Here is a 56,816-nt window from a genome sequence, read left to right on the forward strand (position 1 = left end):
TATATCAAATATTATAATAACAAGCGTATAAAACAAAAATTGGCAGGCATGAGTCCGGTTCAATACCGTATCCATACCAGCCAATTAGCAGCTTAATATAAAACTCTAACTTTTGGGGGTCACCTCATTCACAAAAGCCGGCTTCTTCTTCTTTAATGCGGATTTGTTTTACTTTGCTGACTTTTTTGATTGCGTTTATTCCCCTTGCTGTTATCCCCGCTGACAAACTCAGCTGCAAACTCAGCCTCTTCATGCCCTGCCTGTGGTGCATTTTGATTATTACTGCCTTTATTATATTTTTTTGTCATGAATCTACACCCCTTTCATCTTTAGTTTGGCGTTCCCCTAATCCTTTATGCATCAGTTAGTTGCAACCGAGCTTTGAAATTCGCTAGACTTGAAAGGAAGGAGATGGAAAGATGATTACGCTGCTGACAAAAATGTTGGAAGAACGCCGTAACGATGAGAACGCCTTTTATATGAAAAAATATATGAGGAACCAATTCCCTTACTTCGGGGTTAAGACACCGGAAAGACGAGAATTAGAGAAGCAATTTTTCAAAGAGACAGGAATCTTAAAGCAACCATTTAACAAGGATTTTGTTTGGGCGCTTTGGGAAATGGATGAACGAGAATATCAGAATGTAGCTTTAGATTACATTGAGAAATCACTGAAAAAACTGCAAAAAGAGGACATTTCCTTCTTTGAAAAATTAATCACAACGAAATCCTGGTGGGATACCGTCGATGTGATTGGTCCAAAGGCGGTTGGCCAGGTTGCGCTTCAAAACCCTGAAGTCATTGAAGAAACGATCAATGGCTGGTCGACGCATGAAAATATGTGGCTAAGACGAGCGGCAATTTTATTTCAATTAAAATATAAACAGCAAACGAATGAAGTACTTCTTTATCAATACATCATAAAAAATGCTGACAGCAAAGAGTTTTTTATTCAAAAAGCGATTGGCTGGGCCTTGAGGGAATATTCGAAAACGACTCCTGAATCCGTTAGGCTGTTTATCGATGGTAATCCGTTGGCACCATTAAGTATTCGTGAAGGTAGCAAGTATTTAACGAGTGCAAATAGGCGATAATGTTGGAGTAATCATGTTAGAATGGCAATAACGAAAAAATAGAAACAGGTGAAAACATGATTAAGTGTATTGCAACAGATATGGATGGGACATTATTAAATTCCTATCAGAAAATTACCGAAGAAAATAAACAGGCCGTGTTAAAAGCACAGGCACAAGGAGTCGAGGTCGTTGTTGCGACTGGACGTTCTTATCAAGAAGCGCGTTATGTATTAGATGAAGCAGGATTACAATGCCCGGTGATTTGTGTCAATGGTGCAGAGGTACGCTCTGTTAACGGAGAGATTGTTTCTTCCACGCCAATCGATAAACAAACAGCAAGAAGAGTTGCTGAAGCCCTACATAAACAAGAGATTTATTTTGAAGTGTATACAAACCAAGGGACATTTACCCTCGATAAAGAAAAAGCCGTTACCGTTCTTGTTGACATCGTTTTAAGTGCCAATCCTGAAATGGATCGTGAGGAAGTGACCTATGCCGCAAGTTCCCGTATCCGTGATGGGTTAGTCGACGAAATTGAAGACTATGAGCTTCTTTTTAATAATGATGAACATCAAATTTGTAAATTACTTGCTTTTTCAATGGATGCGGAAAAACTAGATAATGTAGCCAAAGTTCTAAAAAATTGGGGAAACCTCGAAGTTGCCTCATCTGGTCATGAGAATTTGGAAATTACCAATAAAGAAGCGCAAAAGGGAATTGCCCTTGAGGCATTTGTTAACGCAATCGGTGTGGAATTAGCAGACACGATGGCGATTGGTGACAGCTACAATGATGTTTCGATGCTTGAGCGCGCCGGACGTGCAGTAGCTATGGGGAATGCTGCCTATGAAATCAAAGCAATCTGTGATTGTATAACGGACACCAACAACGAAAGCGGCGTTGCCACAGCCATCCTTGAAGTTTTATAGTTTTAGAAAGGAAGGGGATTTATGTTCAAAGTTGGTTCCATTTTGTTAGCAATTGTCATCGCGTTGTCAGGCTGTTCTTTTTTTGAAAAAGAAGAAGTGCCTCCTAATGATCAGCAGGAGGATGAGGCGGTAGTTCTTCAGCCAGAGCTGGAAGTGGTCGCGGATCATCTTCAGGTTCCTTGGTCGATTAATCAGCTTAATGAGGTTTTCTATTTAAGCGAGCGGACAGGGAGCATCGTGAAAATTGAAAATGGCAACATGGAACGACAACAGGTTAGCCTGGCTAAGCCGCTTGCTAAGGCAGCTGAAGCCGGACTATTAGGCTTTGTCCTCGATCCTAACTTTACACAAAATCAACAAGCGTTTGCTTATTATACGTATTCGGATGATGGACAAAGGCAATTTAATCGTGTTGTCATTCTCGATTATGATGGCAAGCAGTGGTCGGAAGGAAAAATCCTGCTCGATCGTATTCCAAGTGCGGCTTACCATCATGGTGGCAGGTTGAAAATCAGTCCTGACGGCAAGCTTTATATTACGACAGGTGATGCAACGATTCCAGAATCAGCGCAGGATTTAACGTCATTAAATGGGAAAATCCTCAGAATGAATCTGGATGGTTCAATTCCAACCGACAATCCCTTTCCGAATTCCTATGTTTATAGTTATGGCCATCGAAACCCTCAAGGGCTGGTTTGGATTGGTGATTCACTTTATGCAAGTGAGCATGGTCAATCCGCCCATGATGAAGTGAACCGGATTAAACCGGGTGCGAATTATGGCTGGCCTGTCATCCAAGGAACAGAACAGAAAACCGGAATGGAGACACCGCTATTTCAATCTGGAGATGAAACCTGGGCTCCTTCTGGAATGGCTGCTTACAACGGGAAGTTGTATGTGGCGGCTCTCAGAGGCGAGGCGATCCGTGAATATGTTTTGGATAAGCTGACAACGAGAGCCGTGATCACGGGCTTAGGAAGAATCCGTGATATTTACGTTAATGGTGATTATTTATATTTTGTCAGCAATAATACCGATGGCAGAGGGAATCCCGATGCGGCCGATGATAAACTGTATCGCGTGTTAGTAAGTAATTTGAAATAGATAAGTGGACAGGGGGAGTTTTTATGAGTACAAAAAGTAATGCCTTACAATTTGGCTGGACGTTGATTGCCCATTCATCATTCCAGATTTATTCCAATAAAAACTCCTATGTGGTCATTGATGAAGACAATGATGTGATGATTCGGTTTTCCGTCCAAGAACACGAACTCGAAGTACTTAGCAGCAACTGGGATTTAAACTATAAAGTCAATATCGGCTTTAAAACGATAAAAATTTTAAACATACCAGAAACGACTTAAAGAAAACTTGGCTAGCGCCAACCGTTAGGGCAGGCGATTGCCTAGTTGCACTTATACTTAATTCCTAAAAATTTTAACTACGTCGAGATATCTTCAGTGCTAAAATTTTATACCTTAACGTATAAAAAATAGGCCGCTGATGGCCTATTTTTTATAGAATGACAATCTCTAACGAGTTCACTTGGGAAACAAGCAGTTCTTCGTATTTTTTTTCGGCTTGGAACATCACTTCTTGCTCGCCCATCGTTGGATTTTCCTTTTTCACTTGGTCGATTAAGTCTTTTTGTACCTTTTGGGAGAGGACAATTAATTGATATTGCTGCTGTTCAATCTTCCAAAACTGCTCTTCACCATACTCGCTGATCATCGCTTTAGCGGATTCAAACTGACTGTATTGGTTACGGACTTTTTCGATTTCCGTGTCAATCTCCATGTCAGATACTTTATGACCCTTTTCTTCAGCAAGCATTGCCATTGCACGCAGGCGGATAATTTGGGTTAATAATTGATTTTTATCCTCGATCAGCTTTTCTTGTGAATCCCAATAAGCTAATGCTCCCTCAAGCTCCTTACCGGTATAGCGCTTTTGATCGGTTTCGCGGTTCATGGCCAGTTGTAGAGAATTAATAAATTTATAGAATGTTAAGTCTTCCTCGGTAATCCACTTCCCATTAATCGAGGCCACACCCTCCGATTTTTTAACCTCGTACTCGATAATCTCTTCTGACGTCTCGCCATCTTTTTCTAGCGTAAAGACAATTTCATATTTCCCGGCCATCGTGAGGTCAACCTTGCCAGAATATTTACCCTCAGCCACATCTGTTAATTCCACTTCATTGCTGCCATGATCCATATTTTTCATTGAAAATTCGGCTTTAACCTCTAGTCCTTCGACGGCTTTATCATTCTCGGTGATTTCCACCTCAACGGTTGCGGCTTTTTGGAAATAAATCGGCTTTGTTACTTCTACCTTATAGTCAGGGCCGGCGTTGCAGCCTGTAAGTAGCCCGATCAATAGCAGTACGGTCAGCATTATCGCTTTCTTCATGATTCGCTTCCTCCTAAATTATGCGTCAATAAGAATTCCTCTACGGTATATTTGGACATTCTTCCATTATCTAAATAGGCTACATGGGTGCACACCTGTTTAATTTCATCGAGATGGTGAGAGGAAAGGAGAATCGTTTTATCGTGCAGCGACTTTAACACTTCCAAAATTTCCTTTCTTCCCAGCGGGTCAATTCCGCTTGTTGGTTCATCGAGAATGAGAATGCTAGAATCCTGATACAGTGTAATCGCGAGTCCGAGGCGCTGAAGCATCCCTTTGGAATATTTCTTTACTTGGACATCGCGGTCATCCCACAGACTTACAGACTTCAATATCTTCTCGATTCGTTCCAAATCCGCTGTTTTAGAGACAGCCTCGGCAAAAAACGTGATATTCTCAAGACCGGTCAGCATTGGATATAGCATGAACTTTTCTGGCAGATAGGCAATGGCCTTTTTCCAGTCGCTGGTTTTTTTATTAACCTTGATTCCGTTAATGGCAATTTCTCCACCCTTAACAGGAAGAATACCAAGCAGACTATTAATAAACGTTGATTTCCCCGCGCCATTGCGGCCAACTAAGGCACAAATTTCATTTCGGTTAATCTCAATATTAATCGAATCAAGTACGTTCTTTTTTCCGAAGGCTTGGTTTAAATTGGTTACTTTAATCATTCATATCCCTCCTTGCGGTGAAACACGATTGCCGCCGTTACGGAAACAGCTAGCCAGAAGATGAGATTTCCAAGCAGGAAGAATACCGGCTTCGTCCACATAAAGGCTTGCAATAACCGGGACATATGGCCAAAGGAATAAACACCCATGCACGTTTCTAAAAACATTCTCACAGACTGCAGTGGATTTAAAAAATAGATACTTGAGAATCCTTTTACATTTTCATAGGTGACGTCAGGTAAAAATGAGAGCAGGATAAAGTCATGCAGGAAGAAAAAATAGAACCAAATAAAAATTGTATAGCCGATAATTTGCATCCGAGAGCGGCTAAAGCTGCCAACCGCTGCCCCCATCTGCAAAAATACGAGCGCCATCGTGATAATCGCGATCACAAAAATGAAATAGCCTTTAACATCTAGCTGAAAATGAAACTTAAGTAACAGGAGATAGATAAAAAACCAGGCGATCAACGGCAGCAAGACGACCGAGTAAAGCCCGAGGCTTTTCCGCACCAGAAAGCTTGTATAACTGTCCTTTTTTGTTAACAACATGATTAACGTCTTTTGTTCCTTTTCTTGAAAAATCGAAAAGGCGCCAATAAACAAGCAAAGGATTGGGATAAAATAAATAATCGTATCAAATAGATTAATTAAGAGGACATAGAATCCTTTATCAAATGAAAGGGCAGTAGAACGAAACAAAATACTAACTGAAATGAGAACGATAATGCTTAATGCCAGCCATAATCCTTTTCCTCTTATGTTTTCCTTCCATTCCTTCCAAATGTAATGCATCGTATATGTCTCCCCTTTAGTAAAATCAGCACAGCCAACAGCCCGATTACACCGTAAAGCAGGGCAGGCCTGCCTCTTTTTGCTTCGGTCAGTGGATGTGGATCATGAAACATGACTTCTTCATCCTTTAACAGACCATTTATTTTTTCATAAATGCTGACGGCAGGCCTTTTTAAAAATAAATAGGTTAATTCTTGATCTTCTAGTAATTCATATAAAGAAGATTGATAGCTTATCGGAAAATCCCCTATGCCGTCCTGGTTTAAATCGGTGAGCGGGAAGGAGGTTCCCCAGTCATTCCCTTTGCCGCTTTTGCTCCAGAAATTGTTTTCGCTCGTACCACCAATCGTAACGGCGGGAATCGTATTTTCAGAAATTCGGTTTTGCGTAAAAATTTGCTCATTCGAGCTGGACCAAAGCTCAATCCCCACTTGGTTTTGAATAATTTGATTGTCTTGTATCAAGTTTCGGGTGGATTGATCAATGTACAGGCCCCGTTGATTCATATAAAACGTATTATCACGAATTTGATTATCATTCGCCTGTAGTAGCAATAATCCAAAGGATTGATTGCCATAATTCACAATAAATTGGTTATCTTCGAGAATAAGATCATTGGAATTCATGACAGCCGCGCCGCCAGTGTTCATCGTAAAAATATTTTTCTTAAAAATGTTATTATCGGAATACATGTAGTGCAGTCCATATCTTGTGTTGCTAATGTTATTTTGAAAGCTTTCATTATTATTCGCATAGTCGAAAAACATGCCATCGCGTGTTCCTTCAATTTTATTATTGATCAACAGATTATCATTGGCATAATAAACATGAATTCCGTTGCCCTGTGCGGCGATTTCACCTTTCCCCATCCCTTTAATATCGACAGAGCGAATTTTATTCTCATGGGCTTGGCTGAGATAGATACCGTGAAAAGAATGACGGATCTTAATATCCTCAATGACATTTCCATTCGTATGAATTTTTATTCCTGCATACTCCTCAGGGGAATTGCGGTCCATACTGCTTCCGGTAACGGTCAATTTCCGTAACGTAACCTTTGGTGCCTTGATGGAGATGACGTTTCCGGTTCCATCTCCTTTGATCACGGTTTTACCTGCACCGATAATGGTAACAGGCCTGTTAATGACAATATTGCCCTCGTAGGTTCTATCGTCTAGCTTCAAAACTGCTCCTTCTTCCAAGCTATTAATCATGGCTTGCAGGTTTTCAGCTGCGCTATTTTTCTCAGGGCTGATGATCAAAAAGAGAGTGAAAACGAAAAGAAAGAGCGTTAGTTGTTTCATTTTTTTCGATCCTTCCATAACGGAATTAATAAAAGAATAAAGGCGGCAATGACGAAATAAGTGCCGATCCCAAGCATACTGGTTGTTTCAAAGTTTGCGATTGTATTATGCCCGATAATGGGTGGAATAAAAGGATCCATTTGAATCGGTGCCGTTGGGCTAAGGTCTGTACCGTAATCTTTAAGGGCACTGTAAAGATCATACACGCCAAGCAGACCGCCAATGACAAACACAGCGATTAATCCATAAAGTACAGCTTTTTTTCGAAGCAGAGCAGTGATAAGTGTAAGTGCTGCTAACCCGCCAATGATATAGGAGAGATACTGAAGTTCAGGGAAATTTTCCTCACTAAAGTTTTTCATCCCGATATAGTGATTTAGACCGTTAACAATATCGATTTCACCTTCAAGTTTATTCGGATAAACGATAATATTTAATCCTTCAGGATACTGGGGTGCCAAAAAGAGCATTTTCCACCATGGGAAAAATAATGAAATAACAATTAAGACTGCTGCAAGTACCAATAATAATGATGATCCAATTGATAGTTTCTTAGCATTCAAGTTAACCACTCCTTTTATGGTAGAAACTTAAGAAAAGGGAAGGGGTACCAAAAACTTGATACCCACTCCATTTCATTTAGTTTTTTGGCTTAACAAGGAAGTAACCAGTCATTTCTTGGTGTAAAGCTGAACAGAAGTTTGTACAGTATAATGGGAATGTACCGGCCTTGTTGGCTGTGAATTTGATTGTATTTGTTTGGCCAGGCTGTACTTCAATGTTCATGTCATAGCTGTTAATCGCAAATCCGTGGGTAATGTCTTCATCAAAGTCAATATTGGTGAGATGGATGGTGACTTCATCTCCCTCATTCACTTCAATCACATCAGGACGTTCTGCTTTGGCATCAAAGATGAATTTCGAACGCATCGCGATTCCATAAACATCGACCTTATTACCGTTGCGGACAATCTTTGCATCTTCCTGCTTGTAGATTGCATGTTCATTCTTTTCATTTTTCTCATAGACTTCGATGGTTTTAATTTTGTCCGCTTTAATCATTTGTGCGTAGTGCGGTTCAGGGTTAACTGGTGAAGATTGAATCACCTTCATTTTGCCGCTGATATCAATTAATTGCATCGACTCTGGATGTGATGGACCAACAGACAAGTAGCTGTCTTTTGCTATTTTGTTGAGGGCAATGATCCACTTGCCATCTGGTGCGACGGTGTCACCCTCTGCAGCTACGGAGTGTCCAGGAGAATATTGAACCGGTACACGGTCTAAGGTTTCACCTGTTTTCGGATCCCATTTCACGATTTCAGAAGAGATAAACATTGTTGTATAGGCCATGCCTTTGTCATCAAATTGTGTGTGAAGCGGTCCAAGAGCGTTTTCAGGGTTCACTTCTTTTTCCATGACAGACTCATATTTAATGATTGGAATACCGTTACGTTCTCCGGAGAAATCACCTTTTTTAATCGCTTCAAATGCCTTTTCAAAAGAAAATACCGTCATCGCAGGGGCAAGCTTACCAGATGCGATAAAGTGTTTTCCATCAGGTGTAACGTCGACACCATGTGGTGATTTCGCTACTGGAATTAAGTAAATTCCGCCCTTTTGCTTTTCAGGGAAAATCATTTTTTGACCGCCGATATCCTCGTACTTACCGTCCTTCACCATTTGCTCTAACTCTTTCCAGTTAAAAAGAACGATAAAGTCACGGTCTGCCTGGGAGGCATTGATTTCAAGATTGGTTGTTGCTTCTTCCGTATTATAAGTAGTCATAACCGCCCAATCAGCTGAGCTTTTCTTACCTGCATCTGATAAATCATATGACCATGGTGGAAGTGCTACTTGATAGGCAATGTTTAGCTTTTCGCTGTTTTGGTCAAAGGTTACCGCCGACATTACCCCGCGGTACTGTTCGCTATATTCATCCAATGTTTTATATTCAGATCCTAGTGGCACAGCAAAACGTGTTGGCAGGAACATATACTCTGTATTTTCGGTAACGAACGCTGCACAGTGAGGCCCGCTCGTATTTGGAACTTCAATAATATCTCGAACAGTAAATGTTTCTAGATTCATAGCGGCTGCACGGCTGTTACCGACATCCGTTGCAAACATATATTTCCCGTCATAGTCACCATTTGTTTCTGAGAAAGCCGGATGGTGAAGGTCACCCCAAGTGTAACCACCCATCATTTCTTTCGAGTGCTCATCAAAACCATAACCTGTGGCTGAATCTGGTGAGAATACCGGTACGGTACGAATATGACGCATCGACGGAACACCGTAGATAAACATTTGGCCAGAGTGGCCGCCAGAAGCGAATAGATAATAATCATCCTTTTCGCCAAAGGGAACATAAACCTTTTCTGCATCGCTTTTTGTGCTGCCTGAGGCAGTTTCATTGTTTGTTGACTTTGAAAAATCAGCAAACGAAATCGTTGCGGCAACAAAGCCAGCAAGTAATCCCGAAGCGATTGGAACCCATTTCTTCATCATGACACCACCTTTTTATTTTTCAGATGCTTGTTTAAGTAAATCAACGATTTGCGTGCGTTCTTCATCAGATAGTGGACTTCCGCCGATCACACTGGACATGACTGCTGAAGTTGGCTCTTTTAAAAACTCGTCGATCGATTTGCCATGCTTACCTTCCACATTTTCAAATGCCTTTGAAAGGTCTGGACCCGTTGCACCGCCTTTTAATCCTAATGAATCAACAGCGTGACAGCCTAGGCAGCCTTTACTGTTTAAAATATTGTTGTCATCAACAGATGCTGTTTCCTCAGTCGGTTCTTTCTTTTCCTCTGTAGCTGACGTTGTTTCTTCTGTTGTCTCTGTTTGTGCTGTTTCTGGCTGCTTATCTGAGTCATCCAAAATGACGCCAAACACGAGATATCCAAGTCCAAAGCCAAGGACCAAGCTTATGGCAAAGTGGATAATTGCCTTATTCATACTTCCCCCTCCTTCTGTATATTGAACAATTTCATCCTAATGAGAAATCAACGGTAAATTTGTGACGTACCGCACACATTTTTAGATGAGTTTGAACTTTTTGTGAAAGGGCTTGCTAGATTAAGGCATTTAAAAATGAACGTTTTGTGAAAAGCATCACTACGTATCCACAAAATATCTTTTACAATGGAAAATAAAATGGAATTGGAGTAATAAGGAGGGATAACTTGAAGCCGCTAGATTTTTTAGAGGATCCGCATTTAAATGTCATTCCTGACATGAAAACAGGTGATCTGCTCAGGAAAATTGTGTTTTTTAAGGACTTATCAGGAAATTCACTTCAGCTTATAAAAAAACGGATTCAACGGTTTTCCTTACAAAAGGGTGATCAGGTGATTCATGAGGATGAAATTGCTCAGGGAGTTTACTTTGTTCAATCAGGCACGGTAAAACTCACCAAACAGAATGAAAACGGCAATGAAGTGATTGTTTGTATTAAGCAAAAGGGGGATGTGTTTGCGGAAGCCTGCCTCTTTTCCAAGACATCTGAGCTCTATCCTGCGACAGCGACAATGCTTCAGGAGGGTGAGCTGTTATTTTTAGATAAATTGGAATTAGAGAAGGGGCTGTGGGAAAATCCAGAGCTTTCGATGCAGATGATTCGCTATATGAGTGATTCCCTCCGCGAAATGACTTCAACGTTAAGGGATGTTGCATTGCTCGATGTCTATGCCAAAACGGTTAAGACGCTAGAGCGGTTGGGGACTAAGTTTAATACTTCGAGCACAAGATGGGGGATTGAAATCCCGTTAACGGTTCAAGAATTTGCTACGGTTGTTGGAACAACAAGAGAAAGTGTTAGTCGTGTTTTTTCAAAGTTGAAAAAGGATGGAATCATCGAAATGAAGTCACGAAAGATCATCATCCTTGATTGGTGCCGGCTATGTTCATTGTTGAATACAAAGTTTTAAGGGTCTACGTTCCCGGGAAAGAGTATTTTTGCAAAAATGGTCACGTAGAGAGGACTCTATGTGACCAAAGATGTTTAGCTATTGAATTTATATGTCCAAAAGCGTTCGTTGTTAATCCAGACCATAATTTGCGGGTCTTGGTTTTTAAGTTTTTCCTCGACGTCTGTAAACATTGCTTCCGTTTGCGAGCGATGTGCCTGGATGGCAGCGAGTTTTTTCTTGGCAACCGGGGTAATATTATTGATAATATCCGCCTCGCCAAGCTCTTCCACGCAATTTTTCGAGAACGCCACACAATGTAGCTTCGGCCGTGCAGCAGCCGGTATCCGTTCTACAGCCCGCACTACGGCCGCACCGGTGGCATCATGATCAGGATGGACGGAATAGCCAGGATAAAACGTGATGATAAGGGAAGGATTAACATCTGCGATAAGCGAAGACATCACATTGGTTATCGCTTCTTCATCCTCGAATTCTACGGTTTTATCGCGATAGCCGAGCATTCTTAAATCTTGAATACCTAACGCACTGGCTGCCGCTTTTAATTCTCCCCTACGAATTTTAGGGAGATTTTCTCTTGTCGTGAAAGGGGGATTTCCCATATTGCGTCCCATTTCGCCTAATGTTAAACAGGCATAAGTAACAGGAGTTCCATTTTCGATATGAGTGGCAATCGTTCCTGATACTCCGAAAGCCTCGTCATCCGGATGAGGGAAGACGACTAAAACCTGACGTTCTTTTTCCATTAAAAATCCTCCTTTCCTACTAAGTTATTCGAACGGTGTCTTGCTGATTTCAAGTGCTACTGCCAATTTGCCTTGATAATCGTGACCTGCGATTAATAAGCGGTCCTCGTCATCCACTTCAAAGTGAGTAAGCCCCTCCGCGTAAATCCAGCCAATATCCATTTTTAGGCCAATTCGATAAGGGTCATTCCCTGTAATTTTTCCATATTGATAACGTACTTTTGCATTGCGGATATAGGCACCTGCTGAAAAGAAGGTTTGATCATGATGGGATGCATAGGCGCCGTTCGTTGTTTCAAGGTGGATATAAACATCCTGATTGGCAAAGCGGTTGATCTCCTCTTGGACCTTTTGATAACCTTTAATTGGTTCCAAACTATAAGCCCCCTTTCCCTGTGAAGGATTCATAAAACAAGTGTATTTAATAATGTAACTATCATACTAAAATCACTTTGAAAAAGCGAAATCCTTGCTTAAAAAATATCATAGCTAAATAAAGGAAAAAAGCCGAATATAGGATTCGGCTTTAATCATTTTTATTAGCAGTCTTCACAGAATTCGCCTTTGGCGCTGCGGTAGGCTCCATGCCAGGTAGGGCCGACAAATTCATTTAAGCGGAAGCCTTGGCTGATCGCTGCAGAGGTAAATTCCTTCGCTGTTTCCACAGCCTCTTGTACGGAGCTGCCCTTCGCAATCTCTGCAGTAATCGCAGATGCAAAAGTACATCCTGCCCCATGGGTAAAGGACGTTTCAAATTTTTCTGTTTCAAATACAGTAAAATCTTTTCCATCATAAAGCAAGTCGATGGACTTTTCCTCTGTTAATAGCTTGCTGCCGCCTTTAATTACGACATTTTTCGCCCCTAAATCATGGATTTTGACTGCGGCTGCCTTCATATCCTCCAATGTACGAACGGGACCTGTTTGTGCCAGTTGCCCTGCTTCAAATAGGTTTGGAGTGACAACTAACGCACGTGGTAACAATAGTTCCCGCATCGCATCAGCTGTTTCCGGGTTTAAAACTTCATCTTCCCCCTTACATACCATAACAGGGTCGATGACAACACGCTCCAATTTATTTTCATCAATCACTTTTGCTGTTAATTCGATCATTTCAACCGTAGCAAGCATGCCTGTTTTCATTGCGTCAATGCCAACAGATAGAATCGTATCAATTTGTGGTCGAACCGTGTCAACAGAAATCGGAAACACACTGTGATGCCAACCCTTTGGATCCATCGTTACGATGGTGGTAAGGGCCGTCATACCATAAACTCCTAGCTCTTGAAACGTTTTTAAATCTGCTTGAATCCCGGCACCGCCGCTCGTATCAGAACCTGCAATTGTCATTACCTTCTTAATGGTCATATGTACTCCTCCTAGAAGAAAGTTATAAAACTATTCTTATTATAATTCAAATGCAAAAATATAGCAGTATTTATGGTCAGGATATCCGCTTACTTTGAATGTTGACAGAAAAGGAACAATTTAAGTTTAGTACACTAAATACCTATTTATTTGTGATATATCTTACATTCTAGGTCGTCCTTAGGACATATCATAGTACATAAATTACAACCATTATTTGTAAGCGTTTGCAATTAGAGTTCGTTTTTTTTACGAAATGTGATGAATATCGCTGTGAGTAAATTTTACGAAGCTTACAATGTATAAGTTAAATATTAATTCCTGAAAGGTGGGGAAAACAATGAACCGCAAAGGTTGCCCCGATGAGTATCCGATTACGTTAGTGGTGAACGGATATGAAGTTGCTGTCTTTCAATTAACGAATCAAGATCTTGAAGATTGGACCTATGGTTATTTGTTTTCTGAAGGTTTTATTCAGGGAGCGGATGAAATTGATGCCATTACCATTCATGAGGAAATGGCCAGCATCCATGTTAACCTCGGGAATGGCTTTAACGAAGAAGAAATGTTTTCAAAAAAGAAGCATTACACAGCTGGTTGCGGCCGCGGGGTCACATTTTTTTCCATGACAGACGTTAAGAGCTTTGAAAAAGTGAACTCAGGACAAACACACCCGTTGAGCTATTTATTGAAAAAACGCAGTGAATTTGCGCAAAATTCACCGCTATACCTTGAAACAGGCGGCATGCACGGTGCCTGTATTGTTGACGAGTCTGGAGCGATAACCGTTCGCGAAGATATCGGCCGGCACAATGCAGTGGACAAGATTATTGGCCACGCACTTCGAAATCATTTACAACCGGACCGGTTACTTTTACTTACAACCGGGAGGGTTTCATATGAAATGCTTTCCAAAGCAGCGAAATTTGGTTTTCCTGTCATTGGTTCACGAACAGCAGCGACAAAGCAGGCTGTTCAACTGGCTAAATATTTAAATATTGAGGTTGTTGGCTATTTAAGAGGGAAAATGGCCAATATCTACACTTCAACAGGAAGAGTTCAAAATGATTTAAATGAAACCGCTGTCGTGATGCATTGAAGGGGGAATTAAAGAATTAAAACTGTGTCTAGCTACAGCGCCTAGGGGCGCTTCCGCTTTTCGTGGGATGTTCTATTTTAATTTTGGGAGGAGTTAGAGAAATGGTTGAAATCAACTTAAACCGCCGGAAATTTTTGAAATTGTCTGGGGCAACAGCGGCAACCTTAGCTGTCGTTGAATTAGGTTTTAACGAGAAAAAGGCCTATGCCAAGACGAAAGAATTTAAAATTGAAAAATCAACGGTCACACCGACCATTTGCTGTTTTTGCGGCGTTGGCTGTGGAATTTTAATCCACACAAAAGATAACACAGTGGTTTATACGGAAGGGGATCCGGATAATCCAATAAACGAAGGTAAGCTATGTAGTAAAGGAACAACGATCAGGCAGTTATATACTTCTGAAAAACGAGTAAAGAAACCGCTCTATCGTGCTCCTGGAAGCAATAAGTGGGAAGAAAAAGATTGGGAATGGATGTATGAAACCATTGCCAAACGTACGAAAGCAACGCGCGACAAAACATTTGTTGAAACTGAAAATGGCATGATGGTAAATAAGACCGAGGCGATTGCTAGTCTTGGCGGAGCAGCTCTTGATAATGAAGAGACATACCTGCTCGCAAAAATGATGAGAGGGCTTGGTGTCACTTATTTAGAGCACCAGGCACGAATATGACATAGTTCTACGGTTGCCGGTCTGGCACCTTCAGTAGGTCGTGGAGCAATGACCAATCATTGGAATGATTTGCAGTATACGGATTGTGCATTAATCATGGGTGCAAACCCTGCTGAGAATCATCCAATCAGCTTTAGATGGTTAACAAAAGCCAAGGACAAAGGCGGAAAAATTGTCAGCGTTGACCCTCGTTTTACTCGAACATCGTCAATGGCTGATGTGTACGCACCGCTTCGTTCCGGTACGGATATACCGTTTGTTGGCGGGATGATTAAATATGCGCTCGATCATGATTTAATTCACAAAGAGTATGTGGCTAAATATACGAATGCAAGCTTTATTGTCAAAGAAAGCTATAAATTCGAAGACGGCTTGTTCTCAGGCTATAACCAAGAAAAGCGTACCTATGATAAAACTCAGTGGGCATGGGAAAAGAATGAAGATGGAACCGCCGTAAAGGATGAAACATTACAACATCCTCGTTCTGTCTTCCAATTAATGAAAAAGCACTATTCCCGTTATGATGTAGATACTGTTACAGCTGTAACAGGTACATCAAAAGAAGACTACTTAAAGGTTTGTGAAGCGTTCTGTTCAACCGGTAAAGTCGGAAAATCAGGAACGATCCTTTATGCGATGGGAACGACCCAGCATACTGTAGGGACACAAAATGTCCGTGCCTATGCAATCCTGCAACTTCTTTTAGGAAATATGGGCTTACCTGGTGGCGGTATTAACGCATTGCGCGGGGAATCCAACGTTCAAGGTTCAACGGACTTTGGCTTGTTATACAACAACCTGACTGGATATTTAAATGCACCTACAGCCATTCCAGAGAATGCTACTCTTGCAGGACACTTAGCAAAAGAAACACCTAAAACCGGCTATTGGAGCAATAAACCGAAATTCATCGTCAGCCTATTAAAGGCTTGGTATGGTCCTAATGCCACAGCAGATAATGAATTTGGCTATCACTATTTGCCTAAGGGTAATAAAAACTACTCACACATCAACTTGTTTAATGCGATGTATAGGGGTGAACTAGAGGGTGCCTTCCTCTTTGGGACAAACCCAGTTGTCGGCGGGCCGAATGCCGGAAAAGAAAAAGAATCACTTTCAAACTTGAAGTGGTTAGTTGCCGTTGACCTTTGGGAAACAGAAACATCAGCGTTCTGGCAAACCGAAGCAGGCAGCGACCCTTCGAAAATTAATACCGAGGTTTTCCTTCTTCCAGCATGTTCCTCTTATGAGAAAGAAGGAAGTATCTCGAACAGTTCACGCTGGATGCAGTACCGCTGGCAGGCAATTAAGCCGCTTGGAGAGTCCAAAGCGGATTTAGAAATCATTCATGAGCTAACAACACGGATTAAAAACCTTTATAAGAATGAAGAAGGCCCTGCAGCTAAGCCAATCAATGCCCTTTATTGGAACTATGGCGAAGGTCATCATCCTGATATTGATCTTATTTGTAAGGAAATCAACGGTTATGATGTCAATACTGGAAAGCTAATCAATGGCTTCGGCAATCTAAAGGATGACGGTTCAACCTGCAGTGGGAACTGGATTTATTGCGGTTTCTATCCGGAAGAAGGCAAGAACCGTTCCAAAAACCGAGACAACAAAGATACCGGTTTAAGCATGTATCTAAACTGGTCATATGCATGGCCAATGAACCGCCGGATTCTTTATAACCGTGCCTCTGCTGATCCAAGTGGTAAGCCATGGAGCAAGGAAAAAGAAGTAATCTGGTTTGATGACCTGCAGCAAAAATGGGTGGGATATGATGTACCTGACTTCCCGCCGACTAAGAAGCCAACGGATCCAGGTTTTGCCGATCCATTTATTATGATGAATGATGGTGTGGGCGGATTGTACGCACCAACCTTAAATGACGGTCCATTCCCTGAGCACTATGAACCATACGAAAGCCCAGTACCGAATGCCTTCTCAAGCCAGGAAATTAACCCAGTTATTCAGTTGTTTGAGGGTGATTTCAATAAGCGCGGCTTTAAGGCGGACTATCCGATTGTAGCAACTACCTACCGGGTTAGTGAACACTGGCAGTCCGGTTCAATGACGCGTAACCAGGAATGGTTATCAGAGCTTGTTCCACATATGTATGTGGAAATCAGTGAAGAATTAGCAAAAGAAAAAGGCATTAACAATAAAGACAAAATTATTGTCAGCTCCGCTCGAGGAGAGGTCAAAGCATTTGCGATGGTGACGAAGCGCTTTAAGCCACACACCATAAATGGTAAGAAAGTTCACCAAATCGGAATGCCATGGCATTTTGGCTACAAAGGTATTGCAACTGGGGATACAGCAAATCGCTTGACGCCGCATATCGGGGATGCCAACACAACGATTCCTGAATATAAGGCATTCCTCTGTGACGTAAGGAGGGCTGACTAATGGCTACGGAATATGTGAAATTTGTTGATGTTACCAAATGTGACGGCTGTCGGGCTTGTATGGTAGCCTGTAAAAACTGGAATGACCTTCCGGCTGAACCACAAGACTTCTTAGGTAGTGCCCAATCACATATGAAAACTACGGCTGATACATGGAATGTCTTGCAGTATATTGAGCATGAAAACTCCAAAGGAGATCTTGACTATCTTTTCCGTCATTCTGCTTGTTTCCATTGTACGGACGCAGCATGTGAAAAGGTTTGTCCAGAAAATGCGATTAGCTACACCGATTTCGGCACCGTTGTCATTGATCAGGACACATGTGTTGGCTGTGGCTATTGTGTGCAAAACTGTCCGTTTGATGTTATTTCTCTTAAGGAATATGTCGATAAAAATGGCGATAAATATCGAAAAGCTCATAAATGTACGATGTGTACCGATCGTCTTGAAGAAGGCTTGCAGCCTGCCTGCGTTACGACTTGCCATACCGGAGCAATGGAATTTGGCGATAAAGCCGCAATGATTAAAAAGGCAGAGCAGCGTGTGAAGGAGATTAAGGATCGTTATCCTAATGCCATGGTCTATAACCCACAGGGGGTAGGTGGTACCCATACGGTTTACGTATTAGCAGAAAAGCCGTCTGTATACGGGCTACCTGAAAACCCTAAAGTTCCGACTTCCGCCGTTCTTTGGAAGGACTATGCGCAGCCACTGGGCAAAATGATGCTTGGTGCTACGAGTATGGCCCTGGTAGGAGCATTTGTAACGAACAAGATATTTAATAAAAAAGGCAAAGACCACGAGGAAGAAAATGGAGGTGGCAGCCATGAGTAAACCGATTCAACCTGAAGTGAACGTAAAGCGTTTTTCAAAAGCTTTCGTTTGGGCACATGCAATCAATGCGATTTCATTCTTTGCCCTCTATATTACAGCATTGCCAATGTATACGGAGTTTTTTGATTGGCTTTATCCCGTGCTTGGCGGTCCGGCAAATGCACGTTTGCTACACCGGATATTTGCTGTGGCCTTCATCTCGCCAACTTTTATTTATTTGATTTTTGACCGTAAAGGATTTTTCCGCTGGATGAAAGAGCTTGTAACGTGGAAAAAACGAGACATGGAATTTTTCACGGAATTCGTGAAAGAGCTGTTTGGTTTTAATTTTAAACATGTTAGACAAACCTTCTTTAACGCTGGTGAAAAAATTAACTCGATTCTCCAAATTATTTGTGCGATTATCATTATTGGTTCAGGATTCCCTATGTGGTTTCCAGACCTTTTCCCAGCTGCGGTAGTGCAATGGGGATACTTTTTCCATAATGTTGGCTTTGGTCTAGCGATTGCCGTTATTGTTGGTCACATCTATCTGAGTGTTATTCATAAGAACTCAAGACCAGGCTATACAGGTGTAATTAACGGTGAAGTCCCTGCATGGTGGGCAAAAGACCACTATACAGAATGGTATGAGGAAGAAGTCAAAAAAGGCAACTTCCCCGACCTAGACGACCCAAATAACAACAAGAAAAAAGGCGCTTGATAGATTGAAAAGTAAATACCCACGAGGCTGTCTCTAAAAGGGCAGCCTTTCTTTAAAATAAGAAAGAGGTGCAACAGCGATGATCAAGTCCGTTGTTTCCAAGGAATACCAGATTTTGCAAAAGGAAATTTTTAAACTTCAGGAACAGTGGAAGGGTAGCCTGAATCCAGATGCGATTCAGCCTAATTTAGATAAAGCAGCCATAGCTGCTGGAGTGCCAGCAGCTGCATTAACGGCCATTCATTTTGATATTTCACTAGTTTTACAGTGGATAGAAGAAATAAACAGTCTATTAATAAAGGCTATTCCCGAGCTTGAAGCAAAGCTTGCTGGGGTAGAAAATCTACTAGATGAAGAAACAGCGATCCGTTGGATTGATGAGGCATTTACCTTCAATAGTCTATATTTTGCAGGTTTTGCGAAGGAGCATAGCTTAGAAGAATGGATCCCGCAATTTCTTGCTGAGACGGCCCTTCGCCCTTATCTGCAGCTAACCGCTGAAAAAGTACAGCATGAAATTCATCATGGCGTCCATGGTGCGGGTTGCCCCGTTTGTGGTGAACCAGCTAGACTCGCTGTTCTTGAAGACGAAGGCAAGAAAGTGATGCAATGTCCACGCTGTCTTGCCCATTGGCATGCACGTCGTCTCGAATGTGTCCATTGCGGGAACGAAGACCACAAAACCATGCAGTTTATCACGGTTGAAGGAGATGCTGCATCACAAATCCAAGTTTGCGATGACTGCAAAGGGTATATTAAAGTGATAGATACAAGACAATATTTAAATAAACCAACGGCCGCAATGCTGGATTTGAATACGATCCATTTAGATTTTGTTGCACAAGAGAATGGTTATCAGGCGGTTGGCGAGAAAAAATTGATGAACTAAAGAAGGTGCTGTTGGGATGAAAGCTGCGGCTATTATTTTATCAGGTGGAAAATCGAGCAGAATGGGCACAAATAAGGCGCTCTTAAAAATAAACGAAAAAACAAATATTGAAAGAATCGCAGACAAGCTTAAGATTCTCTTTGACGATATTATTCTTGTAACCAATGAGCCTGAACAATACAAATTTTTGGGGTTAAAAATGGTGGAAGACCAATATCCAGGAATGGGGCCACTAGCTGGTGTTCATGCGGGACTTGAGGTTTCAGACTTTGAAGTAAACTTTGTGGTGGCCTGCGATATGCCGTTTATTTCTGTGGAGCTTGCGAACGCCCTTGTGAATAATTGCAGCCACTATGATGCAGTCGTACCAGTTATCAATGGAAAACAGCACCCGTTATTCTCTGTTTTTAAAAAAGAAACAGCCAATAAAATCGAGCATTCAATTGCGGATGGACGTCTTCGCATGAAACATCTTTTGGACGACCTTAATGTCCTTTACCTGACGGAAACGGAATTGCGTGCCCTATGCCAGCTTGACCTTGAGCGCATCTTTTTCAACATGAACCACCCAAATGAATATGAAGAGGCAAAAAAATGGGCCGAGCAAGAAAGGATGTAAGGGATCATGCAATTTTTTAAAGTGAAAACGGTGGAAGAAACCTTCGCCTTAATTGATGCTCTGATTCCTGCGATCACTACAACCGAGGTTCGGCCACTGGAAGAAGCTCTTCACTATATATTAGCGGTGCCTGTCACTGCAAAGGAAAATGTTCCTGGTTTTGACCGTTCCACCGTCGATGGTTATGCGGTAAAAGCAAAGGACACGTATGGCTCTTCCGAATCAATGCCAGGTTTTTTAACCGTTACTGGTGAAGTGAAAATGGGTGAGTCGGCTGTCTGTCAGGTTGGTCCCGGTGAAGCGGTGTATGTTCCGACTGGGGGAATGCTGCCACAGGGCAGTGATAGTGTGATGATGATTGAGCATTGCGAAGACATGGATGGCTTGTTAAATACGTACAAGCAAGTGGCACCAGGTGAAAATATTATACGTGCGGGTGAGGATATCCTTGAGGGGGAGATTCTTCTTCCTAGTGGCACGATGCTGCGTCCTCAGGAGTTAGGTGCACTGGCAGCATTAGGGATTACGATGGTAACCGTTTTCCGTAAACTTAAGGTAGGCTATATCTCATCAGGCGATGAAATTGTTCCCTATCAAACTGAAAATCTCTTGCCCGGGCAGATTCGCGATATCAATTTTTTAACGATTGCAGGATTGGCAAGAGAGTGGAATATGGATGTGGTTTACGGCGGGATTGTGAAGGATGAGTATCAGGAGTTTCAAGAGAGAGCTGAGGAGCTTTACCAGCAGGTGGATAGCTTAATTCTTTCCGGTGGCAGCTCGGTTGGTGCCAAAGATTATACAACCGAAGTCATTCAATCTTTAGGTTCTCCTGGCGTGTTCGTCCATGGTATTTCCATTAAACCGGGAAAACCAACTATTCTAGCCATGGCCAATGGAAAACCGGTGATTGGCCTTCCTGGTCATCCCGCTTCAGCGATGATTATCTTCAAGCTTTTTGGGGAAAGAATTTTCCGTAAGCTAAAAGGGGAAGTAATCGCGAAAAAGCCAGATCGGATTTTTGCGCGAATTACGAAAAACATTCCTTCCTCTATGGGGCGGGCCGATTATGTTCGAGTTCGTTTAGTAGAAAAAGAGGGGGAATGGTGGGCGGAACCGATTATTGGTAAATCCGGTCTGATTACAACACTCGTGAAAAGTGATGGAATTGTTGAGATTCATTCTGAAAAAGAGGGGATTTCACAGGGAGACTACGTTCCTGTGATCGCAACACGATAAGGGGGATCGAATGATGGAGCATAAGCGCTATAAACGAAAAATTTATTTAGAGGACAAACCCCGATTGCAAGCGAAGCAGGAAATCCTGGAGGCTTTCCGGCTGCCCCTTGTGAAAGAAATGATTCCTACGACAGATGCCCTTGGGCGGGTTACGGCTGAGCCGATTTTTGCGCATAATTCAACTCCGCACTATCACGCATCGGCCATGGATGGGATTGCGGTGGTGGCGGAGAGCACTTATAGCGCACACGAACAAAGTCCACTTCGTTTGCAGCTCGATACACAATTTGTGATTGTTGATACGGGAAACGCGATCCCCGCCCCTTTCAATGCCGTGATCATGATTGAAAAGGTCGATATCATTGATGAAGAAACGGTTGAAATTATCGAGCCTGCAACACCCTGGCAGCATATCCGCCCGATTGGGGAAGATATTGTGCAAGAGGAAATGCTCTTCCCGCAAGGTCATAGGATTAGAGCGGTGGATTTAGGTGTGCTGTTATCATCGCAGCAACTTGAAATTCCTGTCGTTAAGAAGCCGGTAGTCACGATTATTCCAACAGGCAACGAGTTAATTGCAGCAAACTCACCTCTTTCATCAGGAAAGATTATCGAATTTAACGGCACAGTATTTGCGAATTTTGTCAAAGAGTGGGGCGGAGAACCTGCATTGCAGCCGATTGTTAAGGATGAACCGGAAAAGATTAAAGCTGTTTTGTTAGCTGCCGCTGAAACAGCTGACATTATCGTGATTAATGCCGGATCATCTGCAGGTTCAAAGGATTACACCGTTCATATTATTGGTGAAATCGGGACCGTCTTTACTCATGGGGTCGCCGCACGTCCAGGGAAACCTGTAATTTTAGGGGAAATAAACGGGAAAATCGTCATCGGAGTACCAGGTTATCCGGTATCGGCTTATCTTGCGTTGGAATGGTTTTTACAGCCGATTATTTGTATGTATTTACAAATTCCAGAACCAATGCGGCAAACCGTTACGGTCAAGCTCGGCCGCCGAATTGTCTCTAGTATGGGGGCTGAGGATTTTATTAGAATGAATATCGGCTATGTGAATGGACAATTTGTTGCCACGCCGCTGACAAGGGCAGCTGGAGTGACAATGTCGTATGTCAGAGCGGATGGCCTCTTAGTCATACCAGCAAATGTGAGCGGCTATGAACAAGGGGATCTCGTTGAAGTCGAGCTGATGAGACCGCTTGAGGAAATCAAAAACGCGATCGTCTTTTGCGGCAGCCATGACATGACGATTGACCTGTTGTCCTCCCAGTTAAAAAGGGTACGCACCAATCGAAAAATTGTCTCATCCCATGTCGGCAGTATGGCTGGGATTATGGCCATCAGAAAAGGAGAGGCCCATGTAGCGGGGATTCATTTGCTTGACCCAAACACAAAGCAATATAATATCTCTTATATAAAGAAATTGTTAGCGGGTCAGGACATTGTCCTTTATCCGTTTTTAAAAAGAAAACAAGGCTGGATTCTGCCAATAGGCAATCCACTAAAGATTGAAAACGTTCAGGATTTGGAAGCGAAGAAAGCAAATTTCGTTAACCGCCAGAAAGGGGCTGGAACGAGGATTTTGTTTGATATGCTTTTAGAGGAAGCAGGCCTTGAACCGGAAGCTATCCTTGGTTATGAACGAGAAATGTTTTCTCACTTAGCTGTGGCTGCGGAAGTCAATGGGGATGAAAAAGGAGCCGGCTTAGGAATCTTCCCTGCAGCAAAAGCGATGGGTTTAGAATTTGTTCCTGTCGCCGATGAAGAGTATGATTTAGTTATGACGAGAAGCTTTTTTGAAAGTGAAAATGGCAGATTGCTGATCGAAATCATCCAATCGGCGTCCTTTAAACAACAGGTTGGAAGAATTGGCGGCTATGAAGTAGTGGAAAATGCTGAACCTAAAGAGGTGTTATAGATGAATTACGAGATTTCAAAAGAAACGATTGATATTCAGTCCGTTATCGATAAAGTGGTGCAGCGGGAAGCTGGCGCGATTACCACCTTTATTGGAACGGTCCGCGAGTTAACAAAGGGAAAGAAAACCTTATTCTTAATTTATGAAGCATACGAGTCGATGGCGGTGAAAAAGCTCGAACAAATTGGGAAAGAAATTGAGGAGCGTTGGGAAGGCTCGCGCGTTGCGATTACTCACCGTGTTGGAAAGCTGGATATTACTGATGTCGCTGTTGTGATTGCTGTTTCTACCCCACACCGTGCCGATGCCTACGAGGCGAATCGCTATGCGATTGAACGCATTAAGGAAATCGTCCCGATTTGGAAAAAAGAGCATTGGGAGGATGGCGAAAAGTGGATAGGCAATCAGCTTGAAACCGTTGCCTATCCAAGCGGTAAACCAGATGAGGAGGATTTATATGAATAAAGTCTTGTTTTTCGCCCATTTACGTGATGCCGTTGGCGAAGACTTCCTGAGGTTAGATGCGGGAGGGAAAACCGTTGCCGAGTTGAAGGCGGAGCTTTCCTCGAAGTACGACCTGCCAAAAATGGACACCGTGATGACCGCAGTGAATGAAGAGTTTGCCCAGGATGATGAAGTCATCCACGAAGGTGATGAAGTCGCATTCATCCCACCTGTTAGCGGCGGCTGATGACGTTCCGATTTTGGGGAAAGGGGAAAACAATATGAACGAACGGTACTCTCGCCAGGTCCTCTTTCCGGGGATCGGCAAAGAGGGACAGGAAAAAATAAATTCCAAGCATGTATTAATCATTGGTGCTGGTGCACTAGGCTCGGGGAGTGCAGAAATACTGACACGGGCTGGGGTAGGCAAGCTGACAATTATTGATCGTGATTATGTGGAAGCCAGTAATCTCCAGCGCCAGCAGCTCTATACGGAAGAAGATGTTGCCGAGAAGCTTCCGAAGGCTGCAGCAGCTGAACAACGGTTACGGGCCATTAATTCGGATGTAGAGGTGAGGTCGTTGATCGGTGACGCGACTCCACCGTTGCTTGAGGAATTGGTAGCGGGGGTGGATTTAATCCTCGATGCAACTGATAACTTCGAGACCCGGATGGCGATCAATGATGTCTCGCAAAAATACAATATTCCGTGGATTTATGGAGCTTGTGTCGGGAGCTTCGGCATGAGTTTTGCGATCATTCCTGGCAAAACACCGTGTCTCAATTGCTTGCTGCGGACGATCCCTCTTCAGGGCATGACCTGTGATACCGGGGGAATCATCTCTCCGGCGGTGCAAATGGTTGTCTCTCATCAAACGGCAGAAGCTTTAAAAATCTTGGTTGAGGATTGGGAAGCTGTAAGGGCATCGTTTGTCAGCTTTGATTTATGGCGCAATCAATATACCAGCTTAAAAATGGGGAAAGCTAAGTTTGCCGGCTGCTTATCTTGCGGCGAGGAGCGGACATATCCTTATCTTGATCATGAAAACATGACAAAAACCAGCGTTTTATGCGGCAGGGATACGGTGCAAATTCGTCCTCCTATGCAAGGTGAAATCTCACTCCAACAGCTTGCTGCTCAGCTTAGCACCCTTGGATACTCGGTGAAGGGAAATCCCTACCTCCTGTCAGTCGAGATGGAAGACGAGCGGATGGTTATCTTCAACGACGGCCGCGCCCTCATCCACGGCACAAAAGACCTCACCCATGCTAAATCGATATACCAACGAATTTTAGGATAAGCCCGTACTTTTATAAGTGCGGTTTTTTTATATACAAAAAATGACATGTTTCACGTGAAACAATGAAGGGTGTCGGAATTTCTATTATTGGAGTGAATCTGGTATTCTTATCCTAGTGAGGTGTGATGATACATGAATATATCTGTCGATAAATTATTAACAAAAATAGAAGACGAATTAAAGCAGGCTAAAGCCAGCACGAAACAGGAACACTTGCGGGAAAAGATTTACTCTATTAAAATATTATGCGAGTTGATCCTAGACGAAAAACAGGTCTCAAGTGAAATGCAAATCAATCCTACACCTGTTTATCAGCCGATGATGACACAACCATCTTTTCAACCACAACCAACAACGCTCAATCAACCAAAAAAACTAGAGATGGATAATGAAGCGAATGGAGATAGTTTATTTGATTTTTAATCAAGGAGGGGAAATTTTATGAAGGTTTTTATTATTATCGGGGCGATTAATGCCTTTTTAGCCGTTGCACTTGGTGCGTTCGGTGCACATGGGTTAAAGGATAAACTAGAACCAAAATACTTAGATATTTGGCAGACGGGTGTTCAATACCAAATGTTTCATGCAGTCGGCATTTTAGTCGTTGGCCTTCTACTTAGCAAAGTAGCGGCAAGCACGCAATTCACTTGGTCGGGGTGGTTAATGCTCGTTGGGATTATCTTTTTCAGCGGTAGCCTCTACCTGTTAAGTTTGACCAAGGTGGGTGTATTAGGAGCCATCACGCCCATTGGCGGTGTATGCTTTTTAGCAGCATGGGTCATGATCATCATCGGCGCTGTAAAACATCTATAGAAAAAAGGCATCGGCTGTGAGCCGAATGCCTTTTTTTTATCTAGGAGGGTAGGTTCCTAAAGATGGACCTGCTCCAAATGGATATTCATATTCGAGTTCCTCATCAAAAGTGGCATAATCGAACGATACCATTGTAATCAGAGTCCGCTGACCTGTTTGCGGGTCACTTAATATGAGATGGTCTCTTCCTGCTGCTTCGATAATACCTTTAAATACCTTGGCATTCCACTCGCTGTTTCCTTCATAGGTCGCATAAACCGTGACCATCTTACCTTTGTTTAATCGTAAAATATTTTCAATGTATGACTGTTCAATTGGCAGCATTCCCTGCACGGGTGCTCCTGCTTGCGGTGCAGCACCAGCTCCAGCTGGCGGGAATTGTGGGAATCCCTGCTGCTGCCCAGGGAAAGCTTGTTGCCCCGCTCCTTGACCGGGATATTGCTGGAATCCCTGCTGGCCCCCTTGATATTGCTGAAACCCTTGTGGAAAGTAATTTTGATTCATCTATTTCCCTCCTAATCAATAAATTGAACGAATGACCCAACATTTTATAAATACTCTTTTACCTGCAAATGGGTGAATGAAATCATCCGAAGCTTTTACTAGAGACTCGCTGTTTTATTACTATGAAGGGATAAGGGGAAATATGACTTACTGGTTTTAACGTATAAAAAAAGTCCTCAGCACTTGAGCTGAGAACCTAAATATTAAACATGTAAAAAGCTTGTAATGCGGTCTGCCTCTAAAATGTTTCCGACAAAGAAGGAACCGAATTCGCCATAGCGTGCGCTGACTTCATCAAAACGCATTTCATAAACCAATTTTTTAAATTGCAGAACTTCATCGGCAAACAGCGTAACGCCCCATTCATAATCGTCAAAGCCGACAGAACCGGTTATGATTTGTTTTACCTTACCTGCATATGTACGTCCAATCATACCATGGCTGCGCATCATATTGCGGCGATCTTCCATCGGCAGCATGTACCAGTTATCATCGCCCTGACGGCGCTTATCCATTGGATAGAAGCAAACATGCTTCGCATTTGGTAATTTCGGATATAGACGGGCAAGGATTTGTGGATTTTGGTATGGATCCTCACCAGCTGGTAAATAGTTGCTAAGTTCGACAACAGATACATAAGAATGAGCAGGAATCGTGAATTCCGCTAATTTTGTTTTATTAAATTCGGTTTCGATTTCATTTAATTCTTCCATCGTTGGACGTAGAATCATCATCATAAAATCAGCTTTTTGACCAACAATTGTATATAGGGCATGACTGCCTTTATTTTCATCTTGAGTGCGATTCCATTTCTCTACTAGACCTAAAAACTCGTGGATTGCTGCCTCACGTTCTTCGCTTGAGATCATTTTCCAGGTTGTCCAATCAACCGTACGGAAATCATGTAAACAATACCAACCATCAAGTGTTTGTGCTGCTTCACTCATTGACTATCACTCCTAAATGAATTGTGCTTACTACCAATCTTTACTATATCATAGTTTGACCAATGGAAGCTTGTTTGAAACTCTAGGGATAATTTTTGAAAAATAGTAAATAGTAAGGGTGTGTGAAGTTTTTTGAATAAAAAAACATTTGTAATGTAAACGTTAACGAAGTTGAATTTTTCAACAGGTAAAGTATGCTAAAATAGGAAGCTTTATTTAGGGAGGATTTAATCGTGAGTGATTTATTTGAAGGCTTAAAGCAAAAAATTTCGGGCCGTAATATGAAAATTGTTTTTCCAGAAGGCTTAGACGAACGGATTATCAGAGCGACGAGCCGTTTAGCAGAGGAAAATCTATTGACACCGATTTTGGTCGGAAATATTGAACAGGTGCAGGCGAAAGCGGCTGAGCTTGGAGTATCGTTAGATTCAGCGGAAATCTATGACCCAGCGAACTATGCTGGCATGGACGAGCTTGTTGCAGCATTTGTGGAGCGTCGTAAGGGTAAAGCAAGTGAAGAGGATGCTCGAAAAATTTTATTAGATGGAAATTATTTTGGCACAATGCTTGTGTATTTAAATAAGGCCGATGGTTTGGTAAGCGGCGCGGCTCATTCAACGGCAGACACGGTCCGTCCGGCATTGCAGATTATCAAAACGAAGGCCGGCGTGAAAAAGACATCTGGTGTCTTCATTATGGTTCGTGAGGATGAAAAATATGTCTTTGCAGATTGCGCCATCAATATTGCTCCAGATAGCAATGATTTAGCGGAAATCGCGGTGGAAAGTGCAAAAACAGCGAATATGTTTGATATCGAACCGCGGATCGCGATGCTTAGCTTTTCAACGAAGGGCTCAGCAAAGTCGCCAGAAACGGAAAAGGTTGCTGCTGCGGTGGAAGAAGCAAAACGCCGTGATGCTTCCTTGATTTTAGATGGAGAGTTCCAATTTGACGCAGCCTTTGTTCCATCGGTTGCGAAAAGTAAAGCGCCAGGATCCGTCCTTCAAGGTGATGCGAATGTATTCATTTTCCCAAGCCTAGAAGCAGGAAATATTGGCTACAAAATTGCCCAACGCTTAGGCGGATTCGAGGCTGTTGGACCAATCCTTCAAGGGTTGAACCGCCCAGTCAACGACCTATCCCGTGGCTGTAACGAAGAAGATGTCTACAAGCTTGCGTTGATTACTGCAGCGCAAGGATTATAAGTTGTGATTTGGCCGGTCCGGTAGTTTGGGCTGGCTTTTTCCTTTTTTATGTGCCCGAGATGGTGGGAAAATCATGTTGGCGGTCATGTAAAGAGCCTCTACGTGCCCGAGATGGCGGGAAAATCATGTTGGCGGTAACGTAAAGGGTCTCTACGTGCCCGAGATGGTGGGAAAAGCATGGCCGGTGGTAACGTAAAGAGCCTCTATGTGCCCGAGATGGTGGGAAAATCATGTTGGCGGTCACGTAAAGAGCCTCTACGTGCCCGAGATGGCGGGAAAATCATGTTGGCGGTAATGTAAAGGGTCTCTACGTGCCCGAGATGGTGGGAAAAGCATGGCCGGTGGTAACGTAAAGAGCCTCTATGTGCCCGAGATGGTGGGAAAAGCAGGGTGGTGGTAACGTAAAGAGACTCTACGTGCCCGAGATGGTGGGAAAAGCACGAAAGAGTTCACATAAAGGGCCACTATGTGACGGAACCGGAACAGTAACCATGGAAATGGTCGTTATAAAGCGTTCATAAAGCCCGAAGCAGGGTTGGAGCCATGTATCCGGTCGTTATAAAGCGTTCATAATGCCGGAAACCGGGTAGGGCCTGTGATCGTGGTCGTTATAAAGCGTTCATAATGCCGGAAACCGGGTATGACCTGAGGTTGTGGTCGTTATAAAGCGTTCATAATGCCCGAAGCCGTGTTGGAACCGTGGAAGTGGTCAATATAAAGCGTTCATAATCCCCGAAACCGGGTAGGGCCTGTGATTGTGGTCGTTATAAAGCGTCCATAATGCCGGAAACCGGGTAGGGCCTGTGATTGTGGTCGTTATAAAGCGTCCATAATGCCGGAAACCGGGTAGGGCCTGTGATTGTGGTCGTTATAAAGCGTTCATAATGCCGGAAACCGGGTAGGGCCTGTGATTGTGGTCGTTATAAAGCGTTCATAAAGCCTGAAACCGGGTATGACCTGAGGTTGTGGTCGTTATAAAGCGTTCATAATGCCCGAAGCCGTGTTGGAACCGTGGAAGTGGTCAATATAAAGCGATCATAATGCCCGAAACCGGGTAGGACCCATGGATGAGGTCATTATAAAGCGATCATAATGCCCGAAACCAGATTGAAACCATGCTTCCAGGCATTATAAAAACTCGACCAACTATAAAAAGGCAAATCTTTTTGTTAAAATAATGTTAATGATAAAAAGAGGAGATTACACTATGGAAGGTTTGCTGCGCCAGCCGGAGTGGCGGGTCATTGATCAGTCAGCGGTTGGTATTCATTTTCAGGCCGAGCAGTCATTCGGCACCGATGATACTGTTTGTGCATCAGTTGGTGCTGGTGAGGCATCTGCGACCGCACGGACTTGGGTCCATCACAACACAGTGGTGCTAGGAATCCAAGATACGAAACTGCCATTCTTAAAAGAAGGACAGCAGTTTCTTGAGACTCATGGCTATCGCTCGATCGTCAGGAATTCTGGGGGACTTGCAGTGGTTCTTGATGAGGGCGTCTTAAATATCTCGTTAATCTTACCAGAAACAGAAAAAGGGATAGATATTAACCGCGGTTATGATACGATGTGGCTGCTTGTCCAAAACATGTTCAAGGATTTTCACAAAGAAATCGAAGCACGCGAAATTGTTGGCTCCTACTGTCCAGGCAGCTATGATCTTAGCATCAATGGGAAAAAATTCGCCGGCATCTCCCAGCGCCGTCTCAAAAAAGGTGTGGCTGTCCAGATCTATCTTTGTGTCAATGGCAGCGGCAGCGCCAGGGCCGAGTTGATTAAGCAATTTTATGAGATTGCCAAAAACGGTGAGCAGACAAAATTCACCTATCCGGAAATTGTCCCTGATGTCATGGCCTCTTTGTCCGAGCTGCTTGACACTAATTTAACAATCTCGGATTGTTTGCTCCGGCTATTACATCAATTAAAAAATAATAGCGAGCATTTGTATGCGGGACAGCTAAATGAGTACGAACTGACACTTTTCCCTAGCTATTATCAAAGGGTACTTGATCGAAATGAGAAACTCTCAGAAATGTAAAAGGCCGTAAACCACATGGGTTTACGGCTTTTTTTAAAAACGAGGATGTTGCTTCTCCTGAAATGAAGCTATTTGTCTAACTCAAAACGCCAAGGGCGCTTGCGATATTCACTCTATTCAGCTAGTTTCTCTAAATTCCCGTTGCGGTCCATTTTGAATTTGGTTGCCGCTGGTCTTTCTTCCTCTTCAAACAGGACAAGCTTGCGGGCTCGGTTCATAATTTTCATTAATGTCTCGTAATCTTCTTGGATCGTTTCGGTATTTTGCTCGAGTCCCTCCACTTTTGCTGTCATTTCTTCGTTTTGCTTTCTTAATTCGGCGATTTCGCGCTTCAATCTTTCATTCTCGCTTTTTAGTGCTTCATTTTGCAGATTGGAATGATTGAAGTTTTGCAAGAAATGAATCACGCTATCTAGCGTTAAGCCGGAGGCAGATGGTGCTCTATAAGTTTGTACTGTTGGCTGGATAAATGTTTCTGCTGCCATTTCTGTCGTCAAATCTTCAGATTCATAAGTTTCCATGGCCATTTCCATTGGAACAGGCATAGTTTCAAACTCTTCAACGGCTGGTACTGGCGGATTGTAAAGCAATTTTTTCTTGCCGCCCTGGTCTTTTCCTAATGCTCTTGATCGTTGTTTCCGCTGTTTTTTCGCTAATTGCAAAGCTTTTTCATAGCGATGGCGGACTACGGCATTCCATCTAAAGCCACAGGCTGCGGAAGTCCGATTCAGCTTATCTCCTACCTCTTCAAATGCGTTCAGCTGGGTACTGCCTTCTCTGACATGACGAAGGACGGTCTCTGCCAGCAATAGATCGTTTTCATCTGTCCATGCATCTTGACGTACTTTCATATTTTTCAACTCCCTAATCATAATGACAATGTTTTTAAAAGTTCTAGTCTTATCATGGACAAGTTTTCTAAGCTTTATACCAAAATAACTACAAGGATAGTAGATTTTTTAACTAAAAGAGTTGTTAAAGATTGCAACTTGCATTAGAAACCGAGAAACTGTAAAATACCATAGGAGTTAATTCGTTTATTTTTTGGGTAAAATAATATAGATAGTAAGTGAAGAAAGGACTGGAAGTAATGTCCAATGAATTTCGCGTTTGTGATGATTGTCAGGCCGTGAATTTAAAGACATTAATCCCTCGTTTAAAAGAATTGGATCCCGAAGCGGAAATTAAAATCGGCTGTCAATCCTATTGTGGTCCTGGCCGGAAAAAAACATTCGCATTTGTCAATAACCGTCCGCTTGCCGCTTTAACCGAAGAGGAATTAATGGAGAAAGTAAATAAAAAGCTAAAATAATCACCTTCGTCCAATGAACTAAGGTGATTTTTCTTTTCAACGATATGTCGAAAAATCCTGAAGAAAATTGCTGAAAATTGGGATATAATAGAAGAAAGCTATGAGGAAGAGGGAAACCAATGCGATATTCGGCGGAAAAACTGAGTGAGGAAAAAGTATTTAAGGATCCCGTTCACCGCTATGTTCACGTCCGCGACCGGGTGATTTGGGATTTAGTCGGGACCAAGGAATTTCAGCGGCTGCGCCGGATCAAACAGCTCGGAACCACCTTTTTAACCTTCCACGGAGCCGAACACAGCCGTTTTAATCATTCTCTCGGTGTTTATGAGATTGTCCGCCGCATCATTGACGATGTCTTTGCTGGCAGACCGGAATGGAATGATGATGACCGATTGTTGACGCTTTGTGCTGCACTTCTCCATGATTTAGGCCATGGCCCATTTTCACATTCATTTGAAAAAGTCTTTGACTTTGACCATGAGGATTTTACTCGGGCGATTATTTTAGGTTCTACCGAGGTTAACGCTGTGTTAACAAGGGTGAGTCCTGATTTTCCGGCTCAGGTAGCCGAGGTCATTGCAAAAACATCAGAAAAAAAGCTCGTCGTCAGTCTGATTTCCAGTCAAATTGATGCTGACCGGATGGATTATCTGCAACGTGATGCCTATTTTACTGGGGTTAGCTATGGTCAATTCGATATGGAGCGGATCCTGCGTGTTATGCGTCCGAAGGAAGACCAAGTTGTGATTAAAAAGAGCGGAATGCATGCGGTTGAAGACTATATCATGAGCCGCTACCAAATGTACTGGCAGGTTTATTTTCATCCTGTATCCCGGAGTGCTGAGGTAATTTTGACGAAAATCCTTCACCGAGCGAAGCAGCTATTTGAAGAAAACTATGCCTTTAAACAAGATCCAATGCACTTTTATTCTTTCTTTACCGACAATGTAACATTAGCAGACTATTTAAAATTGGATGAAGCGGTGATATTGTTTTATTTTCAAAGCTGGCAGGAAGAGGATGACTCGGTGTTAAGCGACCTATGCCAGCGGTTCGTCAATCGCAATTTGTTCAAATATGCAGAATTTGACCCAGCGAAGGAATATAAGAAGCTCGCTGAACTGACTCACCTTTTCAAAAAGGCTGGACTCGATCCAGAATACTATTTGGTTGTTGATTCTTCGTCAGATTTGCCTTACGACTTTTATCGTCCAGGTGAAGAAGAGGAGCGGCTTCCAATTCATTTGTTAATGAAAAACAGCGAGTTGAAGGAGCTATCCCGTGAGTCTGAGATTGTCGATGCCATTTCTGGAAAGCGGAGAACCGACCATAAACTGTATTATCCAGCTGATTTCTTGATGGATGATTCTTCGAAAAAGAATATTAAGAAACAAATTCGTTCTTTATTAGAGATTTAACCTTGGTGTAGGAGATGACGAACGTTGTTAAAAGATCATGCGAAGCTGATGCAGGCGATTTCCGTTTCCGGTGAAATTATCGGACGAAAAAAGCTGCAAAAGATGATATATATTGCGAAAAAAGTAGAATTTCCGTTTCAGGAAAAGTTCCAGTTTCATTTTTATGGCCCGTATTCGGAGGAGTTGACATTGCGGGTAGAGGAGCTTTGTAATATGGGCTTCCTCAATGAAATTAGAGAGAAAAAAGGCGGATATTTTCAGTATCGCTACACCTTGACCGATACCGGAAAAGAGTTTTTGAGTTTAAACGAAACCGAGATGCCGTTTTTACAAGATTGCCTTTGCGATATGAACGATCAAAATGCTAGATTTTTGGAACTTGTTTCAACGGTCTTATATTTTGATAATCTAGCGAAAGAAGAAGTGGCGAACAAAGTCTTTACCCTCAAAAGCAGTCAGCGCTACACGGAAGAAGAAATTGATCAGGCTTACCAATATATTGGGTCATTAAAGGAAAAAGCTAAGCTACACTAGAAAAGCGGAAGCGGCTTGTTCAGGGGCGACAGGCATAAGACGAGCCGCCGAGAAGGTTGTTCTTTAACCTTCTTGGCGGATTGGCTTATGACCCCGAGCCCCTAGGCGCTGCAGCTGGACATTAATGTGGCTTAGCTTTTCTGCTTATTTGTCGCTTAGTCTTGTTCCTGCAACGGCATAATGATTTTTGCTCATTTCCTCGATAAACACAACGACGGCTTCTTTCGGAGCTCCTGTTGTCTCGACAACTGCATCTGTCACTTTTTCAACGAGCGCTTTTTTCTGTTCCTCGTTTCTGCCTTCTAGCATCTTAACTGTCACGTATGGCATGATTGATTCCCCCTTTTGCTGTCCTAATGATAGTATGTCTTCATTGTAGCAAACATTTTCATTTTACATCCAATATCATGTATACTTAAAGAAAAAAAGAGGGGATGGGGGGACGATTTGGAAGGATTTTTTGCCTATTCATTAAGGGAAATCCCTTATGTCGCGATTACGTTAATGATTGCCTTTACGTTTCATGAATTTGCCCATGCATACGTTGCTTATAAATTTGGGGATATGACGGCTCGGAATCAGGGGAGGCTGACATTAAATCCACTCAAGCATCTCGACCCATTTGGGACGATCCTCATTTTTATCGCTGGCTTCGGTTGGGCTCGTCCTGTTCCAGTCAACCGCTTCTTTTTTAAAAAGCCGCGCCTTGCCGGGGTGTTAGTTTCTGTTGCCGGGCCGCTTAGTAATTTGATTTTAGCGTGTATCGGGTTTTTGGTCGCGTACTTCGTTTCTTGGTCTGGGTTTGCGGAAAATGCGATCGGCTTTTATGAATTTCTCGACATTTTTATTTGGCTTAATCTCGTCTTGTTTGTTTTCAACCTCCTTCCGTTCCCGCCATTAGATGGATATCGGATTTTAGAGGATTTGGCTCCGAATGATATTAGGGCGAAAATGACCCAATTTGAACAATATGGCGTTTTGCTGTTTTTAATTTTAGTCATCACGCCTTTAGATCAATATACGATCCAGCCCATTTTCCAATTTATTCTTCCGGGGCTGCTGCAAGGCATAGACAATTTCTTTTATCAACTGTTCACTTAGGAGGAAAAGGTTTCAATGGATGAAAAAAAGAAAAAGCTTGGTTTTAATATCATAAAAAGTGACCCAACGGATGGCCATAAGGGCTATGGTAAGGGTGCTTTGAGTTTAGATAATGTATCACCTGTGATTATTGATGTAAATGCCGGGGAAGCTGAAATTGATGTTGGGGCAATGCATGCTCGCAGTGTCGTCGAAAAGGGAATCAAATTTTTGAAGTCGAAGGATGAGGTACCGAATGCCAAGCCTTATTGGCTCGTCTGGGTGACGATTGACCGTAAGCCGGAAGGTCCTTATTATGCAGGGGTTACCGCCTGTGAAATGACGGTTGACCGTGAAATCCGCCGCGGTTATAAATCACTGCCTGAACATGTGAATAGAATGGATAAATCATTGAAGCGCCATATTATCGTAGATCATATGGATGATAAGTCAAAGCAAGTATTGGCTGATTTCCTTCGCAACCATAATCAGCAGCTTTGGGACAACTCAGCCGAAGAGTTGAAGAATGGATTATCGGTAGAATAAAGTGAAACTTCAATCAGTGGGGGACTTACTGCCCGTTAATGCAGGATAAAATATTTTTGCAATAGAATTTTTTGCTAAAAAGTAGTAAACTATTAAGCAGTGTGAACACACTGTAAGACTAGGACACAGAAAAGCTCCGGAGACATTTGCTCCGGAGCTTTTCTAATGGATATAACAGCCGCACCTCGTCTCGGGCGCTTCCCATTTCTAATTACCCCAAGGGATAATCTTCTTATACCATGGCTCTTTCGTTTCTTGTTTCTGTTTCTCTGGCTTTTCACCATGTTTCAGGTGCTCGGTACAGTATTCAGTCGGCTCTGTTCCTTCGACGAAATAAGTAAAGCGGCGGACAGGGCAGTCTTTTGAGGCGAGCTTGCCGTTTTCAGGATTGACATAAACGCCGACGACTCCTTCCCTCGGTGGTTGAAAGGCCTTGACTGGCTTCCCTTTCAACGCATCCTCCATGAACCCGGCCCAAATGTTTTTTGCATAGCTTTTTTCAGCGGTTAACGTGATCGGCTTGCCAACATCATGTCCTGCCCAGACGGCAGTTACGAGCTGCGGCGTAAAGCCAATCATCCAGCTATCCGTTTCGGTTGAGCCCGATTTCCCGGCATAGGGACGGGTGATTTTTTTTACAAGCGAATTTCCTGTTACTTTGGCATAGCCGTTCAGCTTTGGATCAAACATCCCCGTCATCATTTGCGTCATGACATAGGCTTTGGCAGGATCTAATACCTTTTCTGGTTCATTCTTATGCTCAAAAATTACATCCCCATTATAATCTTCGACTCTGGTAATGAGGACAGGATGGACCTCTTTCCCACCGTTGGCAAATAGACTGTAAGCATTGGCCATCTCAATCACGCGGACCCCTGAGGTCCCAAGGGCAAGCGAAGGAACTTTGGCCATTTCTGTAGAAAGGCCAAATTTCTTTGCTGTATCCATCAATGTTTCTTCGCCCATAAAGAGATGGGTTTTGACAGCGTAAATATTGTCCGATACGGCAAGTGCTTGGGCGAGTGTAATTTCGTCGTCAGCATACTTGTTGTTAAAATTATGCGGTGAATAAGCAGCCCTGCCATCATCAAATTGGAAGGTGGTCAATTCACTTCTCATGGTAGACGCTGGGGTAAAGCCCTGACTAAGCGCAGCATAATATAACAACGGCTTGATCGTTGAACCGGGTTGTCTGACTGCTTGAACGGAACGGTTAAACGGACTTGTTTCGTAGTCCCGGCCGCCAATCATTGCCTTGACATAGCCGTTTTTTGGATCCATGGCAACCATGCCAATCTGAATTTCCGAACCACTTGCCACTGTTTCGGCGACCTTCTTTTCCGCAAGCTCCTGCTGCTTTCGGTCGAGTGTTGTAAAGACTTTTAAACCGCCGAGAGCAATTGTGCGGTCATCTATTTTAAGTTGATTTTTCAAAGCGTTTTTTACAGCATCTTGAAAGTAGGGTGCCGCTTCGACATGTTTATGTGGATGCTCACCGACGAAGGTCAGTGGGGCCGCCTTTGCCTCTTGGGCCGGAGCCTTTTTAATGTAGCCATTTTCGACCATGGTGTTTAAAATAATCGCTTGCCGCTTTTTTGCATTGTCAATGTTCTCGAGCGGTGAGTATAACCCAGGCCCTTTTGGGATTCCTGAGAGCATCGAGGCCTCGGCGAGATTTAAGTCTGAGGCGTTTTTTCCATAATAAAACTGACTGGCGGCTTGGACCCCATAGGCACCGTTGCCATAGTAAATGGTGTTTAGGTAGCCTTCAAGAATTTCCTCTTTGGAATAATTCATCTCAATCCGGATGGCGTAAAACGCCTCAAGAATCTTTCGCTTCCACGTTTTCTCATGTTCAAGGAAAAGATTCCTTGCGTATTGCTGGGTAATCGTACTCGCGCCTTGCACTTTAGCAAAGGCTTTGATATCGGCAAGAACTGCACCGGCAATCCGTTTATAGTCAAATCCATTATGTTCGTAGAAATTTTTATCTTCTACTGAAACGGTGGCATTGATTAGATCAGGTGAGATTTCCTCGAGCGGCACCCAGTAGCGCTTCTGCCCACTATTGCTTTCGCCAATCAATGAACCGTCACCCGCAAAGAATAAAGTAGATTGGGGTACAGCAAGCGGCGGTGCTCCAAGAATTTTTGCATAGCCAAGGATCCCTAGAAAAACAATCATCATGAGAGCGAAGCCTATTAAACTAATGATTAAAAACGCACGCAAGTACTTAACAGTTTTGCGAAAACCATGATTTGTGATGATTTCCATTGCTCCCACCCCCATTGTCCAAAAAATTCCATAGTAACAGTATTGGAAAAATGAGGGTGATTTAAACGGCAAATTGTAAAAATTTCTTTGACTTTTGATAGATTTTTCTAGACTTTTCTTTATGTTTGTAATTCAATAGTTTGGGTAGTCTAAAAATAATTAGGTTGTCTAATATACAATTTGGAAGGAAGATGGAAATGGGACTTTGGTTTACAGAAAAACAAACCGAAAACTTTGGCATCACGATGAAAATAAATAAAACCTTACATACAGAACAAACGGAATTTCAAAAGCTTGATATGGTGGAAACAGAAGAATGGGGTAACATGCTTTTATTAGATGGCATGGTCATGACTTCTGTGAAGGATGAGTTTGTATACCACGAAATGGTGGCACATATTCCATTGTTTACTCACCCAAACCCTGAGAATGTTCTTGTTGTTGGCGGCGGCGACGGCGGTGTGATCCGCGAAGTGTTAAAGCACCCAAGCGTGAAAAAAGCTACACTAGTTGATATTGATGGAAAAGTAATCGAGTATTCTAAGAAGTTTTTGCCGGAAATCGCTGGTATGCTTGATGATCCACGTGTGGATGTTCAAGTTGACGACGGCTTTATGCATATTGCCAACAGTGAAAATGAATATGACGTTATTATGGTCGATTCTACTGAGCCTGTTGGTCCAGCTGTTAACTTATTTACAAAAGGATTCTATGCAGGTATTTCTAAGGCGTTGAAGGAAGACGGTATTTTCGTTGCACAGTCTGACAACCCATGGTTCAAGGCAGATTTAATTCGCAACGTCCAACGCGACGTGCGTGAAATCTTCCCAATCACGAATCTTTATATCGCAAACATCCCAACCTACCCAAGCGGAATGTGGGCATTCACCATCGGATCAAAGAAATACAATCCATTAGAAGTAAGCAAAGACCGCTTCCACGAAATCGAAACCAAATACTACACAAAAGAACTACACAAAGCAGCGTTTGTTCTGCCTAAATTTGTTGGGGATTTAGTGAAGTAAGCGCGGTGCCTGTCACCGCTCGTGGACAGTTGTGGGTCTGGAGTGACCGAAAAAGGTAAAAAAGCGAGTTTCCGGTCACAGCAGAGGGTCTGGAGTGACCAAAAAAGGTAAAAAAGCGAGTTTTCGGTCACAGCAGAGAGTCTGGAGTGACCGAAAAACATAAAAATGATGTTTCTGGGTCACGTAGAGGGGTTTTACGTGACAGAAAATGCAAGAGAAAAGCGAAAGAGGTCACGTAGAGGAGTTCTACGTGACCAAAAGTGCGTGAAATAAGCGAATCGGTCACATAGACAGGGTCTACGTGACCAAACTAATGAAAAAGGCGACCCGTTGGGTCACATAGAACTGATTGAGGATACATACAGAGAAATGAGGGATTTAGATGCGTTTTGATGAGGCTTATTCTGGGAATGTGTTTATTAAGAGTCATGCGAATTTTGAAGAGAGCCAGGTTGTGCTTTATGGAATGCCGATGGATTGGACGGTCAGCTACCGCCCAGGTTCACGCTTTGGTCCTGCCCGCATCCGTGAGGTGTCAATCGGACTGGAAGAATACAGTGCGTACTTAGACCGTGAATTAGAAGATGTAAAATACTATGATGCAGGCGATATTCCGCTTCCATTCGGGAACGCGCAAAAGAGCTTGGATATTATTGAAGACTTCGTTGATCAAGTGCTTGCTGCGGGCAAGTTTCCGTTTGGGATGGGCGGAGAACACTTAGTTTCTTGGCCGGTGATGAAGGCGGTTTATAAAAAATACCCGGACTTAGCGATTATTCATATGGATGCTCATACGGATCTCCGCGAGGAATATGAGGGTGAGCCGCTATCTCACTCAACACCAATCCGCAAAATAGCCGAACACATTGGTCCGAAAAATGTTTACTCTTTCGGTATTCGCTCCGGGATGAAGGAAGAATTCCAATGGGCGAAAGAAAATGGCATGCATATTTCAAAATTTGAAGTGCATCAGCCATTAAAGGAAATTCTACCAGAACTCGCTGGGCGTCCGGTTTATGTTACGATTGATATCGATGTCTTGGATCCGGCCCACGCGCCAGGTACTGGAACGGTTGATTGCGGCGGTATCACTTCACGAGAACTGCTTGCCTCAATTCATGAAATTGCCCGTTCAGGGGTTAATGTCGTCGGCTGTGACCTTGTTGAAGTAGCGCCAATTTACGACTCATCTGAACAAACCGCTAACACGGCGAGCAAATTGATTCGTGAAATGATGCTCGGCTGGGTAAAATAAAGCATACTGCTGCCTGTCCCATAAAGGGGCAGGCTTCTTTTGAATTGTAGCACTAGAATGGTTATAATAGAGATTATGTTTAGAAAAGCACACGCCCTCGTCAACGGCGGATGGCCTGGAGCGAATTTCATACATTGTTAACTTTTATAAAAAGGGTGTGCTAGTAGATTGTCAATCCCTGAGATACCAGTAAAAATTAATGTAAAAACGACGATTGATGGACAAGAGACTTTTGAACTGCATGTTTTTGGTCGATACTCTCAAAAAGGAAATGCAGATTTTCTTCAATATGAAGAGGTTATGGAAGAGGGGAATGTCCGAACGATTGTCAAAATGGCAGCGGCAGAAGCGCTGATTTTACGTGGCGGTGCGGTTAAAATGCGCTTGCCCTTTGAAATGAATCGAAAACTGAACGGCAGCTATGAAATGCCATTTGGACAGTTTGCGATCGTGACAAAAGCAAATAAAATAGACTATTCCTATGAAAAAGGTAAAGGACGTTTTGAGATTATTTACGATTTTTCAATGGAAGGTTCACCACAAGGTACATATCATTTAGAAATTGCGTTTCAGGAGGAAAACAATGAACATAGTTGAACAGGTTCAAGCGAAATTAAAGGATGAGATTCGTGCGGCTGTCATCAAGGCAAGCCTTGCGACAGAAGAACAGATCCCCGATGTAATTTTGGAAATTCCAAAGGAAAAAGCACACGGAGATTATTCAACCAACATGGCGATGCAGCTGGCGCGCGTCGCGAAAAAAGCACCGCGGATGATTGCCGAGGCGTTAATTGAAAACTTTGATCGCTCAAAAGCTTCAATTGAAAAAATTGAATTAGCAGGCCCGGGGTTTATTAATTTTTATATGAATAATTCCTACCTTACTGATTTGATTCCTACGGTTCTTGAAGCCGGGGAAAAATATGGAGAAACGACGGTTGGCGGCAAGCAAAAGATTCAGGTGGAGTTCGTTTCCGCCAATCCAACGGGTGACCTGCACCTTGGTCATGCCCGCGGTGCGGCAGTCGGCGATTCCTTAAGCAATATTTTAGCCAAAGCTGGCTATGAAGTTTCCCGCGAGTACTATATTAATGACGCCGGAAATCAGATTAATAACTTGGCATTGTCTGTGGAGGCTCGATATTTCCAAGCACTAGGTCACGACAAACCAATGCCAGAAGACGGTTACCATGGTGCGGATATCATCGGGATTGGAAAGAAGCTTGCCGAAGAGTATGGCGATAAGTTTGTGAATACCGACGAGCAGGAACGGTTTGAATTTTTCCGTGAGTACGGCTTGAAATATGAAATGGCTAAATTGCAAAAAGATCTTGAGGATTTCCGTGTTGGCTTTGATGTCTGGTATTCAGAAACATCCCTTTATAAAAATGGCAAAATTGATACGGCTTTAGAGGCACTGCGGAAATCAGGCTATATTTATGAGCAGGACGGGGCAACTTGGCTTCGTTCCACCGATCTCGGTGATGATAAAGACCGGGTGTTAATTAAGCAGGACGGCTCCTATACGTATTTGACACCGGATATTGCCTACCATAAAGATAAGCTGGAGCGTGGTTTTGAAAAGCTGATTAATATTTGGGGCGCCGATCACCATGGTTATATCCCACGGATGAAAGCAGCGATCCAAGCGCTTGGTTATGACCGCGAGGCGCTCGAGGTTGAAATCATTCAGCTCGTCCATCTTTATAAAAACGGCGAAAAGATGAAGATGAGTAAGCGTACCGGAAAAGCTGTTACGATGCGGGATTTGGTTGATGAGGTTGGCCTCGATGCGACTCGTTATTTCTTCGCGATGCGAAGCTCGGACACGCATATGGACTTTGACCTTGATTTAGCGGTGTCACAATCGAACGAAAACCCAGTGTACTACGCTCAATATGCCCATGCTCGGATTTGCAGTATCATCCGCTCAGGCGAAGAGCAAGGCTATGCTGTTGATACGAAGGCAGATTTCAGCCTAATAGCATCAGAAAAAGAAATCGAATTATTGAAGAAGCTTGGCGAATTCCCACAAGCTGTCGGGGAAGCGGCGCTAAAACGTGTACCGCACCGGATTACCAATTATATTTTTGAATTGGCATCCACCTTCCACAGCTTCTATAATGCGGAAAAGGTGCTCGACAGCGAGCAGCCAGAACGGACGAAGGCACGACTTGCGTTGGTGAAAGCAGTCCAAATCTCATTGCGCAATGCCCTTGCTTTGATTGGCGTCTCAGCACCGGAAAGAATGTAATGACAGGCTCCCTTTCGGGGGCTTTTTTCGTGTTTCGCGGAATAAATATCGAGTTGCGCGGAATTCATTCGGGTTCCCGCGGGAATTTAATGAAAACCCGCGGAATTCGATTCTAACTTTTTCCAAAGAATATGAATAGCTCCTTGATTTTGGTAAATATTAAAAAAGTAATTTAACCAAGGAGTGGACTGAATGAATGTAGGAAGGGCAAAGGAAATTGCGGAGTCTGCGGAAATGATTCATGTGACTTATGAAGGGACTCCTGTGATTATTCAGCATGTGGATGAAGCAACAAAGATGGCGCGGATTTATTCGAAAACCGACCCAGAAAATGAGCGCGATGTGCCTGTTCTGAATTTAATTGAGGAATAAGATAATTTCCCAAAAATTAAAGTAGAGAAACTAAACACATAGTTTTTTTAATCCAGTTCTTAAAGGAATTGGATTTTTTTTATTCCGTAAATACCGATACTTAAAGGCTTCTTAACCTAAGAACTCTTTTTTTGCGATAATATATCTATGTAGAAGTATGAAAAATGCAAAAATTTCACCATCTTAGGGGAAAGCATTTGTTCTTTAAGGGGCAATTTTAGTTACATATAATAAAGTTGTAAACGATTTCAAGCGCAACTACAAGTGGAGCGGTGAGTTTATGTTAACAGGAAGAGAGCTTAAAATTGCTATTAATCTATTGGAGGAAAGAAAGCCAATAAAAATTAAGGATTTATCTCTGAAATTTGGGGTAAGCACGAGAACGATTAAGTATGACCTTGACAATGTTAGAGACTGGTTAAAGGACCAAGAAATTGAGGTTCATTCACAGCCTAATAAAGGGATATGGATAACTTGCGAAGAGGTAAAGCGAAACAAAGCTTTAGAAGAAATCCTTGGAAATGAAAGAAGGAACCAAAACCCGGATCAGAACTTCCGGATAAAAAGGATCCTAGTCACAATGCTCCTTCAAAATGATTATATAACAGCTACAGATTTAGCTGAAGGTCTTCAGGTCAGCCGGAACACCATACTAAATGATATGAACTTAGTAGGTGAATATATTGCACCCTGGATGCTTCAATTGGAAAGGGCGAGACGTGTCGGTTATAAACTGAACGGTGAAGAGCTCCATCTTCGATTATTGCTAGAGCACTTCATCTATTCAGATCTGACAAATTATGAAATTTATCAAATTATGACTCGGATTTCAAATCATGAAAGGGAATCTGGGCAAGAGCCATTGATGGATGGACCATTACTATCCGTTTATAAGGCAGCAGAAAAGCAGTTAAGTGATTTATACGAGCCAGCAGTTACAAAACTTTTACACCAATCGGATTTAATCACGCTGCTGATTCGTATCACAGTATCTGTAACTCGTCTGAACATGGGGCAGGCATTGAAAGGCTATCGAGTGCTAAAAAAGAGCCAATACCAGGACGATGTCTCGAAATTTATTCTTTCATTCATGGAAAAAGTATATGCCGAACTAGAATTGCCATTACTTGAAAACGAGTTCCTGTATCTTTCTGGTGAAATTGACAAAGGTTTTAAAGGAATGGATCTTATCCAAGCAACAAATAAGATTATCGAGACGGTGAGTGAAAGAGAAGGGATTGACTATAAAAGGGATCCAAAATTATTTAGTAATTTATATGCCCACCTTTCCCTTCGTTTGCAAAGAGGAATGTTTAATATTGCAGAAAATAATCCCTTTGCAGAGGAAATAAAGCGAAACCATCCTGAATTATTTGAAAGTATTTTAGAAGCGTGTCAGATACATCTAGGGATGTCTGTAAAGGCTAGCCAGGATGCCTTTGCCTCTTTAATTGCCTTGCACTTCTTAACATCGTTTGAAAATACATTCAGTAAAAGGAAAAAGGTTCGTGCCTTATACGTATGCTCGACAGGCAGGGGAGTAGCGCGGCTAATCAAGAACAGAGTGGAAAAAGAGATTCATGATATCGATTTAGTGGCCTATTGCTCCATTATGGAGGTTGAGAAGGTGTGCGGAAAAGAGAAGGTAGATCTTATCATTAGCGTTTTTCCGATTCAATCTGATATACCTGTCATTCTTGTTGACGCCATTCCTACTAAACGAGATATTGAAGCCATTCGGGAAAAGGTTACCGAGTTCATCAAAATGCATCCGCATCAGCCTTCACATTTACTATTTGAGGAGAACGGCTTAATTAATGAGGAAAGTGAAAATGTGAGTCAGGAAATTATTTTAAAAGGATTTGAAGTTCTGCATGAAATACTGTCTGATTTTAAGGATGACATCGAGGAAACTCGGATGCAGGCACTACAGCTTCATATATTTTTAATGGTTCACAGATGCTATTTTGATAAGCAGTACGATGACTTCCTGTATACTAACCACCCAATAACCGAGAAGAACAAGCGGGATTTACGGACAATCAAAGAAATTCTTGAAGAAAAAGAACTAAATGTTCATAAATCAGAGCTCCTCGCATTATTACAATACTTTAAATAACCGGAAGTGAGAAAATGAACAACTATATCATCATAGAAAATGGTTTGGTGATCAATCCCGAAAAAGAAGGGATCGAAAGAAAAGACATTGGAATCATCAACGGTAAATTTGCAGAGGTTGAAGAAGTAATTAGTAAGAGTGATAAAATTCACCGAATCGATGCGGCAGGTAGTTATGTTGCACCTGGATTTATTGATCTTCATGTCCATGTTTTTAAAGAGGTTACAAGCCTAGGAATAGAGGCAGACCTTGTTGGGGTCAATCAAGGGGTGACAACGATTGTCGATGCTGGAAGTTCTGGGTATGACAACTATGGAGTGTTTAAGGAAACAGTTGCTAACCAAAGTAAGACTGAAGTGTTGTCTTTCCTAAATATTTCACGTAAGGGTTTAGGGGCTGGTTTATCTGAACTTGCGAACCCAGCAGACTTAATGACCTTAGAAGAAGCTGCCGAAATTTTTGAGCGTGAGCCAACTATCGTTGGTCTCAAAGCAAGAATGAGTGGCTCTGTGGTCAAAGAACAAGGGATCGCCCCGCTAAAACATGCCAGGATGCTAGCTGATTCTCTTAATGTACCAATTATGATTCATATTGGTAACCCACCTCCCTATTTAAATGAAGTTTTCCCATTACTGAAAAAGGGTGATATTGTTACGCATGCCTTTCATGGTAAAAAACATGGGATTTTAAGAGAAGATAACAATTTACTTCCTGAAGTACTTGAAGCACTAGAACGCGGCGTACTCTTTGATGTAGGCCATGGTACATCTAGTTTTAGTTATGAAACGATAAAAAGATATAAGAAAAATTATTCCTATCCCTTCTCAATAAGCACGGATATCTATATAAACAACTATCAGAATCCTGTTGGCAGCTTGATGATGACGATGTCTAAACTACTAGAGTTAGATTTTACCCTTGAAGATGTAGTCAAGTCGGTCACGATTAGAGCTGCACAAGCCATTGGTCAAACGGAGCTGGGGACGTTCCGAAATGGCACTCGTGCAGACCTGACAATTTTTACAATAAGCGAAGAACCGTCTACCTTGATAGATTCTGAAGGAATCGTGTTAACAGGGAGAAGATTACTTGATCCAAAAATGACTTTGAGGGAAGGAAAGGTAGTGTTCAGCAAATGAGCTTACTAGAATTAGAAACATTGATACAAAAAAGTGGTGATGCAGAGAAATGCTCAAGCCTTCTCCAATTTACTGAGGATTTGTTAAAGAAGTCAGAAATTAAGATGAATGACGCCCAATGTTTGTCACTTGTATCACACCTTTCAGCAATGGTATACCGCTCGATCAATAAAGAACCAATCAATCCAATTGATAAGGAAATGTTTAACGAAGTATCATCTGAGTCTATTAACTTAGCTGAAATGGTAAGCAGCAAACTGCCGGATTTACATGAAGATGAAAAGTATTTACTATCTATACACTTTGAATCTGCGAAAATGAATTCATAATTATGAGGAGGAAATAAAAATGAGTCAAATTGTTGTTGTAATTGGAGATCGTTTAGGAAAAGGACAGAATGTTGCGAAGGGTGTAGAAGCTGCTGGCGGGAAAGCAATCGTCGTTAAAGGCATGGGGGCCGATATGAGACTTGGAGATGTTATGAAAGAGGAAAATGCGGATATTGGCATCTCTTTCTGCGGCAGCGGCGGGGCAGGAGCGATCACAGCTCAATCGAAATACGGGTATCCATGTCATTATGGGATGCGCTCGATCGATGAAGGGATTACCGCTCTTCGTGAAGGTAAACGAGTACTTGGGTTTGGATTTATGGATGTTGAGGAATTAGGAAAGCGAATTACCGAAGAATACGCCAAAATCAGAGGATGATAAGGTATGAAAAAAACGTTTGAAACAAAAGTTCAAATTGAAGGTATCGGAAATTCAAAGGAATTGGCGATTAACAGTGCTTTAGGGATGATTCAAAAAAAAGTAATGAAGGAGCATAAGGGTTTGATTCTTAGAATTGAACCCATTGACCTCCAAGTGCTTGAGGCAAGGGAAACATCTTACACAGAACGATTTTTCCTTTTCTTCTTTCCAAGAAAAAGAAGTAAATTCAAAGTTAAATTAGAAGTTAATGTCAATATCTTTTTGATCGATGTAGATGAGATCAAATTTGAAAAAGTGAATGAGCCAGATAACGTGAAAACAATGATACTGGGGCATTCAGTCAATAAATAGGGTGGTGAGTATATGGAAATTATTGAAGTAATATTGAAATCTATTGTTATTGGGGCACTCGTAGGATTCGGCGTTGGAGCCGGAGCAGCCCGAATGTTTCATGCCCCTAAAGTACAGGGAATGGGTGCTTTCCGTACCCTTGGTGAATTGAATGCCTGCGCTGGGGATGCTGCTTCTCACTTTTCATTCGGTCTCGGTTTCTTCTTTAATGCTTGGGCATCCTCCGTTGGTGCTGGGGCATTTACCCAGGATGTTGACCACCGGATTATCCCAAACTGGGCCGCAGCCGTTTTAATGCGTAAGGGCAAACGCCCTGAAGATACACTTCATAATCCGAAAAAGATGGCGATTGCGGGAGCTATTATCGGAGTACTTGTTGTAACTTTCTTAAATTCAACGGCTTCAGCCATCCCGGAATCTTTACAAGCCATTGCGATTAAGGTATTAGTGCCTGCAGCAAACCTTTTAATCAACCCTGTCATGCCTGTTATATTCTGGTTAGCGGCCTTAGATGCAGGAAAGCGGTCAGGAGTTTGGGGAACTATTTTTGGCGGTGCTGCACATCTAATCATGGGAAATGCTGTACCAGGGGTTGTACTTGGGATATTGATTGGTAAAGGTGTAGATGACGGTGGATGGTCAAAAGTAACTAAGACATTGCTGACTGCAGTTATTCTATTGTTTGTACTTAGTGCGTTCTTCCGTGGTTTTGATATTAACATGATCAGAGGATTTAATATGGAAGCACCGAACTGGTTGATTGATCTCCACAAAATGATTGGACTAGAGGTGAAGTAAAGTATGAGTAACCAAGCAGAAGTAATGAACGATAAATTATATAACAAAAACTTTTGGTTTGCAGATTGGTCTTTTCCAATTTTTGTAGCATTATTATCAGCTGGGATTTTTGCTGGAACACATATGTATTATGAATATCATATTGGTGCCTTTAACGATGTGGCGATTGTAGCGATGCTTGAGGCTGGCCTACAGGGTGCAGGATACGGAGCAGCAGCAGCATTCGGAGCAAGTTTCTTGTTTGCTCGGATCCTGGAAGGTTCTCTTGTAGGGATTCTTGATATTGGTGGTTCTCTTCAAACAGGAATAGGTATTGGTGTACCTGCGCTGCTTCTAGGCGCAGGAATTACGGCGCCAATTGAATCCTTTTTCCTCTCCTTATTAACCGGTGGATTATTAGGAATTATTATCGGCTATGTCATTATTGGAATTCGTAAATTTACTGTTGGACAGTCTAATTCAACTTTTGGTGCAGATATTATGATGGGGGCAGGAAATGCTTCAGGGCGTTTCTTAGGACCTCTGATTGTGATCTCAGCCTGCAGTGCTTCGATTCCAATCGGATTGGGTTCTGTCATTGGTGCGGCAATATTTTATGCATGGAAGAAACCTGTAGCAGGCGGTGCCATTCTCGGGGCAATGCTATTTGGAGCATTTTTCCCAATTTCAATTAATTGAGGTGTTTTAAGTGGGGATTTTTAAAGAAATGGGCTTGCGTGAAATCATTAATGCAAGTGGAAAAATGACAGCTCTTGGTGCATCTGCTGTTAGTGATGAAATTGCTCAATCTCTAAAGGAAGCATCCCAAGATTATGTGGATATTGATGAACTCATGGAATATACGGGTAAGGTGATTGCTGAAAGCACAGGTGCTGAAGATGGCTGCCCTACTTGCGGTGCAGCTGCGGGAATTGCGATTTCAACGGCAGCTGTTATTGCAGGAAAAAATCTATCCTTAATTGAGAGAATTCCAGATACGGAAGGCCTGCGAAATGAGATTATTATCCAAAAGGGACATCTTGTTCATTTTGGAGCGAGTATTGGACAAATGATCAAAATTGGCGGCGGAAAAGTAGTTGAAGTTGGCCAAGCAAACAAGGTTGAGAAGGATCATATTGAACAGGCTGTAAATGAAAAAACAGCGGCAATCCTTTATATCAAGTCCCATCATGCCGTACAAAAGGGCATGCAATCGATTGAAGCGATGATGGAGGTTGCCAATCGCCATGGTATTCCATTTATCATTGACGCTGCAGCAGAAGAGGATTTTAAGAAATATATAAAAATGGGTGCTGATATTGTCATCTATAGTGGTGGGAAAGCACTTGAGGGACCAACTTCAGGATTTATATGTGGAAAGCAAGAATTCATGGAAGCCTGCCGCAAACAGTATAAAGGCGTTGGCCGTCCAATGAAGGTTGGGAAAGAAGGAATGGCTGGACTTGTTACAGCGCTAAAACAATATCCTTTCAAAACTAGTAATGCCGAGCAGCAAATCGACCGCATGACGAATTTATGCGAAAAGCTTAAAGTCATTGACGGGCTAACTTGTTCGATTAAACAAGATGAAGCCGGAAGAGAAATATATCGAGCACAAATCCAGGTAGATCCAGAAAAGACAGGATTTACAGCAGAAGAGCTTCTTCATCTGCTTGAATCTGGAGATCCAGCCATCTATTTACGCCATCATTATGTGAATGTCGGTATTTTATCTGTTGATCCCCGCCCATTACTTACCGGACAAGAAGAGATTATTGCAAATAAATTCATTGAAATCATCACTAGGGGGTAAACAAATTGAATTTGCAGCATAAAGTAATTTTTAATGTACTAGCAAAGGATTTAGAAAATGCCAAGGAACTTGTTGAAGCAGCAGGTGATAAGGTTTTAGTTGGAGTGATGACGAAAGATTTCCCAACGGAGGAAGCGGCTGTTCAACAGGTTCTCGCATTTAAGGAAAATGGTGTACAGGTATCTGTTGGATTAGGCGCAGCTGATCCAGCTATGTGGAAAAAAGTAGCCGATGTTTCGGTTAAAACAAAGCCAGATCATATTAATCAAATTTTTCCTGCCGCAGGATATACACTTGGCCGTATGGAACAGCTTGGTGAGCAGCCAGTGGTAAACGGCGTTATTGAACCATCAGGTACGCCTGGTGAGGTATACATCTCAACAGGTCCTGTGAGTTCTTCAAACCGTGAGAAAGTATCATGTGAAATGGCAGCGAATATGCTAGCTGAGATCGGGGTTCATTCTGTTAAGTTTTATCCAATTCAAGGTGAAGAGCGCCTTGATGAAGTGGCGGCAATGGTAAAAGCTGCCGCAAATGCTGGCTTAAAAATCTTTGAACCGACAGGCGGAATCGGTGTTGAAAATGTGTATAACATTGTAAAAACATGTTTAGAGAACGGAGCAGAAACGGTAATCCCACATCTTTATACTTCCTTAATCAATAAGGAAACAGGTAAGACGGAGGTTTCTAAGATTCAACAGTTATTAGAAATGAACTGGGAATAGAATAAACCGAATAGGGGGCTGACACAAGAATTTTTCTTGTTGCAGCCTTTTTTTAGTTAAGGAGGGGAAAAGGACGGTGGAAAATCTCGGAGTAATTTTTCGATATGGATGGTGTCATTATTGATAGTGAACCAGTTTATCAAGCTTTAAATAGAAAAATTTTCAAACAACTGGGAATTGAGGTTGATAAGCAATTCCAGCTAGAATATGTTGGGGTTACTAAATGGAGGAAGTGGCAACTGCTAAAAGATCAGTACCAGCTCCACCAGTCTATAGATGAATTAATTGCCCTGCAGGAAGAGGTGTTCTCCCAGGAATACTGGGATTATAAAAGCTTGCTACTTCCAGAAGTGACGCCACTATTATTAAAATTAGTTACCTTAAATATTCCCATTGCACTAGCCACATCCTCAGTGAGAAAGAAAGTGGATCAGGTTCTTAAACAATGTGGTTTGCAGGACTATTTTTCGGTTATTGTGACAGGGGATGAGGTTGTCAGGGGTAAACCGGATCCGGAGATTTTTCTAACTGCGGCTAAGAAACTAAAACTCCCACCTGAAAAATGTATCGTTATTGAGGATTCGTATAACGGAATCCTAGCGGCAAAAAAGGCAAAAATGTATGGAATAGGAGTTAAGCATCCAGCTATTAATGTCAATCTATCGATTGCGGATAAAGTCATTCATTCCCTTAAGGAGATTGAAATAGTGAGATAGACAAGAAAAGAACCGAATGGCTCTCGTCTGAGAACACTTTTCGGTTCTTTTATATCTGTTTAAACCCCTTGTGAGTGCTGCTTATTTGGCAACTTACTTTCTGGGTCATTGTTTCCCTTTCTTTGGTTCTTTTCCTGCTTCTTTTGGTTCTCATTTAATTTCTGCACGAATTGGCTCGTACTTTCCATCGTAAATCCCTCCTTAATTGCACCTCGTAGTTACTTTAACCATCCGTAAATGTCATCATCCTTATAAAAAAAAGGAAATGGCACCAGCAAAAAGTTCTTTAAACGAACGGAAAAGATTCGGCTTATTTAGATCTTCCAGTCTTAATGGTTTGGAATCGAGGATATCCTTTTGCAATACTTCCTTAAAGCGGGCCACAAAGGCAGGATCGAAAAAGTAGCAGTTGATTTCTTTATTTAAAAAAAAGCTTCGCTGGTCGAAATTGGCGGTGCCAATATCGCAGATTTTTTCATCAATGACGATTGATTTTGCATGGTAAAAACCGTTTCTATATTGATAAACGGCAGCTCCAAGTTTTAGAAGACGACGCAAATAGCGAAAGGAAGCCTCTTGGACGAGAACGTGGTCCGTTATATAAGGAACAACGATCGTTAGTTTTACCCCGCGCTTAACCGCTAGCACTAATTCACGAATAATTTTTTTGCTTGGAATAAAGTAAGGCGTACCAATCATCAGCGACTTTTCTGTTTTTTTTATCAAATCCCGGTACTGTTCTTCGAGCTGTCCAGCCTCCGTTGCAACGAATTGATGGGGGACTTTTCCTGGTAGATGCTCGAATATATAGTTTGACTGATCGATCCCTATCTCGCTTGAGTATTCCTGCCAATCAATGAAAAATTCCTTTTGTAAATAAGGCACGCTCTCCCCGGTAATTTTTAAATGGTAATCGCGCCATGGGCTTAGCTTTGGATCCTCATCGATATATTCTTTACCAATATTAAAGCCGCCGAGATACCCGATTTTGCCATCAATAATCGATATCTTCCGGTGGTTTCTCACCTGTGAAGAATAGAAAAAAAACGGAGACTTGACCCGATTACTAAAGGCGAATTTTACTCCAGCCGCCTTCAAGGCTTGAATATCTGCCTTTTTTATCTTATGACTGCCAATTCGATCGACCAGAAGTCTAACCTCAATGCCCTCGAAGGCCTTCGATTTTAAGATCGAAAAAAACTCCTGACTAAAGGCGTCGTCTTTAACGATATAAAATAAAATATGAATATGATGGCTGGCCTTATTTAATTCAGAAAAATAATCAGTAAACAGCTCTTTTCCATGTGGGAAAAAATCAAAGTTACTATGGAGGATCGGTGATTCTCTTTTACGAGAAAGCAAAGCATGCTTCTTTTTTCCCAAAGAAAAATCGATGGCTAGCCAGACAATAATGATTAATAGTAATCCAATCACGAATTTCATAAGGAATCTTTCCTCCAGTCCTATCTGTTAGCTTAGCCAAACTAGCGCTTTAGTATGAATTTCAGAAAAAGTCAAATGAAGTTTTTATAAAAACATTTGACTGAACGCTCATTCATTATATAATAGTGTTAACAGTAGATTCTGAAAATTAGATTGTTTTAAAATTTTCTACCAGTAAACACAAAGGGGAAGGGGCGTTTGGGATGAATGGGCTTTTATGGGTAAACCTCATTGCATTCTTGGCTGTAACCGCTTACGCGATCAGTCTATTCGTTTATGTCATTAAGACCCGGATGGAATTCATTAAGCTTGGCAAAAAGGTCGAATTTGACAACAATGTCAAGGAACGAATGCAAAAAATTTGGGTCAATGTATTTGGACAGAAAAAGCTCTTAAAGGACAAAAAAAGTGGAATCATGCATGTCATGTTCTTTTATGGCTTTCTTTTAGTCCAATTTGGAGCGATTGATTTTATTTGGAAAGGGATTGCACCGGGGTCACATCTCCCGCTAGGTCCGCTTTATCCTGGTTTTACATTCTTCCAGGAAATTGTCACACTATTGATTCTTGTCGCAGTGCTATGGGCGTTCCATCGTCGTTATGTGGAAAAACTCGTCCGCTTAAAGCGTAATTTCAAATCAGGTCTTGTGCTAATTTTTATCGGCGGTTTAATGCTTTCAGTTCTTGTCGGAAATGGAATGAGCATGATCTGGCATGGGCATGAAGGTACTTGGACAGAGCCGGTGGCGTCATTAATTGCAGGTGCTTTTGCCGGTATTGGTGAAACCGCTGCCATTGCAATCTTCTATATCGCATGGTGGATGCACTTATTGTTCTTATTAACATTCTTAGTGTATGTTCCGCAATCCAAGCACGCTCACTTAATCGCTGGTCCAGCAAATGTGTATTTTAATCGGTTAGAAAAAGCAGGGAAACTGAAAAAAATTGATTTTGAAGATGAATCACAGGAATCGTTTGGGGTTGGAAAAATTGAAGACTTCACCCAGCATCAAATGATCGATTTTTATGCCTGTGTCGAATGTGGTCGCTGTACGAATATGTGTCCGGCAACAGGAACAGGGAAAATGCTATCACCAATGGATTTAATTGTGAAGATGCGTGATCATCTCACGAATTATGGGGCGGCTGTGACTCAGAAGCAGCCTTGGGTGCCCACATTTGCTTTTGCCAATACAAAAGGCAATCAAATTGCGTTAGCAGCAGGCGGTCAAGGAGCAGAAGAAGCAGCGGCAGCACTTGCTTACAATCCAAGCTTGATTGGCGAAGTCATTACCGAAGAAGAAATCTGGGCTTGTACAACTTGCCGTAACTGTGAAGACCAATGTCCAGTTATGAACGAACATGTTGATAAAATTATTGACCTTCGCCGTTATCTTGTTTTAACAGAAGGGAAATTAGATGCGGATGCTCAGCGTGCCATGACCAATATCGAACGCCAAGGAAATCCTTGGGGATTAAACCGAAAAGAGCGCGAAACTTGGCGTGAGGTTCGGGAGGATGTTGAAATCCCAACCGTGAAAGAAATGAATAAAAAAGGCGAAGAGTTTGAGTACCTATTCTGGGTTGGCTCCATGGGTTCTTACGACAATCGCAGCCAGAAGATCGCCCTATCGTTTGCCAAACTGATGAACGAAGCGGGTGTGAAGTTCGCTATCTTAGGAAACAAAGAAAAGAACTCAGGAGATACACCGCGCCGCCTTGGTAACGAATTCCTGTTCCAAGATCTTGCGGTGAAAAACGTAGAAGAGTTTGAAAAGGCAGAAGTGAAGAAAATCGTAACGATTGACCCGCATGCCTATAATATTTTCAAAAATGAATACCCTGATTTCGGCTTAACAGCGGAAGTTTACCACCATACGGAAATTCTTTATGAACTTGTCCGCGATGGCAAGCTTGTACCAAAACACGCGGTAAATGAAAAAATCACTTTCCATGATTCTTGTTACTTAGGCCGTTACAACGATGTCTATGACCCGCCAAGGGAAATCTTAAAGGCGATTCCTGGGGTACAGCTTGTGGAAATGGAAAGAAATCGAGAAACCGGAATGTGCTGTGGCGCAGGTGGCGGCTTGATGTGGATGGAAGAAGAAACCGGTCACCGCATCAACGTAGCGAGAACCGAGCAGGCGCTTGCCGTCAATCCATCGGTGATCAGCTCCGGCTGTCCATACTGCTTAACGATGCTTTCCGACGGAACAAAGGCAAAAGAAGTAGAGGAAAAGGTCTCAACTTACGATGTTGCCGAGCTTCTTGAAAAAGCCGTTTGCGGAGATGCCGCTTAATTAGAAAAGCGGAAACTTATTGAACAAAGGCGAAAAATCTAGGAAATAGCAGAAGTTAAGTTTTTACCTGAATTCATAAAATTTTAGGAATTTTGTGTAAAACAATTCAACTTCTGCTATTTTTTATGTAAAATAGAAGTAAAGAATAAAACGCTTACATTTTATTTTTTGTTTCTATATCGAGCGAGCGTTCAGTCAATAGAGGGGAAAGGGAGAGTGTTTTAAATGGCAAAGACGGTTATTTTAAGCGGGGTTAGAACACCTTTTGGAAAAATTGGCGGAGCTTTAAGCAGCCTAACGGCGTCACAGCTTGGGGGAATAGCGGTGAAAGAAGCGTTGGTTCGTGCGGAAGTGAAACCAGAGGACGTTCAAGAAGTCATCTTAGGAACGGTACTACAAGGCGGCCAAGGGCAAATCCCATCCCGTCAAGCAGCAAGAGAAGCAGGCCTGCCTTGGGATGTGAAAACAGAAACGATTAATAAGGTTTGTGCTTCTGGGATGAGAAGTGTAACGCTGGCAGACCAAATCATCCGCTCAGGCGATGAAGAAGTTATTGTTGCCGGTGGAATGGAATCGATGAGTAACGCACCATATATTTTGCCAAAAGCACGCTGGGGCTTAAAAATGGGCGATTCGACGGTTAAAGATTTAATGATTCACGACGGGTTAAGCTGCAGCTTCACCGGCGTTCATATGGGAACATACGGGAATTCGACAGCTAAGGAAATGGAAATTAGCCGCGAGGCCCAAGATCAGTGGGCATTACGAAGCCATGAACGTGCGATTAACGCGATTGAAAGCGGAAAATTTGCAGAAGAAATCGTGCCTGTCACCGTACCGCAGCGCAAAGGAGCTCCGGTTATCATAGAGCATGATGAAGCACCACGAAAAGACACCTCACTCGAAAGACTTGCCAAACTAGCACCAGTATTTAATCACGACGGAACGATCACAGCTGGGAATGCTCCAGGCGTCAATGACGGTGCGGCCGCCCTCGTATTAATGAGCGAAGAACGCGCTTTAGCGGAAGGCAGAACTCCTGAAGCGGTTATTTTAGGCCATGCCGAAGTTGCAGTTGAAGCAAAAGACTTCCCACAAACACCAGGACTGGTCATCAATGCCCTTTTGAAAAAAACAGGCCGTAGCCTCGAAGAAATCGACTTATTTGAAATCAATGAAGCATTTGCTGCAGTAGCATTAGCAAGCGAAAAGATTGCTGGACTAAGGTCCGAAAAAGTAAATGTGAATGGCGGTGCGGTCGCCCTTGGACACCCAATTGGTGCCAGTGGAGCCCGAATTATACTTACTTTAATGCATGAACTCAAACGCCGTGGCGGCGGAATCGGAATTGCTGCAATTTGCAGCGGCGGCGGCCAAGGTGATGCCGTGATGATTGAAGTGCCGAGGAATTAGTTTTTAAAAGGAGGAGGACGGAAGGATGACAGTAGAAAAAATTATGGTGATTGGCGCCGGGCAGATGGGTTCGGGAATTGCACAAGTATGTGCCCAGGCAGGCTATCAAGTTCTATTAAACGATTTAAAGCCTGAATTCGTAGAACGGGGATTAAGTGTCATCAATAAAAATTTATCACGGAATGTAGACAAAGGACGGATGACAGAAGCGGAAAAAGGGCAGGTGCTTGGTCAGCTTACGGCTTCAACCGACCTGAACGATGCCAGTGCGGTCGACTTCGTGATCGAAGCAGCCGTTGAAAATATGGAAATTAAAACAAAGATCTTTGCACAGCTTGAT

62 protein-coding genes (1 of these 62 running past the window's edge) are annotated in these 56,816 nt (G+C 42.5%); 44 read left to right on the plus strand and 18 right to left on the minus strand.

Going from position 1 to position 56,816, the window contains the following annotated elements; translation table 11 throughout:
* Positions 1 to 3 precede the first annotated feature (3 nt).
* Positions 4 to 96 carry an IS3 family transposase gene (locus tag ACWM35_RS19665; RefSeq protein ID WP_454820767.1) on the plus strand — a complete coding sequence of 31 codons (93 nt, stop codon included), beginning with the start codon at positions 4 to 6 and terminating at the stop codon, positions 94 to 96.
* A gap of 56 nt (positions 97 to 152) precedes the next feature.
* Here ACWM35_RS19665 and ACWM35_RS19670 read toward each other — a convergent pair whose 3' ends face one another.
* A complete protein-coding gene (locus ACWM35_RS19670) occupies positions 153 to 308 on the minus strand; it encodes a hypothetical protein (RefSeq protein ID WP_454820577.1) in 156 nt (51 codons plus the stop codon).
* 111 nt (positions 309 to 419) lie between these two features.
* Between ACWM35_RS19670 and ACWM35_RS19675 the strand changes: the two genes are divergently transcribed.
* The 4 genes from ACWM35_RS19675 to ACWM35_RS19690 are packed head-to-tail and all read left to right on the plus strand — an operon-like array spanning position 420 to position 3,369.
* Positions 420 to 1,094, plus strand: a complete 675-nt coding sequence (locus tag ACWM35_RS19675; protein ID WP_454820578.1) for a DNA alkylation repair protein — start codon at positions 420 to 422, stop codon at positions 1,092 to 1,094.
* A 56-nt stretch (positions 1,095 to 1,150) separates the two neighbouring features.
* A complete protein-coding gene (locus tag ACWM35_RS19680) occupies positions 1,151 to 2,005 on the plus strand; it encodes an HAD family hydrolase (protein ID WP_454820579.1) in 855 nt (284 codons plus the stop codon).
* A 21-nt stretch (positions 2,006 to 2,026) separates the two neighbouring features.
* Positions 2,027 to 3,109 (plus strand): PQQ-dependent sugar dehydrogenase, encoded by a 1,083-nt coding sequence (locus tag ACWM35_RS19685; protein ID WP_454820580.1) that lies wholly within the window; start codon positions 2,027 to 2,029, stop codon positions 3,107 to 3,109.
* A 23-nt stretch (positions 3,110 to 3,132) separates the two neighbouring features.
* On the plus strand, positions 3,133 to 3,369 hold the full coding sequence (locus ACWM35_RS19690) for a hypothetical protein (RefSeq protein WP_454820581.1): 237 nt from the start codon (positions 3,133 to 3,135) through the stop codon (positions 3,367 to 3,369).
* Positions 3,370 to 3,520: 151 nt separating this feature from the next.
* Here the strand turns inward: ACWM35_RS19690 and ACWM35_RS19695 are convergent, their stop codons facing one another.
* The 7 genes from ACWM35_RS19695 to ACWM35_RS19725 form a co-directional block, all read right to left on the minus strand.
* Complete coding sequence (locus tag ACWM35_RS19695) at positions 3,521 to 4,417, minus strand: FixH family protein (protein WP_454820582.1); 897 nt, start codon at positions 4,415 to 4,417, stop codon at positions 3,521 to 3,523.
* Complete coding sequence (locus tag ACWM35_RS19700; protein ID WP_454820583.1) at positions 4,414 to 5,091, minus strand: ABC transporter ATP-binding protein; 678 nt, start codon at positions 5,089 to 5,091, stop codon at positions 4,414 to 4,416. Before ACWM35_RS19700 ends, ACWM35_RS19695 begins: the two co-directional genes overlap by 4 nt.
* Positions 5,088 to 5,885: an ABC transporter permease gene (locus ACWM35_RS19705; RefSeq protein WP_454820584.1), complete on the minus strand. Its 798-nt coding sequence runs from the start codon at positions 5,883 to 5,885 to the stop codon at positions 5,088 to 5,090. Before ACWM35_RS19705 ends, ACWM35_RS19700 begins: the two co-directional genes overlap by 4 nt.
* The gene (gene nosD / locus ACWM35_RS19710; protein WP_454820585.1) at positions 5,849 to 7,189 is read right to left on the minus strand and encodes a nitrous oxide reductase family maturation protein NosD; all 1,341 of its coding nucleotides are present in this window, start codon (positions 7,187 to 7,189) and stop codon (positions 5,849 to 5,851) included. The genes ACWM35_RS19705 and nosD overlap by 37 nt, the downstream gene beginning before the upstream one ends.
* Positions 7,186 to 7,752, minus strand: coding sequence for a hypothetical protein (locus ACWM35_RS19715; RefSeq protein WP_454820586.1), 567 nt, complete (start codon positions 7,750 to 7,752; stop codon positions 7,186 to 7,188). The genes nosD and ACWM35_RS19715 overlap by 4 nt, the downstream gene beginning before the upstream one ends.
* 76 nt (positions 7,753 to 7,828) lie before the next feature.
* Entirely contained in the window at positions 7,829 to 9,700 is a 1,872-nt protein-coding gene (gene nosZ, locus ACWM35_RS19720) for a Sec-dependent nitrous-oxide reductase (protein ID WP_454820587.1), read from the minus strand.
* Positions 9,701 to 9,712: 12 nt separating this feature from the next.
* Positions 9,713 to 10,156 (minus strand): cytochrome C, encoded by a 444-nt coding sequence (locus ACWM35_RS19725; protein ID WP_454820588.1) that lies wholly within the window; start codon positions 10,154 to 10,156, stop codon positions 9,713 to 9,715.
* 227 nt (positions 10,157 to 10,383) lie between these two features.
* Here ACWM35_RS19725 and ACWM35_RS19730 point away from each other — a divergent pair, with 227 nt between their 5' ends.
* Positions 10,384 to 11,127 (plus strand): Crp/Fnr family transcriptional regulator, encoded by a 744-nt coding sequence (locus ACWM35_RS19730; protein ID WP_454820589.1) that lies wholly within the window; start codon positions 10,384 to 10,386, stop codon positions 11,125 to 11,127.
* A gap of 74 nt (positions 11,128 to 11,201) precedes the next feature.
* On the opposite strand, the gene bshB2 is transcribed toward ACWM35_RS19730, so the two are convergent.
* From bshB2 to pdxK, 3 genes are all read right to left on the minus strand, one after another.
* Complete coding sequence (gene bshB2, locus ACWM35_RS19735; RefSeq protein WP_454820591.1) at positions 11,202 to 11,873, minus strand: bacillithiol biosynthesis deacetylase BshB2; 672 nt, start codon at positions 11,871 to 11,873, stop codon at positions 11,202 to 11,204.
* Positions 11,874 to 11,897: 24 nt separating this feature from the next.
* Positions 11,898 to 12,248: a YojF family protein gene (locus tag ACWM35_RS19740; RefSeq protein WP_454820592.1), complete on the minus strand. Its 351-nt coding sequence runs from the start codon at positions 12,246 to 12,248 to the stop codon at positions 11,898 to 11,900.
* A gap of 164 nt (positions 12,249 to 12,412) precedes the next feature.
* Positions 12,413 to 13,240 (minus strand): pyridoxine/pyridoxal/pyridoxamine kinase, encoded by an 828-nt coding sequence (pdxK, locus tag ACWM35_RS19745; RefSeq protein ID WP_454820593.1) that lies wholly within the window; start codon positions 13,238 to 13,240, stop codon positions 12,413 to 12,415.
* A gap of 340 nt (positions 13,241 to 13,580) precedes the next feature.
* On the opposite strand from pdxK, the gene fdhD reads away from it, so the two are divergent.
* From fdhD to ACWM35_RS19810, 13 genes are all read left to right on the plus strand, one after another.
* Complete coding sequence (fdhD, locus tag ACWM35_RS19750; RefSeq protein ID WP_454820594.1) at positions 13,581 to 14,339, plus strand: formate dehydrogenase accessory sulfurtransferase FdhD; 759 nt, start codon at positions 13,581 to 13,583, stop codon at positions 14,337 to 14,339.
* 110 nt (positions 14,340 to 14,449) lie between these two features.
* Positions 14,450 to 17,425, plus strand: coding sequence for a formate dehydrogenase-N subunit alpha (gene fdnG, locus ACWM35_RS19755; RefSeq protein WP_454820768.1), 2,976 nt, complete (start codon positions 14,450 to 14,452; stop codon positions 17,423 to 17,425).
* Positions 17,425 to 18,258 carry a 4Fe-4S dicluster domain-containing protein gene (locus ACWM35_RS19760; protein ID WP_454820595.1) on the plus strand — a complete coding sequence of 278 codons (834 nt, stop codon included), beginning with the start codon at positions 17,425 to 17,427 and terminating at the stop codon, positions 18,256 to 18,258. The genes fdnG and ACWM35_RS19760 overlap by 1 nt, the downstream gene beginning before the upstream one ends.
* Positions 18,251 to 18,961 carry a formate dehydrogenase subunit gamma gene (locus ACWM35_RS19765; RefSeq protein ID WP_454820596.1) on the plus strand — a complete coding sequence of 237 codons (711 nt, stop codon included), beginning with the start codon at positions 18,251 to 18,253 and terminating at the stop codon, positions 18,959 to 18,961. Before ACWM35_RS19760 ends, ACWM35_RS19765 begins: the two co-directional genes overlap by 8 nt.
* A gap of 79 nt (positions 18,962 to 19,040) precedes the next feature.
* Positions 19,041 to 19,850, plus strand: coding sequence for a formate dehydrogenase accessory protein FdhE (locus tag ACWM35_RS19770; protein WP_454820597.1), 810 nt, complete (start codon positions 19,041 to 19,043; stop codon positions 19,848 to 19,850).
* Positions 19,851 to 19,866: 16 nt separating this feature from the next.
* The gene (gene mobA / locus ACWM35_RS19775; protein ID WP_454820598.1) at positions 19,867 to 20,469 is read left to right on the plus strand and encodes a molybdenum cofactor guanylyltransferase; all 603 of its coding nucleotides are present in this window, start codon (positions 19,867 to 19,869) and stop codon (positions 20,467 to 20,469) included.
* Between the two features lie 6 nt (positions 20,470 to 20,475).
* A complete protein-coding gene (locus ACWM35_RS19780) occupies positions 20,476 to 21,708 on the plus strand; it encodes a molybdopterin molybdotransferase MoeA (protein WP_454820599.1) in 1,233 nt (410 codons plus the stop codon).
* Positions 21,709 to 21,721: 13 nt separating this feature from the next.
* Positions 21,722 to 23,644, plus strand: a complete 1,923-nt coding sequence (locus ACWM35_RS19785; RefSeq protein WP_454820600.1) for a molybdopterin biosynthesis protein — start codon at positions 21,722 to 21,724, stop codon at positions 23,642 to 23,644.
* On the plus strand, positions 23,645 to 24,109 hold the full coding sequence (locus ACWM35_RS19790; RefSeq protein WP_454820601.1) for a molybdenum cofactor biosynthesis protein MoaE: 465 nt from the start codon (positions 23,645 to 23,647) through the stop codon (positions 24,107 to 24,109).
* Positions 24,102 to 24,335 carry a molybdopterin converting factor subunit 1 gene (gene moaD / locus ACWM35_RS19795; protein ID WP_454820602.1) on the plus strand — a complete coding sequence of 78 codons (234 nt, stop codon included), beginning with the start codon at positions 24,102 to 24,104 and terminating at the stop codon, positions 24,333 to 24,335. Before ACWM35_RS19790 ends, moaD begins: the two co-directional genes overlap by 8 nt.
* Positions 24,336 to 24,369: 34 nt before the next feature.
* Complete coding sequence (locus ACWM35_RS19800; protein ID WP_454820603.1) at positions 24,370 to 25,389, plus strand: thiazole biosynthesis adenylyltransferase ThiF; 1,020 nt, start codon at positions 24,370 to 24,372, stop codon at positions 25,387 to 25,389.
* A 132-nt stretch (positions 25,390 to 25,521) separates the two neighbouring features.
* On the plus strand, positions 25,522 to 25,812 hold the full coding sequence (locus ACWM35_RS19805) for a YwdI family protein (RefSeq protein ID WP_454820604.1): 291 nt from the start codon (positions 25,522 to 25,524) through the stop codon (positions 25,810 to 25,812).
* Positions 25,813 to 25,830: 18 nt separating this feature from the next.
* Positions 25,831 to 26,202 (plus strand): DUF423 domain-containing protein, encoded by a 372-nt coding sequence (locus ACWM35_RS19810; protein ID WP_454820605.1) that lies wholly within the window; start codon positions 25,831 to 25,833, stop codon positions 26,200 to 26,202.
* A 36-nt stretch (positions 26,203 to 26,238) separates the two neighbouring features.
* On the opposite strand, the gene gerQ is transcribed toward ACWM35_RS19810, so the two are convergent.
* Positions 26,239 to 26,706 (minus strand): spore coat protein GerQ, encoded by a 468-nt coding sequence (gene gerQ, locus ACWM35_RS19815; RefSeq protein WP_454820607.1) that lies wholly within the window; start codon positions 26,704 to 26,706, stop codon positions 26,239 to 26,241.
* Positions 26,707 to 26,909: 203 nt separating this feature from the next.
* On the minus strand, positions 26,910 to 27,653 hold the full coding sequence (gene hemQ, locus ACWM35_RS19820) for a hydrogen peroxide-dependent heme synthase (RefSeq protein WP_454820608.1): 744 nt from the start codon (positions 27,651 to 27,653) through the stop codon (positions 26,910 to 26,912).
* 233 nt (positions 27,654 to 27,886) lie between these two features.
* On the opposite strand from hemQ, the gene pta reads away from it, so the two are divergent.
* Positions 27,887 to 28,858, plus strand: coding sequence for a phosphate acetyltransferase (gene pta, locus ACWM35_RS19825; protein ID WP_454820609.1), 972 nt, complete (start codon positions 27,887 to 27,889; stop codon positions 28,856 to 28,858).
* Positions 28,859 to 30,065: 1,207 nt separating this feature from the next.
* On the plus strand, positions 30,066 to 30,896 hold the full coding sequence (locus ACWM35_RS19830; protein WP_454820610.1) for a lipoate--protein ligase family protein: 831 nt from the start codon (positions 30,066 to 30,068) through the stop codon (positions 30,894 to 30,896).
* 113 nt (positions 30,897 to 31,009) lie between these two features.
* On the opposite strand, the gene ACWM35_RS19835 is transcribed toward ACWM35_RS19830, so the two are convergent.
* Positions 31,010 to 31,747, minus strand: coding sequence for an RsfA family transcriptional regulator (locus ACWM35_RS19835; RefSeq protein WP_454820611.1), 738 nt, complete (start codon positions 31,745 to 31,747; stop codon positions 31,010 to 31,012).
* Positions 31,748 to 31,986: 239 nt separating this feature from the next.
* On the opposite strand from ACWM35_RS19835, the gene ACWM35_RS19840 reads away from it, so the two are divergent.
* The 3 genes from ACWM35_RS19840 to ACWM35_RS19850 all read left to right on the plus strand — a co-directional run bounded on the left by ACWM35_RS19840 (position 31,987) and on the right by ACWM35_RS19850 (position 34,160).
* Positions 31,987 to 32,208, plus strand: coding sequence for a DUF1450 domain-containing protein (locus tag ACWM35_RS19840; RefSeq protein ID WP_454820612.1), 222 nt, complete (start codon positions 31,987 to 31,989; stop codon positions 32,206 to 32,208).
* 119 nt (positions 32,209 to 32,327) lie between these two features.
* A complete protein-coding gene (locus ACWM35_RS19845; protein ID WP_454820613.1) occupies positions 32,328 to 33,626 on the plus strand; it encodes an HD domain-containing protein in 1,299 nt (432 codons plus the stop codon).
* 24 nt (positions 33,627 to 33,650) lie between these two features.
* Entirely contained in the window at positions 33,651 to 34,160 is a 510-nt protein-coding gene (locus ACWM35_RS19850; protein WP_454820614.1) for a YwgA family protein, read from the plus strand.
* Between the two features lie 144 nt (positions 34,161 to 34,304).
* On the opposite strand, the gene ACWM35_RS19855 is transcribed toward ACWM35_RS19850, so the two are convergent.
* Positions 34,305 to 34,490 (minus strand): 2-hydroxymuconate tautomerase, encoded by a 186-nt coding sequence (locus ACWM35_RS19855; RefSeq protein ID WP_454820615.1) that lies wholly within the window; start codon positions 34,488 to 34,490, stop codon positions 34,305 to 34,307.
* Positions 34,491 to 34,607: 117 nt separating this feature from the next.
* Between ACWM35_RS19855 and ACWM35_RS19860 the strand changes: the two genes are divergently transcribed.
* Together ACWM35_RS19860 and ACWM35_RS19865 are read left to right on the plus strand one after the other, a co-directional pair.
* On the plus strand, positions 34,608 to 35,261 hold the full coding sequence (locus ACWM35_RS19860) for a site-2 protease family protein (RefSeq protein ID WP_454820616.1): 654 nt from the start codon (positions 34,608 to 34,610) through the stop codon (positions 35,259 to 35,261).
* Between the two features lie 15 nt (positions 35,262 to 35,276).
* Positions 35,277 to 35,786 carry a YwhD family protein gene (locus tag ACWM35_RS19865; protein ID WP_454820617.1) on the plus strand — a complete coding sequence of 170 codons (510 nt, stop codon included), beginning with the start codon at positions 35,277 to 35,279 and terminating at the stop codon, positions 35,784 to 35,786.
* Positions 35,787 to 35,993: 207 nt separating this feature from the next.
* Here the strand turns inward: ACWM35_RS19865 and ACWM35_RS19870 are convergent, their stop codons facing one another.
* Positions 35,994 to 38,060: a transglycosylase domain-containing protein gene (locus ACWM35_RS19870; protein WP_454820618.1), complete on the minus strand. Its 2,067-nt coding sequence runs from the start codon at positions 38,058 to 38,060 to the stop codon at positions 35,994 to 35,996.
* A gap of 197 nt (positions 38,061 to 38,257) precedes the next feature.
* Here ACWM35_RS19870 and speE point away from each other — a divergent pair, with 197 nt between their 5' ends.
* From speE to ACWM35_RS19945, 15 genes are all read left to right on the plus strand, one after another.
* Positions 38,258 to 39,085 carry a spermidine synthase gene (gene speE / locus ACWM35_RS19875; protein WP_454820619.1) on the plus strand — a complete coding sequence of 276 codons (828 nt, stop codon included), beginning with the start codon at positions 38,258 to 38,260 and terminating at the stop codon, positions 39,083 to 39,085.
* A 382-nt stretch (positions 39,086 to 39,467) separates the two neighbouring features.
* Positions 39,468 to 40,340, plus strand: coding sequence for an agmatinase (gene speB / locus ACWM35_RS19880; RefSeq protein WP_454820620.1), 873 nt, complete (start codon positions 39,468 to 39,470; stop codon positions 40,338 to 40,340).
* A gap of 168 nt (positions 40,341 to 40,508) precedes the next feature.
* Positions 40,509 to 40,937 (plus strand): DUF1934 domain-containing protein, encoded by a 429-nt coding sequence (locus tag ACWM35_RS19885; RefSeq protein ID WP_454820621.1) that lies wholly within the window; start codon positions 40,509 to 40,511, stop codon positions 40,935 to 40,937.
* Positions 40,924 to 42,594 carry an arginine--tRNA ligase gene (argS, locus tag ACWM35_RS19890; protein WP_454820622.1) on the plus strand — a complete coding sequence of 557 codons (1,671 nt, stop codon included), beginning with the start codon at positions 40,924 to 40,926 and terminating at the stop codon, positions 42,592 to 42,594. Before ACWM35_RS19885 ends, argS begins: the two co-directional genes overlap by 14 nt.
* Before the next feature lie 192 nt (positions 42,595 to 42,786).
* Positions 42,787 to 42,966: an H-type small acid-soluble spore protein gene (locus ACWM35_RS19895; RefSeq protein ID WP_454820623.1), complete on the plus strand. Its 180-nt coding sequence runs from the start codon at positions 42,787 to 42,789 to the stop codon at positions 42,964 to 42,966.
* Positions 42,967 to 43,246: 280 nt separating this feature from the next.
* The gene (locus tag ACWM35_RS19900; protein ID WP_454820624.1) at positions 43,247 to 45,085 is read left to right on the plus strand and encodes a BglG family transcription antiterminator; all 1,839 of its coding nucleotides are present in this window, start codon (positions 43,247 to 43,249) and stop codon (positions 45,083 to 45,085) included.
* 14 nt (positions 45,086 to 45,099) lie between these two features.
* Positions 45,100 to 46,224: an amidohydrolase/deacetylase family metallohydrolase gene (locus tag ACWM35_RS19905; protein ID WP_454820625.1), complete on the plus strand. Its 1,125-nt coding sequence runs from the start codon at positions 45,100 to 45,102 to the stop codon at positions 46,222 to 46,224.
* A complete protein-coding gene (locus tag ACWM35_RS19910) occupies positions 46,221 to 46,553 on the plus strand; it encodes a PRD domain-containing protein (RefSeq protein ID WP_454820626.1) in 333 nt (110 codons plus the stop codon). The genes ACWM35_RS19905 and ACWM35_RS19910 overlap by 4 nt, the downstream gene beginning before the upstream one ends.
* Positions 46,554 to 46,572: 19 nt before the next feature.
* Positions 46,573 to 46,932: a glycine-rich SFCGS family protein gene (locus ACWM35_RS19915; protein WP_454820627.1), complete on the plus strand. Its 360-nt coding sequence runs from the start codon at positions 46,573 to 46,575 to the stop codon at positions 46,930 to 46,932.
* Positions 46,933 to 46,938: 6 nt separating this feature from the next.
* On the plus strand, positions 46,939 to 47,286 hold the full coding sequence (locus tag ACWM35_RS19920) for a DUF4312 family protein (protein WP_454820628.1): 348 nt from the start codon (positions 46,939 to 46,941) through the stop codon (positions 47,284 to 47,286).
* Positions 47,287 to 47,298: 12 nt separating this feature from the next.
* Positions 47,299 to 48,084 carry a DUF4311 domain-containing protein gene (locus ACWM35_RS19925; protein WP_454820629.1) on the plus strand — a complete coding sequence of 262 codons (786 nt, stop codon included), beginning with the start codon at positions 47,299 to 47,301 and terminating at the stop codon, positions 48,082 to 48,084.
* A 3-nt stretch (positions 48,085 to 48,087) separates the two neighbouring features.
* Positions 48,088 to 48,762, plus strand: coding sequence for a DUF4310 family protein (locus tag ACWM35_RS19930; RefSeq protein ID WP_454820630.1), 675 nt, complete (start codon positions 48,088 to 48,090; stop codon positions 48,760 to 48,762).
* Positions 48,763 to 48,772: 10 nt separating this feature from the next.
* Positions 48,773 to 49,876 carry a DgaE family pyridoxal phosphate-dependent ammonia lyase gene (locus ACWM35_RS19935; protein ID WP_454820631.1) on the plus strand — a complete coding sequence of 368 codons (1,104 nt, stop codon included), beginning with the start codon at positions 48,773 to 48,775 and terminating at the stop codon, positions 49,874 to 49,876.
* A 5-nt stretch (positions 49,877 to 49,881) separates the two neighbouring features.
* A complete protein-coding gene (locus ACWM35_RS19940) occupies positions 49,882 to 50,601 on the plus strand; it encodes a KDGP aldolase (RefSeq protein WP_454820632.1) in 720 nt (239 codons plus the stop codon).
* A 104-nt stretch (positions 50,602 to 50,705) separates the two neighbouring features.
* Entirely contained in the window at positions 50,706 to 51,317 is a 612-nt protein-coding gene (locus ACWM35_RS19945; protein ID WP_454820633.1) for an HAD family hydrolase, read from the plus strand.
* A gap of 59 nt (positions 51,318 to 51,376) precedes the next feature.
* On the opposite strand, the gene ACWM35_RS19950 is transcribed toward ACWM35_RS19945, so the two are convergent.
* On the minus strand, positions 51,377 to 51,505 hold the full coding sequence (locus ACWM35_RS19950) for a DUF4023 family protein (RefSeq protein WP_454820634.1): 129 nt from the start codon (positions 51,503 to 51,505) through the stop codon (positions 51,377 to 51,379).
* A gap of 61 nt (positions 51,506 to 51,566) precedes the next feature.
* On the minus strand, positions 51,567 to 52,760 hold the full coding sequence (gene cls, locus ACWM35_RS19955) for a cardiolipin synthase (RefSeq protein WP_454820635.1): 1,194 nt from the start codon (positions 52,758 to 52,760) through the stop codon (positions 51,567 to 51,569).
* 203 nt (positions 52,761 to 52,963) lie between these two features.
* Between cls and ACWM35_RS19960 the strand changes: the two genes are divergently transcribed.
* The 3 genes from ACWM35_RS19960 to ACWM35_RS19970 form a co-directional block, all read left to right on the plus strand.
* On the plus strand, positions 52,964 to 55,063 hold the full coding sequence (locus ACWM35_RS19960) for a (Fe-S)-binding protein (RefSeq protein WP_454820636.1): 2,100 nt from the start codon (positions 52,964 to 52,966) through the stop codon (positions 55,061 to 55,063).
* 225 nt (positions 55,064 to 55,288) lie between these two features.
* Entirely contained in the window at positions 55,289 to 56,476 is a 1,188-nt protein-coding gene (locus ACWM35_RS19965; RefSeq protein ID WP_454820637.1) for an acetyl-CoA C-acetyltransferase, read from the plus strand.
* A 25-nt stretch (positions 56,477 to 56,501) separates the two neighbouring features.
* Positions 56,502 to 56,816 carry the beginning of a 3-hydroxybutyryl-CoA dehydrogenase gene (locus tag ACWM35_RS19970; protein ID WP_454820638.1) on the plus strand. The gene runs 537 nt beyond the window's last position, so 315 of the gene's 852 nt are visible here — the first part of the coding sequence; its start codon is at positions 56,502 to 56,504; the stop codon falls past the right edge of the window.

This window comes from Neobacillus sp. K501, assembly GCF_053749995.1.

Coding starts and splice junctions, on each gene's coding strand:
- ACWM35_RS19770 (WP_454820597.1), top strand. CDS start 19,041: ATGATCAAGTCCGTTGTTTCCAAGGAATACCAGATTTTGCAAAAGGAA.
- mobA (WP_454820598.1), top strand. CDS start 19,867: ATGAAAGCTGCGGCTATTATTTTATCAGGTGGAAAATCGAGCAGAATG.
- hemQ (WP_454820608.1), bottom strand. CDS start 27,653: ATGAGTGAAGCAGCACAAACACTTGATGGTTGGTATTGTTTACATGAT.
- bshB2 (WP_454820591.1), bottom strand. CDS start 11,873: ATGGAAAAAGAACGTCAGGTTTTAGTCGTCTTCCCTCATCCGGATGAC.
- ACWM35_RS19960 (WP_454820636.1), top strand. CDS start 52,964: ATGAATGGGCTTTTATGGGTAAACCTCATTGCATTCTTGGCTGTAACC.
- speE (WP_454820619.1), top strand. CDS start 38,258: ATGGGACTTTGGTTTACAGAAAAACAAACCGAAAACTTTGGCATCACG.
- ACWM35_RS19680 (WP_454820579.1), top strand. CDS start 1,151: ATGATTAAGTGTATTGCAACAGATATGGATGGGACATTATTAAATTCC.
- ACWM35_RS19895 (WP_454820623.1), top strand. CDS start 42,787: ATGAATGTAGGAAGGGCAAAGGAAATTGCGGAGTCTGCGGAAATGATT.
- moaD (WP_454820602.1), top strand. CDS start 24,102: ATGAATAAAGTCTTGTTTTTCGCCCATTTACGTGATGCCGTTGGCGAA.
- ACWM35_RS19705 (WP_454820584.1), bottom strand. CDS start 5,885: ATGCATTACATTTGGAAGGAATGGAAGGAAAACATAAGAGGAAAAGGA.
- ACWM35_RS19725 (WP_454820588.1), bottom strand. CDS start 10,156: ATGAATAAGGCAATTATCCACTTTGCCATAAGCTTGGTCCTTGGCTTT.
- ACWM35_RS19840 (WP_454820612.1), top strand. CDS start 31,987: ATGTCCAATGAATTTCGCGTTTGTGATGATTGTCAGGCCGTGAATTTA.
- ACWM35_RS19805 (WP_454820604.1), top strand. CDS start 25,522: ATGAATATATCTGTCGATAAATTATTAACAAAAATAGAAGACGAATTA.
- ACWM35_RS19765 (WP_454820596.1), top strand. CDS start 18,251: ATGAGTAAACCGATTCAACCTGAAGTGAACGTAAAGCGTTTTTCAAAA.
- ACWM35_RS19865 (WP_454820617.1), top strand. CDS start 35,277: ATGGATGAAAAAAAGAAAAAGCTTGGTTTTAATATCATAAAAAGTGAC.
- nosD (WP_454820585.1), bottom strand. CDS start 7,189: ATGAAACAACTAACGCTCTTTCTTTTCGTTTTCACTCTCTTTTTGATC.
- nosZ (WP_454820587.1), bottom strand. CDS start 9,700: ATGATGAAGAAATGGGTTCCAATCGCTTCGGGATTACTTGCTGGCTTT.
- ACWM35_RS19695 (WP_454820582.1), bottom strand. CDS start 4,417: ATGAAGAAAGCGATAATGCTGACCGTACTGCTATTGATCGGGCTACTT.
- ACWM35_RS19790 (WP_454820601.1), top strand. CDS start 23,645: ATGAATTACGAGATTTCAAAAGAAACGATTGATATTCAGTCCGTTATC.
- fdhD (WP_454820594.1), top strand. CDS start 13,581: ATGAACCGCAAAGGTTGCCCCGATGAGTATCCGATTACGTTAGTGGTG.
- ACWM35_RS19870 (WP_454820618.1), bottom strand. CDS start 38,060: ATGGAAATCATCACAAATCATGGTTTTCGCAAAACTGTTAAGTACTTG.
- ACWM35_RS19760 (WP_454820595.1), top strand. CDS start 17,425: ATGGCTACGGAATATGTGAAATTTGTTGATGTTACCAAATGTGACGGC.
- speB (WP_454820620.1), top strand. CDS start 39,468: ATGCGTTTTGATGAGGCTTATTCTGGGAATGTGTTTATTAAGAGTCAT.
- pdxK (WP_454820593.1), bottom strand. CDS start 13,240: ATGACCATTAAGAAGGTAATGACAATTGCAGGTTCTGATACGAGCGGC.
- ACWM35_RS19700 (WP_454820583.1), bottom strand. CDS start 5,091: ATGATTAAAGTAACCAATTTAAACCAAGCCTTCGGAAAAAAGAACGTA.
- gerQ (WP_454820607.1), bottom strand. CDS start 26,706: ATGAATCAAAATTACTTTCCACAAGGGTTTCAGCAATATCAAGGGGGC.
- ACWM35_RS19830 (WP_454820610.1), top strand. CDS start 30,066: ATGGAAGGTTTGCTGCGCCAGCCGGAGTGGCGGGTCATTGATCAGTCA.
- ACWM35_RS19690 (WP_454820581.1), top strand. CDS start 3,133: ATGAGTACAAAAAGTAATGCCTTACAATTTGGCTGGACGTTGATTGCC.
- ACWM35_RS19950 (WP_454820634.1), bottom strand. CDS start 51,505: ATGGAAAGTACGAGCCAATTCGTGCAGAAATTAAATGAGAACCAAAAG.
- ACWM35_RS19945 (WP_454820633.1), top strand. CDS start 50,706: ATGGATGGTGTCATTATTGATAGTGAACCAGTTTATCAAGCTTTAAAT.
- ACWM35_RS19925 (WP_454820629.1), top strand. CDS start 47,299: ATGGAAATTATTGAAGTAATATTGAAATCTATTGTTATTGGGGCACTC.
- ACWM35_RS19905 (WP_454820625.1), top strand. CDS start 45,100: ATGAACAACTATATCATCATAGAAAATGGTTTGGTGATCAATCCCGAA.
- ACWM35_RS19675 (WP_454820578.1), top strand. CDS start 420: ATGATTACGCTGCTGACAAAAATGTTGGAAGAACGCCGTAACGATGAG.
- ACWM35_RS19855 (WP_454820615.1), bottom strand. CDS start 34,490: ATGCCATACGTGACAGTTAAGATGCTAGAAGGCAGAAACGAGGAACAG.
- ACWM35_RS19780 (WP_454820599.1), top strand. CDS start 20,476: ATGCAATTTTTTAAAGTGAAAACGGTGGAAGAAACCTTCGCCTTAATT.
- argS (WP_454820622.1), top strand. CDS start 40,924: ATGAACATAGTTGAACAGGTTCAAGCGAAATTAAAGGATGAGATTCGT.
- ACWM35_RS19810 (WP_454820605.1), top strand. CDS start 25,831: ATGAAGGTTTTTATTATTATCGGGGCGATTAATGCCTTTTTAGCCGTT.
- ACWM35_RS19920 (WP_454820628.1), top strand. CDS start 46,939: ATGAAAAAAACGTTTGAAACAAAAGTTCAAATTGAAGGTATCGGAAAT.
- ACWM35_RS19785 (WP_454820600.1), top strand. CDS start 21,722: ATGGAGCATAAGCGCTATAAACGAAAAATTTATTTAGAGGACAAACCC.
- ACWM35_RS19965 (WP_454820637.1), top strand. CDS start 55,289: ATGGCAAAGACGGTTATTTTAAGCGGGGTTAGAACACCTTTTGGAAAA.
- ACWM35_RS19845 (WP_454820613.1), top strand. CDS start 32,328: ATGCGATATTCGGCGGAAAAACTGAGTGAGGAAAAAGTATTTAAGGAT.
- cls (WP_454820635.1), bottom strand. CDS start 52,760: ATGAAATTCGTGATTGGATTACTATTAATCATTATTGTCTGGCTAGCC.
- ACWM35_RS19800 (WP_454820603.1), top strand. CDS start 24,370: ATGAACGAACGGTACTCTCGCCAGGTCCTCTTTCCGGGGATCGGCAAA.
- ACWM35_RS19685 (WP_454820580.1), top strand. CDS start 2,027: ATGTTCAAAGTTGGTTCCATTTTGTTAGCAATTGTCATCGCGTTGTCA.
- ACWM35_RS19910 (WP_454820626.1), top strand. CDS start 46,221: ATGAGCTTACTAGAATTAGAAACATTGATACAAAAAAGTGGTGATGCA.
- ACWM35_RS19930 (WP_454820630.1), top strand. CDS start 48,088: ATGAGTAACCAAGCAGAAGTAATGAACGATAAATTATATAACAAAAAC.
- ACWM35_RS19915 (WP_454820627.1), top strand. CDS start 46,573: ATGAGTCAAATTGTTGTTGTAATTGGAGATCGTTTAGGAAAAGGACAG.
- ACWM35_RS19900 (WP_454820624.1), top strand. CDS start 43,247: ATGTTAACAGGAAGAGAGCTTAAAATTGCTATTAATCTATTGGAGGAA.
- ACWM35_RS19835 (WP_454820611.1), bottom strand. CDS start 31,747: ATGAAAGTACGTCAAGATGCATGGACAGATGAAAACGATCTATTGCTG.
- ACWM35_RS19670 (WP_454820577.1), bottom strand. CDS start 308: ATGACAAAAAAATATAATAAAGGCAGTAATAATCAAAATGCACCACAG.